Below are 57,671 nucleotides of genomic sequence, written 5' to 3'. Positions count from 1 at the left end.
GAGGCAGGAAGAGGGTTTGCCCGTCATGGAGCCTCTGCTTGCAGACAAACCGGAGCATAAAATACCTTGGGACAATGGCTTTAACCCTGCCGATGTATGGCAAGAAGCGTTTGTGCTTAAGCCAGGAGAGGTCAAATACAACCAAGGTGAACTGCACAACTTGAAAGTTCGTCGTGGCACGTTAAACGATGAAGAACGTTTCATGATCAACGATCATATTATTCAAACCTTCACCATGCTTAACAAGCTGCCTTATCCTTCTTACCTCCAGAATATTCCGGATATCGCCAGCGGACACCACGAGCGTATCGACGGCAAGGGCTACCCAAGAGGCTTAAGCGAAGACCAATTACCTCTACCGTCCAGAGCGATGGCCATTGCTGATGTCTTTGAAGCGCTCACCTCTAGTGATCGCCCGTATAAGAAAGGCAAACTCCTAAGCGAATCACTCAACATCATGACCGACATGGCCACCAGCGGTCATATCGATCCCAAGCTGTATTTGCTGTTCTTAGAAAACAAAATCTACGACAAATACGCTGAGCGATTCCTAGAGACTAAACAGCGTTGCGAGATTGAACCAAACGAACACATCGACCGAGTAAAAGAGTACATTCGTTCATTGTTCTAGGCTTTTGTCTGTAATCTTCAGCCTCAATGTTTAGCTTTTAACGGCAGAGTCCAAAACCGCAGCATCTGCTACAACCACAGCAGATCGAGGTGTTTGCTTGGCTTTTGCTTTGCTGTGTCTTTTAGCCAATAGAGTATTGGTTATGCTCGCCACGACTATCAAATTGATGCCGATTAACTGCTGAGATGAAAACACGTCATCAAAGAACAAGCTCTGCCATAACGCACTGAACAGCATGTTCGTGAAAATTAGGGGAGCCAACTGAGAACCGCTGTCTGCCAACTTGTACGCTTTCGAGCGGAAGATTTGCGTGTTAATAGTAAATAGAGCCAATCCAAAAGCGCCAAGCCCAATCCAGCGTAAGCCTTCAAAAGATAGCAGAGCCGAAAAGGTTCCATTGCCCGCAGCACTCTCAAGCATATCTGGATCCGCAGATACTGAAGTAAACACAACCATTGGTATCACAAAGATTGCCGCGACCAAGAACGTCCACGCGTTAAGCTCTGCGGGTGCCAGGCTAGTCTTGGATGCTCGATACAAACTCACTTGTGAACCTGAATTAAACACACCCGCCAATAACCCTAGCAATAGCGCTGGCCTAAAGAATTCCGAACCAAACTCAAACTGCGACCAATCCCCTGCCATCATCACTACGCCGAAAAATGTAATGGCTAAACATGCGATAGTCGTTGTATGAATCTTGGTTCCGAATATTAATTTTTCTAACAACGGAATAAACAGCGGACCCGTACTGAATAACACCACACCTTCAACCAGCGTTAAGGTTTGTAGTGAAGTAAGGAAACACCACTGACACGCCACCATAAAGATCGCCCGCATCACCAAAGGTTTCCACATATCGAGTGAAGGTTTCGTTATTTTGTAAAACATCAAGAATAAAAATAAGAACAGACTGGGTAACAAAAAACGCACAAAACTGAGTAACGAGATTGGCATCACTTCAGATAGATACTTGGCCATCAAGCCACTCAAAGACAAACTGAACGTCGACAACAACATGAAAGTCGTCGCCTTGGTAATATCAGACATAATTATCACCTCCTATGACACCTATTTTAGAAGCGTGACGTGATGAAAAATAGCGAGTAATATTAACCATAACTGTAAGGAAAACTTACCAATGAAGAAACTCGTCCCGCTTAAATCCGTTTATGCTTTCATTGCTGTTGCTGAAACCGGCAGCATGACCGACGCTGCTCGAGTGTTGTATGTCAGTCATTCTGCAGTAAGCCAAGCCATCAAATCACTAGAGCAACTGGTTAATAAACCGCTATTTCAGCGAGTAGGTCGTCGTGTTGTTCTTAATGCCGCCGGTAAGCGATATTATCGAAAGGTTGCGCCCGCACTTGAACAGGTGATAGAAGCCACCGAAGAGCTTGCCAGAACGCCTAACGATCACCGCATTACCCTCAACATGGTGAACTCACTCGCCATGCACTGGTGGATCCCGCGAGTCTCGGAATTCCAAAGCTTTGCCCCCTCTCTTGATATTCGTATATCCACGCTAACGGGCACTTTCGACATAGAGCAGGAAGGTGTCGACATCGCGCTGGTGCACGGTAAACCGAGCGAGTGGGACCGATATTACAGCGAAAAGCTCGGTGACGATGATCTGGTATTGGTGTGCAGCCCAGCACTATTGAAAAACCAAATGGGATTAAGCGTTGAACAACTGGTGAAACAAAACCCAACCATTGGTGTCTTCAACCCAAGAAGACAGCATGACTGGCAAGTGTGGTGCGATCATTACCAAATACCCATGCCGACGTTCCACAGTAACTTGACGTTCGATGTCTCGATTCAAGCCGTACAGGCTGCCATTCGTTCGCTTGGTGTATTAGTCACTCACCGCTTGTTTGTGAAAGATGACATCAGCCATGGCATGTTGGTCGAAATTAGTGAGCCAGTGGCTAACCCCCATCAAGATTTCTATTTCGTTTGTCCAAAAAACAAATTAAAACAAGAAAGTGTGCTAAAACTGAGAACATGGTTGAGGCATGAATTCACACGCTCAGAGACAAAACTCAGCGAGTAACTAATCATCAAGTAACAAACCAACTAGTAACAACTCATCTAGTAACCAACCATCTAACTTACAGAGGCCATTATGATTATTACCACCACACAATCTGTCGAAGGCAAACGCATTGTCGATTACAAAGGGGTTATTGCCGGAGAAGCCATTCTAGGGGTTAACGTATTCAAGGATATGTTTTCAGGTATTCGAGACTTCGTCGGTGGACGTTCTGGCACCTATGAAAAGGAACTGGAGAAAGCACGTAACTACGCATTCAAAGAGCTAGAGCAGAAAGCGATTGAAGCGGGTGCAAACGCAGTTGTTGGTGTCGATATCGATTATGAAGTCTTAGGAACAGGTAATGGCATGTTGATGGTATCAGCCAGCGGAACAGCGGTTGTCGTCGCTTAATCGAATCTGAAATCATGTGATTCAATAAATGCTTATTCCAACGTTCGGTTTGTTTATCACCAGAAGGTTGGAATAAGGATAAGCCGTGGCTGAAGTGAATTTAACTCGTTCTGCCTTCTTGCTCAGAGATGATCTCATCAAAAGAGGCAATTCGAGCGAGGAACGTCCCCTTGTCTTTCGGTAATATAGAGCTTGCCAAAGGCAGGTCAGCCTTCATCGCGTCGACCGCCCTTCCACGTACCAACACTTCAAAATGTAAGTGAGGCCCTGTTAAACGGCCTGTTGCACCCGACAACGCAATTTCCTGCCCACGCTTAATCTGTTGCCCTTTCTTAACCAAGAATCGACTCAAATGCAGATAACGAGTTTTGTAAACACTGTTATGTTCTATCACTATGTATTTCCCTGCGTATGGATGGTCACGAAGTGCCACAACCCTACCGTCTCCCGTTGAATAAACGGGTGAACCCACAGGTGTGGCGAAATCAGTACCATTATGCGGCGATACACGTCCAGTCACAGGATGCTTTCGGAATGGGTTGAATGATGAAGTGATTCTTCGGAATTGTTTGTCTATTGGGTATCGATTGAAAGCTTGCTCAAGGCTATTCCCTTCTCGGTCATAGAAACGTCCATCCGCAGCAAGAAAAGCCGCCACTTCCCTATTTCGTAGCTTGATAGAGACCCCTTGCACTTCAGTCTTACCCGTTAAGTGATCTTCCATGTATTGCTCTTTAACCAAAACATTAAAGCTGTCGCCAGCTCTGAGATCTTTGGAGAAGTTAATTTTATCTTTCAGCGTTCGAGTGATATTGGCTATCTGGGCACTGGTTAAACCGGCCTTGTAAGCTGACGTGGAAAAACTACCCTGCACCGCACCTGCGTACAGCTTTTCTTTCCATTCCCCAGGAGTCTCGATGAACTGATAACTAAAACTACCGTCATCATTTTCTGTGTAAACAGCCTGCTCAACCAAGCTCTCATGGTAAATCAATTCGACTAGCTGCTTAGAGTCACTATCCAACAACAACTCTAGATGATCACCAGGCTTGATCGTGTCCAGTTTCAGTGATTCTAGATCGGCCTCAAGTATCTTTTGAGCCGTTCCGTAAGGGAGTTTCCAAGAGGTAAATACATTACTGAGTGTATCCCCAACTTTGACAAAATAATGAACTCTTACCAGAGAACTTGACTCAACGTCTGAACTCGATGGCTTCTCATCAGCCGAAACCACACCTTGGTAAGGTGTAATTTTGATAGCGATGTCTTCTGGTGGTTCAGGAGAAAGAGAAAGATATAAAGCAAGTGAAAATGCGCTGATAGCAGTAACAATCAGGCCAGTGCGGAGGAACTTCATAAAAATACTTAACGGTTATCACAATGAACTTTTCAAATGTTATAACATAACAATTGATTCAGTAAAATAAGCGAAATGTAAGAAACCGTTCCGTAAAAATGATTAAAAGCATAGTAAGCGTACGAAGCTCACCATGCCATTAAATAATTACTCTTCACAAAGCGCTTCAAAACGATCTAAGCCGCGTAGCATCTCAAAATCTGGCTCTTCAGCTAGCAACTCTCGCATTGAGCCACTGGCTTCGATAGAGCGCTCTAAGTCGTCGATTGCCTGACCTTCAGCACCTAATCTTGCATACGAACAAGCTCGTTGGTACAAGGCGTGAGCATTTTGATCATCCACTTCCAATACACGGTTACATAAGCTCATTGCCCAATGGTATTCCTGCATGTCCATTGCGGCATCAGCTTTATAAGTGAGCGCCTCTAAATCACCAGGGCGGACTTTTAAGATCTCATCGTAAATTTCAATTTTTTGCTCGGCGGTTTGAGCATTTTGCGCTCTCAACCATAAGTTGTGTATTTCATTGATGATTTCAATTTCTCGGTTGTTCTCTGAGATAATTCGAGTCTTACGCTTTAGATCCCTTTCAAGAACGTTAAACTTCTTCTCGTACTCTTGAGCGATAGAATTCAATCGCTGGTCAGCCATCTCTTTGGTTGTGTGCTTGAGTTCTTTAAGCGATTGCCACCCAACTAATGCGATAAGTGAAGCGACACCCGCAATAATGTAGAAAAAATAGGTTACAGTCACGTTGGCGTAATTCAGCGATTTGTCCGCCACAGCGAGCTCACGGTCGGTCATCTGAATAGTCAAACGTCTTTCAAGATCTTGTTGGTCCATTCTTAGCTGCTTCAATTCATCCAAGATATAGCGTTCCATCAACGGTCGATCTAAATAGTCCAATTCTGAGTACTCAACCTCTTCGCTTGCAAAACTCATCGTGCTGAACACCGAGATAACTGCAATCAATAAGATTCGAAGCATTATACATTCCTTATATGTTTCATCTTTAGGCTAACTGTATCTTGTAATAGTCATACAAGCTAGGAAGTCGACAAGTTTGGCTTATTCGTATTAGTTAATAGTTATTTATAGCTCGATAGTCACTCACTTCTACAATCGACTCTTTCTACAATCGATTCCTCCAACCACGGACTCTTCCAACAATCCTGCATAAATTCCATTGTGTGCTATCAGCTGTCGATGGTTACCTTGTTCAACAATTTCACCCTTTTCCAACACCAAAATCGTATCTGAGTGACGAACGGTACTCAAACGGTGTGCAATCGCAATCACGGTTTTTTCCTTGAAAAGGCGCTGCATTGCTTTTTGAATTAGGTCTTCGGTGATTGAATCTACCGAACTGGTCGCCTCATCAAGCATCATCAGTTGTCCACCTTGTGCAACCGCTCTAGCGAACGAGATAAGCTGCGTTTGCCCTACAGACAAGTTGGATCCGTTCTTTTCCAAGTGGAAGTCATAACCTTGTGGCAATTGTTCAATAAACTTATCGGCATAAACATAGCGCGCAGCCTGTTCAACCTCAGTTCTAGATAGATGCGTTTTACCCAGCGCGATATTGAATTGGATGGTCTCTTCAAATAAGTGCACGTCTTGCATCATCATTGAGAACAAATGAGCAGAGTCTTCGCTTGAGATCTGAGACAGCTCTAATCCATTCAACAAAATGCTGCCTTCATAGTCTTGGTAGGTTTTAGAGATTAGACGCAGAACCGTCGACTTACCTGACCCCGTCGAACCTACAAGCGCGATTTGATGCCCTTTCTCCAATAAAAACGATACATTATTTAGAACATAAGGAGAGTCGTCTTTGTAACGGAAGCTCACGTTCTTAAACTCTAGGCTCACAAACTGTTCGAGCTGTTTTTCAACCTTGCTCGATAGCAACAGGTTGCGCCCTTCTTCTTCAGTCGGCTCAACAAACAGCTCTTCAATATGGTCAAACGCTGCAAATGAACTCTGAATCGAAGCAATCTGCGAAGTAAAGTCACGGATCGGCACAAACACTTTCTCTAAGGTGTTGATGAACGCAATTAGCACACCCAACGTGAGTGCCCCTTCTATCACTTGCTCAGAGCCATACCAGATCATAATTGCGATGGTGATAGAGGTGATGCCAGAGATAAACGAGAACAAAATCGCATCGTATTTATTTATCTTTTTCTGCGCTCTTAAAAACTCATCGGTATAGCCTTGGTAACGCTGTTCTACTTGATCTTCCGCTCGGTACATCTGAACGGTTTTCATACCAAATAAGACTTCTTGTAAAAAGCCAATACCACGAGCGAGCGAAGAACGAGTCACCTTGTACAGTTCACGAAGTCGGTTTCTCACGTACACCGTCAAATACATCACAGGCGGCATAATGATCAAAACAATCATCGTTAATTGCCAATCAATGAAGAACATCATTACCAACAGAGCAATGGTATTGATACTGTCCTTCACTAGACCAACAACCGATTGAACAAACGTCTCGCCGATGGTTTCCAAGTCGCTGGTTAGTCGTGAAAGCGTGACGCCAATCGGTGTGTTATCAAAATAGCTGCGTGGTAGTTTGAGCACACGAGCAAACAACACTGAGCGCATGTCAGTTATCGTGTATTGCCCGGTTTTACGCAGGTTGTACGAATAGGTGGTATCCACCACATAGCTCGCCACCAGCACGGCAACGAGATAGAAGACGTATTCGAGCAGACCATCCATATCCCCATGACTCAGGTGAACATCGATCACTTGAATGATCAGCCAAGGGAACAACAAGCTCGTGATGACAGAAAGAGGAAGCATAGCGATGCCCAGAATCGCAGAGCCTTTGTATTTCTTAGCAAACTTAAAAAAGTGCTTGAGGTACTTGAGATCAACACCTTTTAACATGCTGCTGCCTCCGTTTCATTCTGCTGTAACTGCCATGTATCGTAATAGTAATCGCACGTTTTCAATAACGTCGCGTGGTCGCCCTTCGCAATCACCTTACCTTCGTTCAACACGATAATTTCATCCATATATTCAAGGGCATTAACACGGTGTGAAACCACAAGTACCGATTGATTTTCCAAGCGCTTAAACAAGCCCTCTAAAATCTTACGTTCTGTTTCATAGTCGACAGCCGATAGAACGTTGTCCATGATGATCAGGTCGGTGGGTTGCAATAAAGATCGCGCAATGCTCAAGCGCTGTTTCTGACCACCCGACAACATGATCCCTTTCTCACCGACTAAGGTTTGGTCGCCATGCTCAAAACGTGTAACGTCATTGGCTAACTGACTCAGTTCTAAAACCTCATCAACCTGACTCTTTGCCAAGTCAGTATCTAAGCTACCGAAGCGGATATTGTCTTCGACGGTTGCAGAAAACAGATAAGGGTCTTGCGTCACGGTTTTCACGTAACGGCGCAAATCACTGCGCGAGAAGCTAGTGACATCTCTTTCGCCAAGAAAAACCGAACCTTCTGGTACATCCAAGTGATGGTTCAAGCAATTCACTAATGTCGTTTTACCCGCTCCGATTCCGCCTAGCACACCCACTTTCTTACCTGCTGGAATGTCAAAGCTGATGTCATCGAGAATCAGACGCTCTTCACCTGAATAGCTGAAGCTGAGGTTGCGAATAGAAAACGTTTTTCCCTTCAGAGATTCAACATCTAACTCAGTGAGCTTATCTTCATCAAGGTCTGGAACTTTGGCATTAAGAATGGTTTGTACACTTTGAATACCCACCATGCCACGCTGATAAATGGTCGCGATTCTGCCAAGCTGCATCAATGGCATAGCGAGCAAAACCGAGTAAGTCAGAAAGGCAGTAATCTCACCGAGGGTTAGCTCTTGTCTCATTAACATGTAGCCACCGAGCCCAAGAATGATGATTTTCATCAGGTCATTGGCGTAGTCGAGTACTGGCATAAAGAAGACTTGAATACGTGTAATTATAAGGCGGCATTCAAGTAATAACTGATTCAGCTTTTCAGTTTCAGCTTTCACCCAAGGTGACATCTGCTGGCTCTTAATCAAATCAATCCCAGACAGGTAACTCATTAGCTGAGCAGACAGGTTTTGCAGACGTTTCATGTGCTCTAAATGCAGCGTTTTCATACGCTTGAAGCCCACCCGAAAAATCACAAAAGCGATTGAGATAGGAATAATCGAATACAGTGTGAGTTCTGGCGATATACGCCACATATAAAGAGGTGTCAGCGATAACGCGAGTAACGCATTGAAGAACTGAAGAAACCCCACACCAAACATCAGTCGGATGCCGCTAAGGTCATTATTCATGATTGAAATTAGCCGACCAGATGCAAAACGTTCATGAAAGCTGCTCGGTAAGCGATTCAGCTTTTGTAGAAGTGTACTCTTTAGTGCGGCTTCTGTAATTCGCCCCGGATTAAGCGCATAGATACGAGACAGAATTCTCACCACCACCATGGCAACCGACATGCCGACCACGATCCAAACATAGGTTTGAAGCTGCTGATGGCCCGTTGTTGAAGCATCCTCAATAAGATCGATGGCAAGTTGGATATAACGAGGGATCTCTACCTGTAACCAGTTAACGAGAAAAATGAACACAATCGCCAGTAAGTACGAGGGGCGATTCATGCGCAAATAGTGGGCAACAAACTGTCTTTTATTCATAGTCTTCTTTGTTTAGGGCAGGCTCACCGAGTTTTGGTGATTTCGTAAAGCTAGAAACGAGCGTCACTTAAGTAAAGATACACCTAAAACACCGGATTGATAATATCACTCCATTCATTTTATACAGGTTATCTCAGGTCTCGATGTTAGAAAAATTCACAACAAAAGCGCCTAAAACAACGTTACCGCCTAAATAGCGGTAACGTTGTTTGGTAGAAGATAAAGATTAAAGAATCACGTCTACATTATCGTCCTCAATATTTACAAGGAGTTTCACTTCACTTCCCATTGCCGACGGATACCAGACTTCAACCCATACTTTATCAACATGATTGGGTAAAAGGAGAGTTGTAGAGAAATCAATATCTTGATTGATTGGGCTCCTCAGCACTTGTGAGGTGTAATCGACAACATCACCATTGAACTCTGTATAAATACTCATAAAACCTCGAGAACTTTGCGAGCTTGCTACGTCAACGTTTACAGACACTTCTCTCTCCGTAGAAAAATCAAAACCTTCCGGTATAGATAACTCAGATGATTTAATAGACTGCGGTACCACTACTGGAGCAGGTGCCACAACGTTATTGCTACCAACGGTCGAATTACTCGGAGGAGTGACGGGGACCGGAGCCGTAGTATTGCTCGGAGGAGCGACAGCACTTGGAGATGAAGCGGTACTATCACCTCCACCTCCGCCGCCACAAGCTGAAAGGAATACAAAGCCTACACCACTCAAAATTAGTTTGATTGTTTTCATAAATCCTCCTGATTAATCTTCCGTTGACCAAGTTTTGTTGGCGTTAGGGTTTTGGTACCACGTTGGTTTTGAAGCACCGCCTGATGTAGCCCACTCAGCAAATTCGGGGTACACCTCACTAACATCAATGTATTCTGATGGATGATTCCAAGGTGATGAAATTAAGATACCCCAAGGCATGTTTTGTGTCGTTCGGTAATATTTATCACTAGACGGGTCTGAATCATCTTGTGCAATACCATAGAAATCACTCACTAACGTGCCACGCGACGTTGGTGGGAAGTCCGCAGTATGGATTTCTAAGTCTTTCCCTGGCGATGTAGAGAAACTGTCACCATGGTAATAACCCGCTCCCGCACCAAAGATGAATGGGTCGAAGCCACTTAATGGCATCAGTGAACTCGCTGTGGGCTCGTTTCCAGAAGCAAACGGCAGAGAAATACTGAACGTCATTTGGTCAGCTTCTAAAGTCGGACTACAAGAAGGGTTAGTGCGGTGGAACATACACTCACCGTTAATCGGCAGATCATTTTTTAGGTTCAACGACGCGACAACAACGAGGTCTCCTCCTGGCGATGCAACACTTTTGTCTTCACCCGTAAACGGCGAAATATTTACCCGAGTCGCGCCATTCTTTTGCACTCGAGCCGTTTGAAGATCGACATCTGACTCATCGAAGCCATCAAGCTTCCATCCCAGTCCATTACCATAAGAAGCACCGTAGGCCATTATGGTTCCCGTAATATCCATTCGAAGCACTGCGTCCTCTTTACTTAAAATGGTGGTGCGGTAGTAAACCACAACGTCATTTAAGTCGAAGTCACCAACTTCTGGCCAATTATCTTCGAAGGCCGCTGTATAGTAATTCGAATGTTGAACCGTTGTGCCAGGATCCGTAACGTTAAACACGTAGTCCTCAACTTCACCATCACCAACATAACCGTCACTCGGAATGTTAGGGCTACTCGCTAAACGGAATCGAGTTTGTACGCTCCCAACGACAGCATCATCACCCACTCGAATAGGGACGACTTGGCTTCCATCTACAACAGAATGATTTTTTAGTAACTGCTCGTCATCCTCAAAAGATCCATTCATATCCCAGTCAGCCCAAGCTTGCAGATAACCACTCCCCACAACGTTGACATTAATTAAACTGTCTAAGCCAACTTCAAGGTTCGTCAACAATGTAATTCCGTCCTCATCATTTCCGCCAACATCCAAATCATCGCCGTTGGATGATGCACCAGGTTGGCCATCTGTATCGGCATCAACACTAGCACCTAAGTACAGTGTGGAAGATATCGCATGCTCAGCACCGTTACTCGCCTGCAACGTTCCATAACTATCAGGAGCGTCACCAAAATCAGATTCATCTGAACTTTCTATTGGCGTAGTAAACCCAGATAAGTCCCAGTTACCGTCAAATGCCGAGAAAATCGGGTTGGGGAAACTACTGCTACTGCTCGTAACCGTTTCAAATTGTAGAGTTACAATCGAGGTATTCTTGTAGGTGAATTTTACAGCACCGGAAGTGTCGGTTTCCGAATAGTTCGTACCTGGCCCGGTGAATAGAACCGACGTTCCATCGGCACTCTCTTCCGCCGTCAAACTCGCGCTAGCACTACCAAGTTGATAACTGTAGAAACCTTCACTTTTAAACACTCTTACTTGCTCCGACTGCACGGGTTCGCCATCAATGTCATAGCCAATCATGTCAAATTCGGGAAGTGTATAAGGCACTGAGAACGTACCTGAGAGGCCATCCGTACCATCATAAAATTCAAACGTATAAGTTAGACCTGCAGAGCCCGCAGAGTTAGTTTGATAGAGAAAACCAATATCTCCTGAGGGTTGTGTTGCACCAACTTTGTAGTTAGGAGCATGAAACAAAAATGTCGCATCACCGAACACACTACTAGACACTTTGGCATCTATTGTTTTTCCATCATGTGTACCAACGTTGAGGAAGTGCATCGAAGATCCATCATAGGTTGGCCCAGCCCACGAACTGCTGCCGTTCGTCGCCTCTACATGATTTGAAAAGTCCAAATCTACCGTCGTTGCATAGACAGGGGCACTGGCAACGGCCGTCATAAGATAAATAACTTGCTTGTATTTCATAGTAAACCTCGACTTCTTCTTCGCATGAGCGATTTCCTTGAAAAGTGTGTGAACTCTGAACGGCAAGTTAAAGAAGCGTCTCAGTTAACTCTGAAACAAACTATTCGCATCTTTGTTTATTATGTTGGTGCCGATAAAGCGAGCTGCTTAATACAAAGAAGCAAAAGAGAAGCCAAGTTTCCGATCGTTTCAAAATCACCGTATAACATTGAAAAATAAGACTTATTTTTCCACATTGAAATTACAGTCAGAATGAAACGGTCTTTTCTTCAAAATAAGAATCAATTTGATGAGAGGTTAGTCAACTTGAAAGTCTGTTAGATAAAGAAACGTTCTATGCTGGTTGGAAACGGATAGGTTGTTTACGGACTGGAGGCGTTTTGCTTAAAACTCAAATTACGATGGGTTAGCTCAACTAAAGGAGGGAGGAATTATTGTTGGTTCATGGTGAACAAAACTGTTTAAAACATTCTACTTTTAAACAGTTTTGATTTATCAAAAGGGTTACAGCATTTCCTTTGCGATTAGATGCAGCAAAAAGGTTTCACGTTCAATGCTCATGCCTTTTTTAGGGCTCTCAGCCATGGTCTTTTCGTTGTGAGCGATCGCTTCATGGATATTCATCCACACCGGTTTCATCCCGTTTTTCACTTCGTAGTCTTCGTAAGCTGTTTCGCCAAGCTCACGATCAATCTTGCATGAGTAGCAGTAAGAAATCATGTGCATTATATCTGCATCATCTTTATACCAAGGACGAAACTCTTCAAAAATACCGAACGGTTTAATACTGTGAATGTTCTTCGCACCCGTTTCTTCTTCAAGCTCACGGACCATACCTGCGATCACATCTTCACCGTCATCCAAACCACCACCAGGAATGGTGTAGTCGTGATAACGCTCTGTATAAAGCATCAAAATGTCTTCGCCATCTAACACAATCGCACGTGCAGCATTGCGCTTATATACCGTCTTATTGTCTAGGTGATCGATATCAGGGTGAATAGTGGTTTTTAGGTGTCTCATGATTCTGACTGCTCTACTGAATTTGGCGGCATCATATCATAATCATCAATAGATTCGACGTTCTCCGTCCCCTGAAAGAACACATAACCTCTGCTTTTGATCGCTGTTCCCCCACTGCTATCTAGTAGAAATAACCATCAAGTAGCACCTTATTGACGGAGGCCGTTCCTGTTAGAGCACCAGCTATGCCAGCATGATCAAACACTCAAAAATCCGTTAAAAATAGCGAAATATCAACCTATTTCAATATCTTGACCAAATTAGAACAACCTTTTCTGAAATCTAAAATATACTAGTTTCATAGAGCTTCTAATCTGGTTCTGTAGAACTTAACGCATTCGATTATAGAGTTATCACGTAGGAGATAAACATGAAGAAAATTGGTTTGATGGCTGTATTTGCCGTTGTGTTGGGCGGTTGTGCAAACGACTATGCAGAATATAGCGAAGGCCAACGTGTTTCAGTGGCTAACCCAGCTGCGGTTTATTGTGTTCAACAAGATGGTGAATTAGACACCGTAACTGAAAACAATCAACGCACTACTTATTGTGTATTTGATGACGGTGAACGTATCGAACAGTGGGAATACTACCGCAACAACCATGAGCAAAAAGAAGAAAGCTAAGCTGCGACATCGTGAACTGTTGACGTCACACCTATACACGACGTTGACCCTTCACTAATGCCACCCTGTCAAATGACATGACATTAGGTAAACTGTTCGCTATCGAGCGGTCGGTTTACCTTACTATACACATCAACTTTGTACACACATCAACTTTATACACAAAGCACCTTTGGGCTACCTACCTGTATTACTAATATTGGTGTTTTCGCTATCTCCACCAGCGATGTGTGTGATCTGATTCTGGATCTAAATAACGATTCAATAAAGTCAGGTTAGTATCGAGCAATGCTAGGTACTCCTTAACTTTTTCTATGTCGATTCCGACTGGGGTATTTTGGATGCAGGTCTCCAACACTGGAAGCAAGCTTTCTACGATATCAAAATGAGATGAACGCCCGACTAACTCCTTTGCCGCTAACAAGGCTTCCAAAGACAACCTTTCTGGCTCTCGTCTTACTGAATCCAAATCCCTCTTAAATGCACCCACAGAGACACCTTCAAGATAGACTCGGTAGGTCGTCAGAGCATCCATTAACAGAAACAATTGCCCTTGCTCTGTTTGATGAGGGTATGGCACTGCGACATGAGCCTCTCGCTGAGGATCTATTTGTAGTTCCACTCCAAGTGCAGAGCACTTCTCGACCAAAACCTTAAGCAAACCTTGCTCGTCCATCAGCGATTGAATCTCGAAGATACGTTGTAAGTGGTAGTCATTAGAAACGAACGTCACCGTCACACTCTGCCCGCGTGTAAACAGCCCACTTTCAATCATCTCTGAGGCCAAGTTTTGAATGTTCTCAACCGTATTTGTCGAATGCTGCTCAAGTAAAACCGCCCCTATGGGAAACGGATACTCAAGTTGATTTTCAAGCTCTCGAAAATACTCGTGCATCATATCGGCTTCAGAAACGGTTTGGCCTTGTGTCACCCCACCACAGAACGCCACAGCCGTTTGCTGGTTCGACTCTTCAGCCAAAGGCCCAGCCAGATACTCAACTAAAGCATCAACTCGACTGATTCCTTCATTAGTCAATTTATTCTCATTAAGTCGCTTACCTAGCACAATAAGGAGGTGAATAATGCTCATTTTATGTTCAAGTCTCGTTTTAGTGATTAGATGGAGTGAATTATGTATACAATACTTATTAACAAAAGTATTTTGAAATTCTTACATGTTGCTATCAATAATGCTCACTATTGATAGCAACATCTCGGGTCATACAAGAATAGACGTGTCGCTTTAAAGCAAACATAGCACGCTCTTGTATTTCATCGCTCTATGCTTGTTAACACGAGTTTCAATAAAAGAGACCTTTCAAGCAAAGAGCCAGCTCAATCGAATAACTGTTTCAGCCAAAGAACTGCTTCACCCAAAGAACAGGTTCACTCAAAGAAGTGGAACTAACGAAATACAAATTTTACACAGAGTTCGTTCATCGAACCGTCTTCACAGGAAGTTACTATGCTGTCTATTTTTGATATCTACAAAATTGGGGTTGGGCCGTCCAGCTCCCACACAAATGGACCAATGATCGCTGGGTTTAACTTTACCCAAAAAATTGATGCTCAGCTTACACAAGTAGAGCGTATTCAAATCGACTTATACGGCTCGTTATCATTAACGGGTATTGGTCACCATACAGACAGAGCGACCTTATTAGGTTTACTCGGCAACCGCCCCGACACCATTAAAATTACCAGTGCTAACAAAGCAATGCGTAAAGCAATTGAAGATAAGTCTCTACTGGTTAGCGGTAACCATGAAATTCACTTCGACGTAGAAAGCGACTTGCTGTTCCATAAAACCAACCTTCCGCTGCATGAAAATGGCATGACCATCTCTGCTTTTGACGCAAGCGGTAGTCTTTTAGAGATGGAAACATATTACTCAATTGGTGGTGGCTTTATTGCAACCGCTGATGAGCTACAAAACGGCAAGCAAGAAGCAGAAACACAAGTTGAGTTCCCTTTTTCTTCTGCCAACCAACTACTTGAATTGTCAGAGCAGCAAGGGCTTAGCCTTGGTGGCTTAATCCTGCGCAATGAAGTGTCTTTTCAAGGCATGGACGTGATTGACCAAAAAGCCGACCAAATCTGGAAGGTGATGTCTCTGTGCATGCAGCGAGGCTTCGACACCGAAGGCATCCTTGATGGCGGTCTAGAAGTGACGCGTCGAGCCCCTGCTCTTTTGAAAAAGCTTGAGGCCAATGCTTCGATTGAAAACGATCCAATGGAGATCATGGATTGGATTAACCTATTTGCCTTTGCTGTGAGTGAAGAAAACGCTGCGGGTGGACAAGTCGTAACATCGCCAACTAACGGTGCGGCTGGCGTTATCCCTGCGGTACTAATGTACTACCACCGCTTCATCAAAGAGCTAGACACTAAGCAGTTGAAAGACTTTTTAGCAGTCTCTGGCGCTATTGGCATCTTGTACAAAACCAACGCTTCGATTTCTGGTGCAGAAGTGGGTTGTCAGGGCGAAGTTGGCGTATCTTCATCAATGGCTGCAGCAGGCTTAACCGCCCTACGCGGTGGTAGCAACGAACAAATCTGCATCGCAGCTGAAATCGCTATGGAACACTCACTAGGCATGACATGTGATCCGATCGGTGGGCTTGTTCAAGTGCCATGTATCGAGCGCAATGCAATGGGCGCAATGAAAGCCATCAACGCATCACGTATGGCGCTGAAACGCACCAGTAAGTGTCTTATCTCGTTAGACAAGGTTATCGCAACCATGTACCAAACAGGTAAAGACATGAACAAAAAGTACCGTGAAACGTCCTTAGGTGGCTTGGCCGTGATCCACATGGCTCCTCCTTGTGAATAACCGCTAAGAACACGAGTCGAGAAAGCCGCTGTAGAGACGGCATTATCGTAAACGTCGTTTTCGATACCCAAACAAAGCCAGCCACCAAGCTGGCTTTTTTATTGGCTAAAATCCAACAGCTAATTGAAAGTGATACTCACTTGAATATTTTACAAGATTTCCACCTGTAACTTTCCGTTCTTGGCTCGCGAATTAGCAACAAATAAATCTGACCGACATTTACACAACCATCCACTAGCAAAATCTAATATTGCATATTTAATGCATGAGAAAAATGAATCGCTCGATAAGAAAAGATATAGAGAGCAAAGTAACGAACACATCAAATGTTTCATTTTATGTATTGCTATTAATGATATTATAATTGGGTAATTACACTACATATCAACACAAATGTGAGAATAAAATAATGTGGAATAGATTAAACAAATCAATGATGTTCTGCCAAATGATGTTCGGACTTTCGTTCTATGGCGTCATGGTGATCTTGACTCGTTTCTTCCTTGAAGATCTGAACTACAACGAAGCCGACACCATGATGGTTGTTGGTGCTTTCTCTGCAATCGGACCGCTATTTGCTATCGCAGGCGGTTTCATCGCCGACAAATTTTTAGGCGCATACCGATCATTGACCATTGCCTTTCTCGGATTCGCAAGTGGGTACGGTCTACTGGTACTCGGTGCCGCAGCGACTAATGTTCCAATGGCATTATGTGGTATTGCTTTAGCGAGTTATGCGCGTGGTTTGATGTCCCCTTCTTACCCAAGTCTTTACAAACGCACGTTCAAAACTCAAGAAGATTTCGAAAATTGCTACCCAATCAACTACTCAGTAAACAATATTGGTGCTCTATTAGGTCAATACCTGTTCCCAATGCTAGTGCTAGTTGTCGGTTTCCACGGTGGCTTCCTTCTTTCAGGTGTTCTAGCAGGTGCTGCACTTCTGATGATGCTCTTTGTTCGCAAAGGCCTTGTTGAAGCAAGTGCTGAAATCGACCAAAAACCAGTTAGCACGAAAAACTGGGCTGCGTTCCTTGGTCTTTCTGCTGCAATGATTGGCTTGGTATTTTTCATGTTCTCTAACATGGATATTGGTCAGAACATCGTTTACGCGATCGGCGCGGCAGCAATCATCTACTTTGTCTCTTTGATGATGAAATCGAAGAAATCAGACATGCTGAAAATGGGTACTATCTTAATCATCACATTTCTGACGACATGCTTCTTCGTGTACTACGGCCAAATGATGACGTCGATGACAATGGTAGCGATCAACACAATGCGTGGCGATCTACTCGGCTTCATCCCTGTAGCCCCGGAAGCTTCAATGGCAATGAACCCACTTTGGTGTATGGTTGCAGGCCCTATTATTACGGGTATCTTCTCTAAGCTAGAAAAGAAAAATATTCACTTCTCTACCGCAACCAAAGTAGGTTTCTCTTTCATTCTGACGGCGATCGCTTTCGGTATCTTAACGATGGCAGTAACGACCGTAGGTGAAGACATTCTGATTCGCCCTGAAGTGTTCTTAGCAATCCACTTCTTCCTAGCATTTGGTGAAGTTATTGTTGGTTCTATGGTTGTAGCCTTCATTCTGTCTGTTGCACCTAAGCACATCGAGAACTTCTCAGTAAGCTTATTCTCTGTAGCAATCGCAATGTCAGGCATTGTTGGTGCCGTATTCTCAACGTCTATTGCACTTGAGAAAGGCCAAGAGATCACACAAGAGATCGTTCAAACGGTTTACGGTGATTACTTCCAAATGCTGACTGTTCTAGCGGTTGTAATGGTAGGTATCGCAATGGCAGCATCGTTCATTATTCGTAAGATGCTAGACGCAGCGAAAGCCGCAGATGAGACGATCGAACTAGAGCAAGCAAACAGCTAATTCTGCTCACGTTAAATAGCTATAACACTTCAAGCCCTTTAGTTTTCTAAAGGGCTTTTTTGTCGGTATGGATGCCAGGGTAAATAAATTGGTGATTCAAGTTACGTTGCTCTGTGTAAATCAAAGTAAATGATAACTATTAGTATTGAGTGTTTTTTAGTTCAGGATTATGATGTCGGAATCAGAACCTGAGAGAGCCTTATATGAGCAAGCCTAGCCCTATCACATTAACTGTTACTCAAACCTCAACCATTACACCGAACATGCAGCGTATAACGCTTAGCGGTGAAGGATTAAGTAAGTACCCAACCGAATGTGCCGGCGGCTACATCAAGCTTTTGTTCTCGCCACTCGGCACCACTGATTTAAGCCAACTGAACGAATATGAGCGCCCAACCATGCGCACTTACACCATTCGTCAGTACAACCCTGTAGAAAACTGGATTGAGGTTGATTTCGTTCGCCACATCACTACAGATTTGCAGTGTGGTTTTGCAGCAAGGTGGGCAATGAACGCGAAAGTGGGTGACACAGTTTCAGTGGCTGGCCCAGGTTTAATTCAAGGACTTAACCTAGGGTCAGACTGGTTCTTCTTAGCTGCAGACATGACATCCCTACCTGCGCTTTCTGCAAAAGTAAAATCGCTTCCAGAGCACGCAATAGGTCACGCCGTCATCCAGATCAATTCAGCAGCAGATAAACAAACGCTTGAAGCACCTAAAGGTATAAAAGTCACTTGGTTGATTGAAGATGAAACTGAAGAAACACTTTCACAAACGGTTCGCAATTTAGAATGGTTAGACGGTCAGGTTTCAATTTGGGCAGCGTGTGAGTTTGAAAGCATGCGCGAGCTGAGACAATACTTCCGCAACGAAAAAGAAGTCGCGAAAGAGAACATCTACATCAGCAGCTACTGGAAACGTGGCGTCACTGAAGACGGCCACAAAGTGTTGAAGCAACAAGATGCTCAAGCTTTAGCGGGTTAAGTCTGTTACTACATACATCTTTTTGCCAGATAAATAAAAACGCCCTTAGCGAAGTTCATCTCGTTAAGGGCGTTTTAGTTTGAATCCAATGAAGAGCAAAGCCGAAGTGTAAGATTAAATACTCTCTCCCACTTCAATCTCGTAACCGAGATCCAGCTTCGCCACCCATTCTTTGTTGCCTTGTAGACGCGCTACAACTTGCTGTGCAGCGACTTTACCGATCTGCTCCCTTGGTGTTACTACAGTCGCTAAACGCGGCGTCATCGCCACTGTGATGTCGTGTCCGTGGAAACCCGCAATCGCCATCTTCTCGGGTACTTGAATACCACGTCGTACGCATTCGTAAAAAGCACCAATGGCCAAATCATCGTTAGTACAGAAAATACCATTCACTTCAGGATGCTTATCAAGTAACTCACCAATCAGTTTTGCGCCTAAAGTAAACGAGGACGCGTCTTCCGTTTGCAGCGTTACTGGCGTTTTATCGGCCTCTTGCATCGCATGCTCATATCCCGCCATTTTCAAGCGAGTACGTTCATCCATTCGAGCAGCCAAATAAGCGATATTGGTACGCCCTCGATCGAGCATGGTTTTAGTCATCGCTCTAGCCGCTTCAAAGTTATCAAAGCCCACTGCTTGTTCAATACGGGGAGACACCGAATCCATAATTTCAATCACAGGGATAGAAACAGTCTGCAGCATTTTACGCGCTCTATCTGTGTGCACATTTTCTGACAGGATAATCGCGTCAACGTTGTAAGAAAGCAGTGAAGCGATGCTTCGCTCTTCCAGTTCTGCGCTATAGCCATAGTGGGCAATCATGGTTTGGTAGCCTGCAGGCGCGGTGACTTGTTCAATGCCACGGATAACTTCGGCGAAAACTTGGTTAGTTAACGAGGGAACAAGAACACCGATAGCATTGCTTTTTGCGTTAGAAAGAATGTCTGGCGCACGATTAGGGATGTAACCTAACTCGTCGACTGCAGCGCTGATCTTATCTCGCAGTGCTTCTGATACCTGTGAAGAGTCTCTTAGACAGCGACTGACGGTCATTTTGGTGACACCAACTAGGTTGGCAACATCTTGTAATGTGGGACGTTTTTTCTTACTTAGCATACTGACAGCATCATGGTTACGATTAATGTTACTGGTAACATAGTAACGAATTTCGACTACTTTAGAAGAACTAAACACCTAAAACTTGATATCAGATCATAAACACACACGTCGCTTTGCCACCAATAAAACTAACAATTCTTATTTTCGAAGACGATGGTCAATAAGTTCTCAACTTACACTTGATGTGTATATTACGTATTAAAAACCCCAACCTTGGATGATCAAGATTGGGGTTTCGTATAACCCATTGCAATTGCGTACATAGCCAACCCCTATTAAGAGGCAGTAGCCTGTCTCTATTCGTTACCTAGCAACCGATGTCCATCAAGAATGCAAGATCGCTGTCCGCCGTGAACGTTTCAGCAAGTTGACCATGCTTAAAGAGCTTCATTGGCTTGCCTGTCGCGGTGTGGTACGTTAATTTTCCTTCACACACTTGCAGCATCGTCCCTTCAGGGATACCAACAACGACTTCACTTGGGTTCATGCACAAGAACTCTTCAATACGTTCATCACGTGTTTCGCCCATATGCCCAGAAATGGATGCTTCTATATAGTGAGGGTTAATCTGAAATGGCACAAAATTAAGCGCAGGCAAGATAGCAGCACTGACAATTGGCATATCATTAGTAGTACGGATCGTTGGGGTTGCGACATTTGTTCCCGCACTCCAACCAATAAACAGCTTACCTTTGTTGATCACAGCATCACGCATCGGTATTACCAAGCCTAGGTCGTGAAGCATACGGTTAAGTACCCACGTATTACCGCCACTAATGATGATACCATCAACCTCTTTCAAGGCTTGCACTGGGTCTTCGGCTTCATGAATACTCACCACTTCGCAATCATATTCATCGAACACTTGCTGTAATTGCTGCGTGCGATCCGAGTATTGCCCTCGAATCATTGCGAATGGAATAAACAACATTTTTTTAGGCTGAGTCTTTTCCATCATTGGACGAATCCACTCTTTACCATACTCTAAAAGTGATGTGTCACCTGGTAACTTACCGTTACTAAATAGCATTACATTCATTACAACCTCACTACAATTTGCAAATTTACTATATATTATTTTGATATTCTCTTGAACTACAGCGCTTGCTGCTTTCAAAGGCTCTACGGGTAAGTATTCATAAATTGAGGGGAAGTAATGTGCGCCAGTAAACAAGTTCGGAAAAGGAATGACCTTTTGAGATAAAACAGTCCCGTCATAACCATAACGCGAAAGAATTGAACGCATTTCTATTCCAGCATTATTGTAATAATCGAAATCATTAAACATCTTTTCAATTTGGGGAAAACTTTTCTATAACAACCATGAAGTAATCAAGGGAATCTATTATCCCCACAACCAAAGGTGCGCAACCTATGATAGTCATGTTGAGATGATGGTCATACGTTATGGTGACGTCAGTAGTTAATAGATTTGTTCAACATTGTTCTACATGTTTGTTTTAGTTTAAAACGAATAAAAATAACGCCCTCTTATTTGAGGGCGTTATTGATTGTTTAAGCGTTCACTTTTACTTCAGTTCTTGGAGACTGACTCCAAGTCACGTGAAATTTTTCAGCTTCATCTCTATCGACTCGCGAATAAGTATGAGAACCAAAATAGTCACGTTGCGCTTGCAGCAGATTTGCAGGCAAAACCTCACAACGTAATGAGTCGAAGTAACTCAGAGCAGAGCTGATTCCCGGCATCGGCACACCATACAGAGCTGAGTTCGCTACCGCGATGCGCCAAGCAAGCTCACGCTCTTCCACTTGTTTGATGAAAGCCTCATCAAATAACAGGTTCTCAAGCTCACTATTTTGTTGGTAAGCCGATGTGATACTTTGCAAGAATGCGGCACGAATAATACAACCGGCTCGCCAGATCTTAGCTATTTGAGTGAAATCGAGATTCCAACCCTCTTTGTCTGACGCTGTCTTTAATAAATCAAAGCCTTGTGCATAAACAGACAACTTGGCGCAATATAGAGCATCATGAAGCTCAGAAATAACTTCTGTTTTATCCAACTGACTCGCATCGGCAACATTGCCTTTAAGAAGCTTGCTGCCTTGAACGCGTTGTGATTTCTGACCGCTCATCGCACGTGCATAAACCGCTTGAGCAATGGTTGGGGTTGGACACCCTTCTTGAAGGCTGTTAACTGCTGTCCACAATCCCGTGCCTTTCTGCCCTGCTTTATCAAGCACAACATCAACGAATGGCTTACCCGTCACCACATCTTCTTGTTGAAGAATATCGGCACTGATTTCCATCAGGTAACTATTAAGCACACCGTTGTTCCATTGCTCAAAGACTTGTCCAATCTCTTGTGCTGGCATATTAAGCACATCACGCATGAACTGGTAAACTTCACAAATTAGCTGCATGTCTGCATATTCAATACCGTTGTGTACCATTTTCACATAGTGCCCTGTGCCAGAAGGACCAACATACGCCGCGCACGCTTCACCCGCTTCAAACTGAGCAACCGGTAGTCCATTAGCATCCACTTTTGCAGCAATCGCTTCCCACATCGGTTTCACATATTGCCAAGCCGATTGGTCACCACTCGCCATGAGCGCAGGGCCAACACGAGCGCCTTCTTCACCACCAGAAACGGCGGTGCTAAAGAAGCGCAGTTTGCCTTTGTAGTTCACTTCACGCGCCTCGGTATCTGTCCAAAGGCTGTTACCTGTATCGATAACAATGTCATCCTTTTCTAAGCCAGCATCAAGCAAGCTATTGACGACGATATCGACAGGTTTTCCAGCAGGAACCGACAAAGCGATGACACGCGGTTTCGCGAGCCCTTGCAGCACATGTTCAAGGCTAGTCCCTTGTGTGCACTGACCTTTACCAGTAAACGATTCATTAAGCAGCTTTGCTTCTAAACTGGCGCGATCAATATTGTCTGTATTCAAGTCAAAGCCAGCAACGTTAAAGCCGTTATCCAGTAGGTTGAGCGCAAGGCTTTTGCCCATCACGCCTAAACCAATCATCGCGATGTCATTTTTTATCTGAGTCATGGTTTAACCTATCTGCTTAATTTGTTTGAGTGCACTTTCTACGACTTGCTCAACATCTTGCGATATATCGACAAATAGCGCTTCATCTAGCTCAGGTTCAACCAAGGTTGCGAATTGGCTTTTCAACATTTCTTGACCATTAAAGTAATGGTTTTCACGAGCTTTATGGCGATTCCAAATCGTATCGAAACTGCCCTGAAGGTAAACAATCACTAAGTCTTCATTGTTCTCTCGCAGAATCTCGCGGTATTGAGGTTTCAATGCAGAGCATGCAATCACAGCACTTGGTTGTTCGATATATTGCTTATTCAGTGTTTCTAGCCATCCTTGACGATCTTCGTCAGTCAGCGGGATACCTTGACGCATTTTTTCAACGTTGCTTTGCGGATGGAAGTCATCGCCATCAAAGAATTGAAGTTCTAAAGCCTGCGCGATACGGCTGCCAATCAGGCTTTTTCCGCATCCAGATACGCCCATCACGAGTATTTTTTTGCTTTTCATAAGGCAAGCCTTCCCTAAGCCCCAACCAAAACAGGGGCTGACAATCGAATCTAATAGTTAAACTTGTGTTGCTATTGATAGGTTCCTGAACGTTAAACTCACTCAGGAACCTTCGCTGTTATTGCCACCAAAGCGCGAGCTGAGGGAAGATAATAACCAGTGCCAGAACCAATACTTGAAGTGCAATGAACGGCAGTAATGAAGAGAAAATCTCACCTAAGCTGATGTCTTTTGGTGCTACTGATTTCAAGTAGAATGCCGCAGGACCAAATGGTGGTGACAAGAACGACACCTGCATGTTTAGACAGAACACAACGCCGAACCATACTGGGTCAAAACCAAGGCCAGTGATGATTGGAACGAAGATTGGCATTGTTAGAAGTGCTACACCTACCCAGTCAAGGAACATGCCTAGTACCAACAAGATAGCCATCATGATTAATAGCGTTACTGTCGCGTTACCGCCACTGAGCGCAAGGATGGTTTCTTCAACAAAATCAATACCGCCCATCAGGTTGTAGATACCAACCAATGCGCTTGCACCGATACCAATCCACATGATCATGCCGCAAGTACGCATGGTTGCGATGGCACTCTCCTTCAACATGTTGAAGTTCAGTTCACCACGGATTAGCGCACTGATCATGATGCCAACTACACCCAAGGCAGACGCTTCTGTTACTGAAGCGATACCTGTGTAGATACTGCCCAAAACCGTTGCGACAGAAAGCAATGGGAAGAACAGAGCTTTGAAGTAGCTTGGCTGATTGGCGATGTCTTCTTCTGTCTCATCATCACTTGGAATTGGCGCAAGAGAAGGGTTTAGCTTACAACGAATCAGCACGTAGCCGATGTAACAGCCAGCAAGAATAAACGCTGGTAAGAATGACGCTTTAAACAGGTCGCCAATCGATACGCTGGCGGTCATACCGTAGATGATCAGTACGATACTTGGTGGAAGCATGGTACCAAGTGCGCCACCCGCACAGGTTGTACCGATAGCAAGCTTACGGTCATAACCCAAGCGAAGCATTTGTGGCAGAGCAAGAATACCCAGTAGTACCGTTTCACCACCGATAACACCTGACATCGAAGCCAATAGAACCGCTACTAATAGCGTTTGAACTGCAACACCACCACGAACCTTACGGCCGACAGATTTCATTGCATCAAACAAATCACGCGCGATACCCGAACGGTCTAATAAAGCCGCCATCAATACGAACATCGGAACAGCAAGGAAAACATAACCAGAAGCAAAGCTGTAGGTACGGCTTGCGATCAAAGGTAAGGCATCAGGACCAAACCAACACAGAGTGAAGAAAATCGCGACAAAGCCTGTTACGAACGCTAGCTGCATACCGGTCAGTAGCAAGCCAATCATCATAACCAGCATGAGCAAACTGCCCCATGCGATACCAATAGAAGATAAATCAAACATCGTCATTCTTCCTTAGACCCATCAACTCTTGGATTAGGTGCAATACAAACTGGACAACAAGAACACACAAAACGACAAAGATCAGGCCTTTCAGCAACGCTGGATAAGGCGCGTTTAACACTGAGCCTGATGTTTCAAGGCGGAATTCACCCCAAGGTGCAAACCACGCTTCTTCCGCAGTGAAATAAGCCGCGTAAGCGAGCATGCCAGCAAAGGCCAAACCAACAATGTGGTGAACAAGATTAAGATATCTACGTGTTTGGTTAGACACTGAATCGTAGATAAGAACAACACGTACATGCTTATTCGCAGCAAACGCGTAGATACCACCAATAATGAATAAAGAACCACCGATGAAAGAAGCTGTTTCATGTACCCATGTGGTCGGGGCATCGAATGCGTAACGCATCACAACTTCATAAAATGAAATCAATACAGTAAAAATAAACAACCAGCTAACGAGATTACTGAACTTTATAACAAAACGATCAAGCGCATTTCTTGGTTGCTCGTCGTTTTCAGCTGGGGCGTGGGGGATTTTATCGGTCATGAGCCAAATTTCCTGGGAAAATACGGGAGAGCAGTGCCCTCCCCCGTCAGTAAACTAAGTTTGAATTACAGTAAGCCGTTTTCTTCTAGGAACACAGTCACTGAGGTGTAAACTTTTCCTGCGTTATCAGAACGCTCGGCAAATACCTTCCATTGGCCTTTCGCGATTTCACGGAACTTCTTACGCTCTTCTTGAGACCAGTCGTGGATAGTAATTTCAGGGTTCGCTTGAGCTTCTTTAAGCGCAGCTTGGTCAGCCATTTTCAGCTGAGTCGTCATGTCGTAAGAGAAGTCACGCACTGATGTTTGCAGCATTGTTTGTAGATCAGCTGGCATCTTGTCCCATTTCTTCTGAGAAATAGAGATATCGATAAGCGGCAATGAGTGGAAACCCGGTTGAACTGGGTGAGTAGCGATATCGTTCATGCCCGCTTTTTGGTTGGTAGAGAATACCGTGTAATCCGCGGCATCAATTACACCTTTGCTCAGGCCAGTAAATACTTCAGAACCCGGCAGGTTTACTGGAGTTGCCCCCGCGGCTGCAAATACTTGTTGAACTAGGCCTTCAGGCGCACGTAATTTCAGGCCTTTAAGATCCGCAACACCATCGATTGGCTTTTTAGAAATGAAAGATTCAACACCCGTCGTAGAAGCACCAACAAACTGAACTCCGTAAGGCTTGTACAGTTCGGTCATTAGCTCATTACCACCACCGTAGTTCATGTACTGAAGCAGTTGTGTAGTGTCTGACCATGCGCCAACCATGTTACCGATAAGACCAAATGCTGGATCTTTACCAGAGAAGTAACCTGTTGCTGTGATGTGACCATCTAGGATGCCCATTTTGATCGCGCCTAGCGTTTCTGTGTGCTTAACCACAGCGCCTACAGGCAGAAGATCGATATCAATACGTCCGTTAGACATCGTCTCTACGCGCTCAGCCCACTTCTGCTGAACTTTGAAGTTCAAGTCACCAGAAGGGTCTGAAGATTGAATTTTAAGTTTAAAGTCTGCAGCCATTGCTGAAGTAGCAAATAGACCAGTGAGGGAGGCAGCAATCAGCGTTTTAGTCAGAGCTTTCATTTGGGTATCCTTATGAGTTTCACAGAGTCCGGTTTGTAATTATATGTTACCGGTAACGTTGAGGTGGATGTTACCGGTAACTTTACAGCCTTGTCTATGAGAAGGATCACATCTTTAACATTAGTAAAACGTTTGCTATCAATAAGAAAAATGCGACTAAAAAGTCACATTATAGGTTGGAGGTAGGATTTAATTTCTTTTTAAGTCAGTGAGATAACTAAGCCAGCAATGATAAAAACGACGCCTACACCACGTGTAACGTGCCACTTTTCCTTTAAAAAGTAGATCCCCATCACTACGCCGAAGATGATACTGACTTGCCTAAGTGCAACAACCAAGCTGACGTTCTCTGTCATGGTCATCGCAAATAACACCAAACCATAAGTCGAAGCCATCATGATGCCAGCAAGTGTTGCTCTTTTACGCAATAACCAAGCATTATGAAATTCGATTCTTTGGTTGGTTACGAATAACCAAACACTCAGCGGAATCACAATCGCCCAAAACTGAATGCCTAGGTAGAAAATCGCAGTGTGTTTGTTAGTAACGATTTGTGTGCTTAGAGGCTCTAATAATAGAAGCGCCTCTTTATCAATGATGGAATAGCCCGTGGTACCAATGGCCGCGATCAACGCCCACAGTACGCCAAGGTTGAGATACGCTTTTAACCTAAGATCTGAAAACTGCTTAAGTGGTACAAACAAGCAGCCTAATGTTATTAAAGTGAACCCAATCCATTGATTCGCCGACAATTCATAGCCTATCAACACCGTGCCTAAACCCACCATCAACACAGGCAGTGCCCGTGCCATTGGGTAAATCACACCGATATCAGCTTGTTTATAGGCCGCGCCTAACCCAATCAAATAGATGATTTGACAGATCCCACTCAAGAAAACCAGTTGCCAGAATGGAAGTAAGATATTTGACAGTCCAACACTGTGAACATACCAGATCAAGTAAGGCGTCAATATCGCTGCGGCGGCAAAGTCAGAGGCTAAGAAGAATGACGAGCCCGAGCCTTGATTAGATTTACCTAGAACGTTCCAACCCGCGTGAAGCAGAGCCGAAATGATCACGATGACAATGGCAGAGAATTCCATTTCATTCCTAAATTATTGATGAATTAGCACAACGGCTGACAACAGGTGATAAAAAAGGCCTCCGAATAAGAGACCTTTGAGCGTTTCAATTGGGCAATCCTGCATAATTGCAGGTATGCCAACGCTATAACGTATGACTAGCGCTCTAGCTGTGCGATCGACTCAATGCTGATCGCGTCATGACGCCAATATTCAATATCGCAATCAATCAAATCACCGTCTTGATTGTAATTAACACGCTCAACCACCATAGCCGGAGAACCAGAAGTCGCACGCAGGGCTTGCGCGGTTTCGCCAAGCAAAGACGTTGTGCTCACTCGGTAACGGATCTTCTGATACACCACGCCAAAGTGCTCACGGTAGATGTCCGTCAACGATTTAGACAAGTCATAATCAAGCAAATTAGGGAACAGCTCAGGTCGAATGTAGTTGGTCACATACACAACGGGTCTGTCTTCAAGATAACGAACTCTGTCTACTCGATAAACATCCGAAAAAGGTTGCAGCTCAAGAAGCTTAGTTGCTTCCTTGGTTGCTAACATGCCTTTCGCTGCCACTAATTCTGTTTTCGGCTTACGATTCTGCGACAAAGCCATATTAGTGAAGTTCAGTGTTTGTGTTGGATCGTAACGCAGTGGCGCTGGAGAGATAAACCAACCTCGTCGGTCTTCTCGATAAATTCGTCCTTCCGCTTCAAGTGAAGACAAGGCTTCACGTAACGTAACTCGTGTTGTATCAAACGATTCAGCCAGTTTGCGCTCCGCAGGCAGCTTCTGTCGTGGTGTTAACATCCCCGACTCTATCTGCTCTACGATGACATCTTTGATTTTTACGTACTGCACTTCATTTCCTTTTATTCTTGTTCTTGTCGTCAGCCACTCCTTGGCCAACTGCAATATAAAATAGTTCGCTAGCGTTTACGCCAAGCCTGGGTGCGCTTCTCGAATAACTTGTTGATTAACATATGAATCAACTTCGCGCTCGCTGCCGATATCATGATCATCACCGCCATGGCTGCTGCTGCACCCGTTTGTCCCGCATCATCCATATTCAGTACTGAAACTGACGCAGGTATCGTATCGGTAGAATACAAGAATACTACCGCAGATGTCGTGGTAAGTGCATTAATAAACAGGTATGTCGCAATATCTAAAATCGCAGGCAAACAAACCGGAACCGTCACTTTAAAGAACAGCTTGTATTGCGGTAGGTTAACCGACGCCGCCGTCGCTTCTATTTCCTCAGGCAGCTGTTTTAATGCGGTTAACGCTGTCATGTGGCCGACTGTGTAGTAGTGAACCACGGTGTTAATCACCAAGAACGCCATCGTGCCATACAAGAAGTTGAGTGGGTTACTCAAATCATTGAAGTAAAAGATATACCCCAAGCCCAACACCATACCCGGAACAGCCATCGGTACCACACTGAGCATCTGCATTGCTTGACGAACAGGACCAAATGCTCTGCCTTTCTCAATGCAATATGCACCAAGGAAAATCAACACTGTACCGATAATAGCAGTCCATGCACCCAGCGTTAGAGAGTTGAAAAACGGCGTCCAACCATAAGTACTCATTTCTGCGAAGTTGTAGTTATTCAAGGTGAGTGCTTTGTTCCAAGGCCAGAACGTGACCATAGAACCGTATATCGCCATGCCTAGCACGATAACCACAGCAGCAGAGATGATGGTGCAATAGAGCAAACACACGCCATCACGTAGAGTGTTTGGTTCAGGTTGGTACGCGACGGATCGAGTATCAAACAAGCTCTTCTGTTTCTTTTGAACCCAGCGATCCACAGTAAACGCAAGCAACGCAGGCAATAGCAATAAAATACTGGTCACTGCACCCATAGAGAAATTCTGTTGCCCTACCACTTGTTTAAAGATGTCAGTCGATAGAACGTTATAACTGCCACCAATCACCTTTGGCACACCAAAGTCACAAACCACCAGCGTAAACACCACGATCAGAGTGCTGATCAAACCGTATTTTGCCGCAGGTAACGTCACCATGAAGAAGGTTTTTAGCGATGAAGTATTGAGTGCACGTGCCGCCTCATACAGACGAGAATCAGAGGTTCTTAACGAGGTAGTCAGAATCATCAAGGCGTGTGGAAAAGTCCAAAATATTAAGCCGAGTGATATACCAATCAAGCCGTATACCGAATTTCCCCCTAATACTTCTTTGGCGATACCTTGGTTGCCAAATAAGAAGATCAAACTGATCGCAGGAAGCAACGACGGAGCTAGAATCGGCGCTGAACCCAACACCTGAAAAAGCCCCTTGAAAGGCATGCATGAACGAGTCAAAGCATAGGCATACCCAAACGCTAATACTCCCACGACAACGGTCACTAACAACCCAAGCGTGAACGTATTGCCTACCGACTGCCATAAGCTTTGAGACGCAAAATACGTAGCGAAATTCTCTAAGCCTACAAATTCGCCATCTGCGTTCTGAACACTCTTTTTCAACATCGCCCACAGTGGCATCAGGATAAACAACGTCATGACCACAGACAAAAAGGCCAGCAGCCCAAACAGAATTACGTTGTCTTTGCTTAACCGAGCCAGAAAAGGTTGTACTCGTCGTTGAATTAGCAGCTTAGATTGCATCATTTGAGTCGATTCCATGATTGTTTACGCCGCCTCGTCTTTCATCACTTGCACGCTTTTCGATGGGTAAGCTCTCAGGCCTTCTTGATCAAACGCCACGTAACGAATATCACTGCGACGCAGCTTCAATCGGTTGAACTCTTTGACGGGTACATCAACGATGATCTCTTTCGCCGTTGAGTCATGTTGCAATTGACACTCAACACGATAAAACGCCCCTAAGAATTCGCTTGATACGATTCTCACTGGCAAGGATTCACTAAAACGATCAACAAACTGGATTTGCTCTGGACGAACGGCAATATCGAAAACATCACCCAGATTTGGCGTGAGATTATCTAAGCCAGGTAACGGCAGCATTGACTCAGCAATGCGCATCTTGCCTTGAGCTGCAACAGAAGCTTGAATGAAATTCATACTGCCAACAAACTCAGCCACAAAACGACTGACGGGTTTTTGGTAGATTTCTTGTGGAGCACCCACTTGCTCGATAACACCATGATTCATCACCACAATGCGGTCTGCCATCGTTAACGCTTCATCTTGGTCGTGCGTCACCATAATAGTAGTGATACCCAGCTTACGTTGCAGTTGGCAGATCTCATCACGTAGGTGTGTTCTTACCTTCGCATCCAACGCAGAAAGCGGTTCATCGAGTAGCAATAAGCCCGGAGACAACGCTAATGCACGAGCCAGAGCAACACGCTGCTGTTGTCCACCAGATAGCTGATTTGGGAATTTCTGACCAGACGTTGGTAAGCCGATGGTCTCTAACCAAGACTCAACCGTCTCAAGGGCTTCTTTGGTCGACATCCCTTGATTCTTCAAACCAATTGCGATGTTCTCTTCCACAGTCAGGTTGGGAAATAGAGCATAAGATTGGAATACGATACCAAAATCGCGCTTCTCAGGAGGTAGGAACGTCGTATCCGCTCCATTCTGCTCAATTGAGCCTGAGGTCGGTAAATCCAGCCCTGCAATCGCACGTAGTAGTGTCGTTTTACCGCAGCCAGACGGGCCAAGGAAACAGACGAACTCACCTTTTTCGATCGATAGGGATATGTCTTTTAACGCTGTAAATTGGCCAAATTGCTTTACAACGTTTTCAATATTCAAATAAGTTTGGTTGCTCATACTACAGCACTCTCTATATGGTATATACCAAATTTAAACTGAGAATATTGCAGTTGAGTGACAAATTTATAGTAGCTAAATGACAGTTATATTGCAGATATAATAAGCATTAAAGATTGCTATTTGTTCAGCTTTAAAAGTTAGTTCAACGTTGAAAGCCCTCAATGACGAACCAAAAAGTCACTGAGAGCCTAAATGTAAACTTCTAATTTAAACGCTAGATTAATCTATGATTCAACCTTGTCGGCTTTGCCCGCCGCACCTGCGAGTTTGGATAACTGTCTATCTAGCCACAATGGCGTGTTACCAGAATCTTCTGCGTTCTCTTTTCTTCGCACCGCATCACGCACCATCATCGCACCTACCCAGCGAAATGGCTCTGGCGGGAAGTGTCCCAACGGGCCTTTGGTTAAACCGCTTCGTGTCCATGCATTATCGATATCGAGTACCATGGCTGACAAGATCTTCCCGCCCATACGGGTTTGAGCAACGCCATTGCCTGAATAACCAAGCCCATAATAAATATTGCTTTGGCCTTTTAGATTACCGAAAAATGGCAATCCGGTGACCGAACGATCTGAGCCTCCAGACCAATTGTAATCGAATTCACTTTGTTCCAATTTAGGGAACAGTTTTTGAAACGATTGATTGAGAATCGGCAGGTAGCTAGTGGTTTGGTTAAACATGCTTTCAACTTGATTGGCAAACGAGAATTTATTGCCGCCTTTGCCCAACATGAGTCGTCCATCTTGGGTATCTCGGTAGTAGTGGACAAAGATACGCGAATCCACCACCGCCGCCCCTTTCTCTGGGCCAAATTTCTTGAGCTTTTCAGGAATAGGCTTGGTCACTACCATATCTGAAGAGACAACCACAATGCTGCGTTTGAACTCTTTAAAGTGATCGTGCATCCACGCATTGAGTGCCAAAATCACTTTATCTGCAAATACGGAACCGCCTTTGGTTTGAATTCGAGCTGGGGAGCCATAGTCGAGTGATGTCATCTCTGTATTTTCGTAAATTTCGACACCCAATTCGATCGCAACGCGGCGTAAGCCTCTCGCCAATAACGCTGGCTGCACACTACCCGCAGCTTCTGAGTAGTAACCCTCAATGTGGCGATCAGATCCCGCTTTATCAGCCAAAGAATTGTCGCACTTCTTCCAGCTATTGATACCCTGCTTAACCAGCTCATTAACGACAGGCTCCATTCCACCCTTTTGAGCTTTATTGGTCGCCGTGTAGTAAGTTCCGCTGCGATATAGATGCGCGTCAATCTTGTGTTCGTTACAGAAGGCTTCGATCTCGTATATAACCTTTTCCGACTCCTTAACCAACCATTTCGCTTGTTCTTTTCCGTAGAGCTTTTTCAGCGTCGGATACTTAGTTGACCACGTCAGCATGCAACCGCCGTTCGCACCAGAAGCACCGCTACCACATAGGCCTTTTTCAATCACGACAACATGTTTTTCGGGTTGCTGTTGTTTGATTAAAATCGCCGTCCATAAACCCGTATAGCCACCGCCAACAATGGCGATATCACAGTTGACGTCTTTTTGGAGCGGCTTAACCGAATCTAGCCCCGCATTGATGTTGCCAAACTCTTGTTCCAACGCTTGCTTGAACCAATATGAGTAGTGCTTTGTCATTTGTTGTACCTTACTTAAAACCTAAAGGCGTAAAACTAAAAAAGGAAGACCGAAGTCTTCCTTTACTGATTTCTAACTTCTAATGAACTAAATAGTTAAGTAACTGAATAGGTCGTCAGATTAAGATTTTGGCTCTGATTTAGCGTCAAACTTGTCAGACCATGTTTTAAGAACGTCGGCACGTTCGCTGCCCATTCGAGCGAAGTCCATTTTTGCCATGTTCTTTTCTACATTAGGGAAGTTCTCTGCTTTGCCTGTCACATCTTTGTGACCAACAACTGGGTACATTTCGATGTAAAGCTCATTTGCCGCTTTAGAAATAGACCAATCGATAACACGTTGTGCTGCATCAGAAGGCTTAACAAGACCTACCGCTTCAGATTCCCAGCCGATGCCTTCAGGCGTAATCACTGAAAGTGGCGCGCCTTGAGTTTTCAGCTTAGCGCCACGGCTCGCCATAGAAATACCGATAGCGACTTCACCCATGCCCGCTTGAACACATGGCTTAGAGCCTGAGTGCGTGTAGTGAGCAATGTTTTGATCTAGCTTCTGCATGTAGTTCCAACCTTGGTCTTCACCCATGTTTTGTAGCCAAGCCGAAACCTGCATGTAGCCTGTACCAGAAGACGCTGGGTTTGGCATAGCAATATGGCCCTTGTAGATAGGCTTCGTTAGGTCATCCCAAGACTTAGGTGCCGGTAGGTTCAATTGCTTAGCCACTACTTCGTTAAAGCAAACTGCATTGAAGAATGCGTCATTGCCGTACCAAGCTTGAGTAGATTGCGGGTCGTTAAGGTTTACACGCAACGCTTCTACACCTTGAGGAGTGTAAGGCTTAAGAATGCCCTCTTCTTTAAGCAGTGCCATTGAAGAACCAGCAAGTCCCCAAACTACCTCTGCGCGAGGATTGTTTTTCTCAGCCAATAATTTTGCCGTCATGATCCCTGTTGAATCACGCACCCACTTGATGTTGATGTCTGGGTTTTCACTTTCAAATGCGTTCTTGTATTTCGCTAAAATGTCAGTTTCAAAAGCGGTGTAAACCGTCACTTCCTGTGCTGCATAAGCATTACCAGCTAGTAGAGTAACTAATGCTGCAAGTGATCCTTTCATAAAACGGTTTTTCATCATTTTCTCCAGTCAGGCCAACTCTAAAGTGAGAAGTTGCCAAAATTAAAAATTGCCAAAGTTAAAGTTGTTAAAGCTAGAAGCTCCATCTAGAGGCTTCTATATCCATAAATTCATTTAGGTTGTTAGAACACACCTTTATATTGGTATGTACCAGATTTCGAGTATTAAGCTAACTGGCTTTTATGACGATTAAATGAACAAAAAATGGCAATTTCAAGATCGGTAAATTTCTCAACACAAGTGACCAATCTTAATATGAAGCTTTTGTGAAAATAACGTTTGGACTATTTACGACCGTTTAAATTGGTTGTTAAAGTAACCGCAATCACTGGTATAGTCCAAAATTAAAATCACGAGAATTGAACATGAGAAACGAATATTTACTACTGACACCGGGTCCTCTATCTACTTCTGAAACCGTGCGCCAAGCGATGCTAAAAGATTGGTGTACTTGGGACGATGAATACAACAAAGACATTGTTGAAGTGATTCGTAGCAAGCTTGTGACTTTGGCAACTAAGCAGGCGGGATATACCAGCGTATTAATGCAAGGCAGCGGCACTGCTTCAGTTGAAGCAACAATCGGTAGCGTTATCTCTAACAGCGGTAAGCTTCTTGTGGTCGATAACGGAGCATATGGTGCTCGTATTGCTCAAATCGCAGAATATTTAAACATTCCATGCCATGTCGTTTCCCCAGGTGAAACATCACAGCCTGACTTGAACGAAATGGAAACGGCATTGGCCATGGATTCAGACATTACTCACGTTGCGATTGTCCACTGTGAAACCACCACTGGCATGCTGAATCCAATTGAAGAGATTGCCAAATTGGCAAAACAGCACAACAAAACCGTCATTCTAGATGCGATGTCGAGTTTTGGTGGCATCCCTATGGATATTGCTGACTTAGGTATCGATTACATGATCAGCTCGGCAAACAAATGCATTCAAGGTGTACCTGGATTCGGCTTTGTTATTGCGAAGCAATCGGAACTGGAAAAATGCAAAGGCCAAGCTCGTTCATTAAGCCTTGACCTGTTTGACCAATGGCACTGCATGGAAAGCAACAATGGTAAATGGCGCTTCACCTCTCCAACTCATACAGTGCGTGCTTTCTACCAAGCTCTACTTGAATTGGAGCAAGAAGGTGGCATCGAAGCTCGTCATAATCGCTACCAAACCAACCAAACCACATTGGTTGCAGGTATGCGCTCTCTTGGCTTTGAGCCACTGCTTAATGATGATCTTCATTCACCTATCATTACTTCTTTCTATTCTCCAACTCATAGCGATTACCAATTCAAGGAATTCTATGACCGTTTGAAAGAACAAGGTTTTGTGATTTACCCGGGTAAGGTTTCAAACGCAGACTGCTTCCGAATCGGTAACATCGGTGAAGTGTATCCGTCAGACATTGAAGCTCTCATTGGCGCAGTGAAAAACGCTATGTACTGGGACATCAAATAATGACAACGACCAATCAAGAGCCAGTTCTAAAGGCAACGTACTTTCGAAGCGAAGGCGATGTGAACACCACACCAGCACGCGAAAAATGGAACGAATCGCTAAACGATGATGCGACTCAAGCGATGTTAAAGCGCGACTCTGACGTGTTTCTTCATCAAGCCATGTCAACGCCTTGCCTAGACACACTTGAAGCAGCCGAAGGCATCTATATTCAAGATGCGACGGGCAAAAAGTACATGGACTTTCACGGTAACAATGTTCATCAACTTGGTTATGGCCACCCACACATTATTAATAAAGTGACTCAGCAAATGGCGTCGTTGCCATTTTCACCACGTCGCTTCACCAATGAAACTGCGGTTCAGTGTGCTGAGAAACTCACACAGATCTGCGGTGGTGATTTGAATCGTGTGTTGTTTGCTCCCGGTGGCACATCAGTGATCGGCATGGCGCTCAAACTAGCTCGCCATGTCACCAACAATTTCAAAGTAGTGTCATTGTGGGATTCATTCCATGGCGCGTCACTTGATGCGATTTCAGTGGGTGGCGAAGCGTGTTTCCGCGAAGGCATGGGGCCGTTAATGGCTGGCGTAGAACGTATTCCACCAGCGGTTTCCTATCGTGGTGCTTTCCCGCTCAATGACTCTTTTTCGCTTTGCGGGCAAAACTCCGGCGATGCGAACGAGACCGCACGTGATGTTCACTACGCCGATTACCTTGAGTATGTGATTGAAAAAGAAGGTGGCATTGGTGCCTTCATTGCAGAAGCGGTTCGTAACACAGACGTGCAAGTACCAAGCAAAGCTTACTGGAAGCGCATCCGTGAGATTTGTGATAAGCATAACGTCATGTTGATCATCGACGACATTCCAAACGGTATGGGTCGCAGTGGCGAATGGTTCACTCACCAAGCTTTTGATATCGAACCTGACATTCTTTGTATCGGTAAAGGTTTTGGCGGCGGCTTAGTTCCAATCGCAGCCATGATCACTAAAGACAAATACAACACGGCAGCGCAAGTATCTCTTGGTCACTACACCCACGAAAAAAGCCCAATTGGTTGCGCGGCAGCACTCGCCACCATGGAAGTGATTGAGCAAGAAAATTTACTTGAAAAAGTGCAAGAAGACAGCGCTTTTGTACGTGAACAACTGCTTCAAATGAAAGATAAGTACCCAGTCATTGGTGACGTTCGCGGCATCGGCCTGCTCTGGGGGGTGGAATTGGTCACCGACCATATCACCAAAACCCGAGCGTTCGATGAAGCAGAAGCCGTACTTTATCAATGTCTGAACGATGGCCTGAGCTTTAAGGTGTCACAAGGTAACGTGATTCAATTGAGCCCGCCATTGATCATCAGCCGCAGTGAACTAGAAGTCGCTCTGTCTATATTCGAAAATGCGATAGCAAAAGTCTGCAAAGATTTTGAATACCTTTAATTCATTATCTAAATCAACATTTAAACCAATAAGCTAAAACAATCATTCGTCCTTCCAATAACTTGAACTGGGAGTGACACAAAAATAGGACACTATTATGAACACGACATCACCTATCCAAGCGGTTATCTTTGACTGGGCAGGCACTATCGTTGATTTTGGATCATTTGCTCCAACCAGCATTTTCGTTGAAGCATTCAGACAAGGTTTCGACTTTGATATCGACTTAGCAGAAGCGCGTGAACCTATGGGTATCGGCAAATGGGACCACATCCAAGCGGTTGGTCGAATTCCAGCTGTCGACGCTCGTTGGAATGCTCAATTCGGACGCTCGATGACCAGTGAAGACGTTGATGCGATCTACTCGGCATTCATGCCTCTTCAGAAAGCAAAAGTAGCAGACCACGCAGCACCAATTTTAAACGCGATTGAAGTCGTGAATAACTTAAAAGAAAAGAACGTAAAAATCGGCTCTTGTTCTGGTTACCCACGAGAGGTGATGGACGTACTAATTCCAGCTGCAGCAGATTACGGTTATCTTCCTGACAACGTAGTTGCAACTGACGACTTACCGCAAGGCGGTCGCCCTGCTCCATTCATGGCACTTAAAAACGTCATTGACCTAGGTGTGACGAACGTCGCTGCGTGTGTGAAAGTGGATGACGCAGCACCGGGTATCGATGAAGGCCACAACGCAGGCATGTGGACAGTAGGCCTTGTACTATCAGGCAACGAAGCAGGCTTAACCTACCAAGAATATGTGGATGCCGACGAAGCGACACTTGCAGTTGCGCGAGAAAAAGCAAGCATTAAGCTAAACAAATCAAACCCGCACTACCTGATCGATACCATCGCCGACTTACCTAGAGTGATTGCAGATATCGAAAAGCGTTTGTTAGCCGGTGAGCGCCCGTAACAGCTAAAGCTCCGCTCCCCCCTACAACTCAGACTATGTAGCCAAATAATCCGTTCACACAAAAAGATGAAACCTCGTACCGCGTTAAAATGATACGAGGTTTCATTGTTTCCAACATTTAAGACAACAATTGATCAACAAAAAAGCTATAAATAGCGCCTTGAAAACTATGAATACCAACAATCCGATTGACTATCATACGCAATCAGACTAACAATATATTAGTAGTACTTTAAAAGCTCTACCTGAATCAACGCCTTGATTTACTTACGGTCGCAGTGTCTTAGCCAGTAAGTTATCGCTTTACAGGTCAGTTCAGATAACAATAAAAATTAATCCAAGGATAAGATTATGAAAAAACTTTCTAAAATCATGTGTGCTGTCGTCGCAGCTTCCGGCTTAGCGGCAGCTCCTTCTATTGCTGCAACCACTTATGTTGGTGCAAAAGTGGGCATGGGTTGGCTAGATAGTGCCTGTGTCGATGGCGTTAAATGCGAAGATGATTCTGTTGCGGGTGGCCTTTACGGTGGCTACAACTTTTCTGACAAGTTTGCTCTTGAACTGAGCGCAGACTACCTAGGAGACTACGATACAAGCTTTAATAGCACAGGAACTTTGAAGCAATATAGTGATTCAATCGTCGCTATCTCTCTGAGCCCTATGTATCGACTCGCTATCCAACAAAAATTTGATATCTTCTTCAAAGCCGGCCCAGCTTACATCATGCACGATGACGAAGATGACGTAGTATTGTCTCTTGGTATCGGTGCTGAAAAGCAATTCGCTGAAGACTGGGCACTGCGTGTTGAATATCAATACTTCGATGATTTCGATGATAAATTCGTGCAAGACTTAAACTCTAACCTTGTTACCGTTGGCCTTAGCTACAACTTTGGTACAGGTAACACAACGGCTTCAGCAGCAGCCGCTTCTGCAGCCGTTATAACACAGGCTCCTGCAGAGCCAATTGCCGAACCAGAAGTCATTGTTGTTGAAGAAGAAGTTGTGGTTACTAAAGCGAAAACTGAAAGCTTCTCTCAAGGTATGTTTGAGACAAACAGCACTGAATTATCTTCAGAAGGCAAATCTGCATTAATGCCATTAGTTGAAGTACTGCAAGCTCACCCTCAATCATCAGTTAATGTTGTTGGTCACACTGATTCAACAGGTGCGGCAGAGTACAACATGATGATCTCTAAGAAGCGTGCTGCTGCTGTAGCCGCATACATTGAAGAGCAAGGCATTGAAGCGGACCGCATTACAGCTTCAGGTGAAGGGGAAGAAAACCCTGTAGCATCAAACGCTACAGCTGAAGGTCGTGCGCAAAACCGTCGTGTTGACGCAACGATCCCAAGCTTCGAATACCAAGAAAAAGCGCAAATGGAAGAAGTTATCGTAGAAACTGCTGAATAATAGCACTCTACCTTAATTAAAATAATAAGGGCGGAGCACTTTCAAGTGCTCCGCCCTTTTCTTTATCAGGCTCTCCCCATATGCCATCAGCTATAAGTAGAAGCCGTAAAAATCAGTCTACTGCCAAGCTGTACAATCAGAGACTAGACTATTTCCCAGCTGTGGGTCATCTCTACACCAGCACCCAGCATTAAGCATACTGAACAGTATTTTTCTAATGAATCCGCACAGACCTTAGCAACCAACTCAGGATCAAGATTTTCACCCGACACTTCGAAGTGAATGTTAATCACAGTAAAGATTTTTGGCGCCGTTTCACGACGTGTGGTTTCAAGCTTTGCATTACAGCCCGTGATGTTTTGGCCTGCAGATTTCAAGCCATCAACCACATCAACAGAGCTACAACCGCCAGCAGCCATTAGCACCATTTCCATAGGGCTTGGCGCGGTAGCACCGCCACTGCCATCCATAACGACAGAGTGACCTGATTGAGATTGACCTAGGAATTTAAAGCCTTCGACCCATTTAACTTCTGCTTGCATGTTGTTCCTTAGATGTACGGAAACCGCCATCATTATCTATTATATCAATAATGGACACCCTACTACTGGCAGCATTTATGAGCAAGATTTTCTGTTTGAGATATTTTTTTTATGAATAGTGTAATTTTTTCCATCTAAACCCTGTCTCTATTCGTACATTCAAAATCGAATGAAAAGACGTCAAGATGAGGTATCTATGAATAAATTATCTAAAATATTGGTATCACTCGTGGTTGCGCTACCACTGATTTCGCTGTTTGTGAGCCAGACTGGCACTGCCAATACAATGGATAAAACGGCTAACTCAGGTAAGAGCGAAATAGCGACACTGGCTGGTGGTTGTTTTTGGTGTACAGAATCCGATCTGGAGAAGCTGACAGGAGTCTCGGATGTTGTCTCAGGATATTCTGGTGGCGAATTAGAGAATCCAACCTATAAACAAGTTTCATCAGGTAAGTCTGGTCACATCGAAGTGATCAACGTGACTTACAACCCTGATGTGGTTAGCTACGAACAGGTGCTTGACCAATTCTTCAGACACATCGACCCAACTGATGACAAAGGTTCATTCGTTGACAGAGGTCCACAATATCGACCTGCTGTTTTCTATCATAACCAGGATCAAAAAGACATCGCTCAGAACTTCATGATGGAAATAGACAAAGCTCAGATCTTTGGTGAGCCACTAAAAACAGAGCTGATTAAGTTTGAAAAATTCTGGCCAGCAGAAGAATACCATCAAGATTATTACAAGAAGAGTAAGGTTCGTTATAACTACTACCGCTACGCTTCTGGTCGTGATCAGTACCTAGATAAAATCTTCGGTGATGATAGAAAAGAAAATCCGAAAACGATCCGCCAAATCATCGATGACAAAAATGCGACAGCTAATGCTAAGACATACAGCAAGCCGTCTGATGCAGAGCTCAAAGCGTCTCTAACTTCACTGCAATACGATGTCACACAAGACGACGCAACAGAGCGCCCGTTTGACAACAAATACTGGGATAACAAGCAAGAAGGTATTTACGTTGATATCGTAACGGGTGAGCCTTTGTTCTCTTCAAAAGACAAATACAAATCAGGTACAGGTTGGCCAAGCTTTACACAGCCAATCAGCGAAGCTTATGTGGTAACAACTACTGACTACAAGCTACTTTACCCAAGAACAGAGGTTCGCAGTAAATTTGGTGACTCTCACCTAGGGCATGTATTTAAAGATGGTCCAAAGCCAACAGGTTTACGCTACTGCATGAATTCAGCCGCTATGCGCTTTATCCCAGCAGATAAATTGGCTGAGGAAGGCTACGAAGAATATGTAGAAATGTTCGAAGGCTAAAGCTTAAGTACTAAGAAATTAGTGCTACACCTATACCAACAAAGCCAGCATAACGCTGGCTTTGTTTTTCTAACACACTAACAAGAACTATAAATCCTAGCCTGTTAGCATTATTACCCCGTTAACATTATTAGCCCGTCAACACTGTATCTTCAGGGTATTTCAACAAGGAGGGTTCTGGACGAGCCAGCATGTACGCCAAAGTCAAAGGACCAATACGCCCGATGACCATAACGACAATCATGATGTATTTACCGGGCTCAGTGAGATTTGCAGTGAGTCCCGCTGTTAGACCGACGGTTGCAAAAGCAGAAATCACTTCAAACATCACGCGGTCAAACGCGGCTTGCTCAGTGAGCATTAACAAAAACATTGCGGTGGTTAACAGTGCTCCACTTACCACAATAATGGCCAATGACTTTGTTACAGCTTGCCAGGTCACAGTACGTTTAAACATCACTACATGCTTTTTCTGACGTAAGAATGTCCAAGTTGCTACAAAAGCGACCGCAAATGTCGAAACCTTAATACCACCACCAGTTGAAGTTGAACCAGCACCAATCAACATCAGTACTATCATCACCAACAATGCAGGCTGAGTGTACTGAGACAAATCCACACTATTAAAACCAGCAGTACGAGCACTCGCTGACTGGAAAAATGCCGCTAACCACTGACCTTGTGTCGATAACCCTCCCATGGTCGCGGAGTTATTCCTCTCCAACAACCAAAACATCACCGTACCAACCAACAACAGCGCTGGTGTCGCTGTTAACATAATCTTGGTATGTAAATGTAGGTGTCGAAAACCTTTACGCCAGTTACTCGATAAGTCGCCGACGACTGTAAAACCAAGTCCACCAAAAATAAACAAACCTGCTAATGTAAATATCACCAGTGGATCGTCAACAAAACTCATCATACTGTCTGAAAACAGCGCGAAGCCTGCATTATTGAATGCAGATATAGCGTGAAAGAGTGCATAAAAGCTTCCCGTTGCCCATCCCATTTCTGGAACCCAACGGAAACAGAGCAATACAAAACCGACAAACTCCGCCACCAACGCAAAGATAATGATCTTCTTAACTAATTTACGGAGATTAATCTTACGATCTTGTCCAAGTGCTTCTTTTGCCAATGCTTGTTGTTTAAGGCTTAATCGGACACCAAACATATAGAGCAGTACCGCAGACAGAGTCATCTGCCCTAACCCACCAACTTGCATCAAGAACATCAGTAAGATTTTACCTGCCAAGGTGAAATGCTGGCCAGTATCAACAACACCTAAACCTGTCACACTGATCGCTGACGTGGCAGTAAACAGTGAATCCGTAAAGCTTAGTCCTGTCACCGAGAACACAGGCAGCGTCAACAAGATTGCTGAGGGGATAAGAACACCTAAGAAGCTCGTAAGGATAATCTTAGGTTCAGAGCCTTTGCGTGGCTTCTTATCACTTTTAAGGGTGTAGAAAGCACCTTTTCGTTTTACCGAATTCATACTGTTACCTTACTTACCAATTACCAATTACCAATTGCGTAGCTTTCTAGATAAAGTCTCTTTCGGCCCAGCTATGATCACCACATCCCCAATTTCTAAACTCACATCCAGTTCTGGTGCTTTCGTTAAGTTCGGGCCTCGCTTAAAGCCAAGTACCTCAACACCATTTTCTTTACACAGCTTAAGGTCACCAAGTTTCTTACCCAACAAATTAGAACCAATAACGATTTCCGTCATCGCTAAGCCACTGCCAAGGTCGATAAACTCAAGAACGCGTCTATCCAACATTTTACGCGCGACACGAATACCCATATCTCGCTCCGGCATGATGATATAGTCAGCACCAATCTTAGAGAGGATCTTGCCGTGGAACTTATCATTCGCCTTAACCCAGACTGCCTTTGCACCTGACTCTTTAACGACCAAGGTCGTTAGAATACTGGAATTAACATCAGAGCCAATCGACACCATCACCATGTCGTATTCATCGAGCCTTAACTCTTTAACTGTCTCTTCGCTTGTACAGTTCGCAACAATCGCTTGAGAAACAAAAGCCGCCGCATCTTTCACTCGCTCTTCATCAATATCAACGGCGAGTACCTGTGAGCCTGAACTTTGTAGCTCTTTACAGACTGAGAGACCAAAACGTCCCAAGCCAATAACTGCATATTGTTTGTCACTCATTTATTACTCCACTTACAAAGCTATGTAGCATCGAAAACAAATAATGAAATTGTCTTCATACAAAAAAACGACTATATATCCATATAGAGATACAATTGTCAGCTAATCGCTTGATTTATAAAGGTAGAGAACAAAAGTGATTTCTGCTAATTTCTAACCCACTATTTCTGCGGCAGTACACACAATGAATGAATTCATAACCCAAGTACAAACCTACATTAACCAGAGCCATAGTGATTGGGCAAACAGCGTCCTATTCATCACTATTGCGAGCTTTCTCGCTTGGGTCGCTTGGCGAATTATCCATAATCGCTTAGAAATTCTGGTTCAGAAAACCCCATTCCACTGGGATGACCTACTGCTAGAGGCGCTAAAAACACCTGTCAGTACATTACTCTGGTGTTGGCCTGCAACTGTCTCTGTGGGGTTAATCCTTCAAGACCAGTTTGGTAATGAAATTAATTGGTTAAAAACACTTAAGCACATATTAATTATCTGTACCTTCGTTTGGTTTACCTTGCGAATGATCACCAACACTGAAGCGTACGTCTTAGAACAAAAAACCAGAGACGAAACCACAGTACAAGCTATCGCTAAAGTCGCTCGCTTGTTCTTTATGGTGATGGGCGGCCTGACCATCATGCAGGCATTTGGTCTGAGCCTATCTGGCTTACTCACCTTCGGTGGTGTGGGTGGCTTAATCGTCGGTTTGGCAGCAAAGGATCTACTGTCGAATTTCTTTGGCGGCATGATGATTTACTTCGACCGTCCTTTTAAAGTCGGTGATTGGATACGCTCACCAGACCGCCAAATCGAAGGTACAGTCGAACGCATTGGTTGGCGCATGACCATCATTCGCACTTTTGATAAGCGACCTTTATACGTGCCAAATTCGGTATTCAGTAACATTGTGGTGGAGAACCCATCAAGAATGTTGAACCGCAGAATCAATGAAACCTTCGGTCTTCGTTATCAAGATGCAGACAAGCTAGCTCTAATTGTTGATGAAGTTAGATCCATGCTCGAAACACACCCTGACATTGATGCAAAACAGACGCTGATCGTTAACTTTGATAAGTTTGGTCCATCAACCCTTAATTTCTTTATCTACACCTTCACCAAAACGGTTAACTGGGTGAGATACCACGAAGTTAAGCAAGATGTCCTGCTGCAAGTGTTGGCGATTATTCATAAGCACAATGCTGATATCGCCTTCCCAACACAAACGCTCAAGATCGATCCTCAAGATTTTGGCGAAGCTCAAGGTATGGTCATTTCCAACTCAGAAGGTCATTAAGAAGCACATCTATATTGCTTATCGTTTATAGCTTGTCGTCAAGTCGATGGGTTATCGATAAGTAAACTGGTTATCGATAAATAAACAGAGTGAAGCGTGGTAACATGGCGCCAGTATTCAAATACACCTAATTACCACTCTATGATTTTACCTGTGATCCTAGCTGGCGGCTCCGGAAGTCGCCTCTGGCCTCTGTCTCGCGAACTTTACCCTAAGCAATTTCTCAATATTGCTGGCGAACAGTCAATGCTTCAGCAAACGCTTCAACGCTTGCAAGGTCTTGAGGACTATCTAACGGATAGCAAGTGCGCAGCTCCATTCATTATCTGTAATGAAGAACACCGCTTTATTGCCGCTGAACAAGTTCGCGCCACTAAAATCCAACACAGTGGAATCCTTTTAGAGCCTGTCGGTAGAAATACAGCCCCAGCTATTGCGCTTGCTGCCCTACAGGCTCTAAGCAAATCAGTGGATAAAAAATCGAACGAATCTGACCCTATCTTATTAGTGTTGGCGGCCGATCATCACATCGCTAAAACCTCTGAATTTCAACAAACAATTAGCCGTGGTGTTGGTTACGCAAAACAAGGCAAACTGGTGACATTCGGTATAACCCCGAATGCTCCAGAGACTGGTTATGGCTATATCAAACAAGGCCAACCACTTCCCTCTAGCCTGCAAATAGAAACCAACACTACAGTGCAATCAGTCCATCATGCCTACACCATTGAATGCTTCATAGAAAAGCCTGATAAAGCAACTGCAGAAGAATACATACGTTCAGAGCAATACTTGTGGAACAGCGGCATGTTCATGTTTAAGGCATCCCGCTACCTTGAAGAACTCTCTAAACACCACCCAGAAATATTAGCGGCTTGTCAGTTAGCTCTTTCAAAGCAAAATACCGACCTCGACTTTATCCGTATCGAGGCAGAAGCATTCAAAAATAGCCCAAGTGACTCTATCGATTATGCCGTGATGGAGAAGACCTCACACGCCGCAGTGATCCCGATGGACGTTGGTTGGAATGATATTGGTTCGTGGTCTGCTATCTGGGATGTAAGCGACAAAGATGAGCACAATAACGTCATTGAAGGTGATGTATTAACCGTCGATTCTCAACACAACTACATTCATGCGGAAAATAAGCTGGTCGCGACTGTAGGTGTCGACAATTTGATCATTGTCGAAACTAAAGATGCAATATTGGTTGCGAACAAAGACAAAGTTCAAAGTGTTAAGTCGATTGTTAGCCAACTGAATCAGGCTGGTCGAACGGAACATGTCCATCATCGCGAGGTCTTTAGGCCTTGGGGTAAATACGACGTGATCGATCTAGGCAAACGAGACAAAGTGAAGCGCATTACAGTCAACGCTGGCCATAGGCTTTCGTTGCAAATGCATCACCATAGAGCAGAACATTGGGTAGTCGTGGCTGGCACTGCGAAAGTAACCAACGATGAGAAAACGTATCTAATCGAAGAAGATCAATCCACTTACATTCCACTAGGCCATATCCACAGCCTTGAGAACCCTGGAGACTCACCTCTCGAAATGATCGAAGTACAAACCGGTAGTCACTTAAGTGAAGACGATATCATTCGATATCAAGACAGCTATGGGCGAGAGGTTCGAAACCAACAAGCTTCTTCGTCTCAGAACAACAAATCGAAATAAAGCGGCGACAATCAAGTGAAACCAACATTAGACCTTAGCTGCTTTAAGAACAACGATATTCGCGGCATCATTGGTGACCAAATCAATGGGTACTTTACCTACCTGCTCGGCAAAGCATTTGGAGAATACGCCCTATCCACGACACCTGAAGCCTCATTCGATGGATTGGCTCAAGTGGTGATTGGTCGTGATAACCGAGAAACGTCCCTTTCATTACAAGAAGCCATGACCAAAGGCTTAATCGAGTCTGGAATAACCGTCGTTGATCTTGGAATGACAGGGACTGAAGAAGTCTACTTTGCAACTCGCCACCTTGGCGCCATTGGCGGAATCCAAATTACGGCAAGCCATAACCCAATTAATTACAACGGAATGAAATTGGTCGGCTTGGACGCTAGCCCGATAAGTAAAAACAGTGGGTTAGATGAAATCAAACGACGCATTGCAGAGCTTAATCAAGAGCTGAACTGCAATTTACCGTTCGTTCATGCACAACCAAGTAACTCTAGTAGATCGACCAGTATTCTCGCCCCTTATGTAGACCACCTACTCTCTTATATATCTCCTTCTGAGCTTTCACCTATGAAAATTGTGGTGAACGCAGGGAACGGTGTCGCAGGGCGTATTATTGATGATTTAGAAGCTCGCTTTGCCACGCTCGATATTCCGATCACCTTCATCAAGGTTCACCATACTCCTGACGGAACATTCCCTAATGGCATTCCGAACCCATTGATTAAAGAAAACCAAACAGCCACCAGAGACGCCGTTTTACAAAGCTCGGCCGATCTTGGTATTGCTTGGGATGGAGACTTCGATCGCTGCTTTTTCTTTGACGAGACAGGCAATTACATTGAAGGTTATTACATTGTCGGGTTGCTTGCTGAAGCATTCTTATTAAAAGAGCCGAACGCCACTGTATTACACGATATGCGCATGACATGGAACACGATTGAAATCGCTTACAAACGTGGTGGAAAAGCGATTGGGATTAAAGCGGGACACGCACTTATCAAAGAGAAGATGCGTGAAACGAATGCGGTCTACGGTGGTGAGATGAGCGCACACCATTATTTTCGTGATTTTGGATATTGCGACTCAGGAATGATTCCTTGGCTACTGGTTATTGAACTAATGTCGAAAACCCAACAGTCTCTTTACCAACTGACGAACGCAAGTATGGATAGATTCCCCTCATCCGGAGAGATCAATCGCAGAGTATCCAACCCAGAGGAAGTCATGGCTTGTGTGTTATTGCACTACCGAGATAATGCCGTTGAGATCGATCACACAGACGGGATCAGCATGAATATGGACACATGGCGCTTCAACTTAAGAAAGTCTAATACCGAGCCATTAATACGCCTTAATGTAGAAACCAGACAAAATAGAGCTTTGCTATCACTTAAAGTCGACGAGCTACTGTCTTTTCTTATTTAAGAGTCCAAGGCGCTTTCCGTTTAAAACTAAAATCCACAAAAAAGCCCTTACTAGCGATTGCTAATAAGGGCTTTGAATTTTCAGCAGCTTAATCGCCGACTGTAATATGCAATAATCAGTCTATTTGTTACGACGTGCTTCAACAGCATCTGCTAGTTGGCGAAGTACTGTTTCAGTATCTTCCCAACCGATACATGCGTCAGTAACAGATTGGCCGTATGTCGCCGCTTTACCGTCAACTAAATCTTGGCGACCTTCAACAAGATGAGATTCAATCATCACACCAAAGATGGCTTTGTCACCGCCTGAGATCTGTGCACTTACGTCATCAGAAACGTTCATTTGGCGCTTGAACTGCTTTGAGCTGTTCGCGTGGCTGAAGTCAATCATCACCTTCTGTGGAAGACCTGAAGCTTCTAGCTCTTCTTTAATCTTACCAACGTGCTCTGCACTGTAGTTTGGCTCTTTACCACCGCGTAGGATGATATGACAATCAGGGTTACCTGCGGTTTCAACGATCGCTGAGTGACCGTATTTAGTTACCGACAAGAAGTGGTGCGAAGCACTTGCAGAGCGAATTGCATCTGTTGCGATCTTGATGTTGCCATCCGTACCATTCTTGAAGCCAACTGGGCAAGATAGGCCTGAAGCCAGTTCACGGTGAACTTGAGATTCTGTCGTACGTGCGCCAATTGCGCCCCAGCTGATTAGGTCAGCAACGTATTGCGGCGTAATCATATCTAAGAATTCACTCGCCGTAGGCATTCCCATATCAGTTAGGTCAAGTAGTAACTTACGTCCTAGACGAAGACCGTCATTTAGTTTGAACGTGTCGTTCATGTACGGGTCATTGATTAGGCCTTTCCAGCCAACAGTGGTACGTGGTTTTTCAAAGTAAACACGCATTACGATTTCAAGGTTATCGCCTAGTTCGTCGCGTAGCACTTTCAAACGTTTACCGTACTCAAGCGCAGCTTCTGTATCATGAATAGAACATGGGCCAACAATAACAAGTAAGCGATCATCGCTATCTTCTAAAATATTGTGGATCGCTTTGCGGCTTTCAAAGGTTGTAGAAGAAGCAATTTCTGTCGCTGGAAACTTTTCTAAAACAGCAACAGGGGGTAATAACTCTTTTACTTTGTTAATTCTTACATCATCAGTCTGGAACATTGCTTACTTCTTCCTATTTTCTATCCTTGAGGCTGAATGCACGTTATCTCACGTCATTTTCCATCAGCATTTATCTTCTTGTTCCCTGTAACTTAACTAGTAAAAACCACAGTTTCAATCACTAATTAAAAAAAAACGCAATTTATTTTGTGTTTTATATTTAAAACACCCTGTATAATATTATTTACACGTTATCGATTGTGCAGTTATCAGACACAGTAAGAACACAGCTCTTCAAACTATCCTGGCTAGATAATGTCTTACGCAACGATAGATAAAAGCTCTTTACCACACTACAGCCTTTACAAAACGCATACACAAAAAATAGAGAGCTAAAGACTTTTCGTCACATAGAGAAAAATGGGAACTAGCACCACAACCTTGGTTTGGATGTTACTCATCGAAGAATAGAACTGATCAAATTTGGCAATTTCTGCGCAGGAACGGTATATGGAGAATTGTACAGGCGAAACAACAGAAGATGTGACGACGAAAGAAACGAAGAACAGCTAACTGGTTGATAAGATTGCTATCGCGACCTTACCTTGGCCTCGATCGTCTTGTGAAAAGCCTCAAAGCGATGTGCCCTTCAAATGCAATAGTACAATTTAATTAATAAAGTCGCTTCGGGCTTGTTGAACACTCGGGATTTAGTGTTGACTGCGCAACACCCTAGCCCTTATTTGTTATAGCTCAGCGATGTGCGAAAGAGTTTCCGGATGACGCTGAACCAATTTTAGAAGGGTCACAGCTTGTCCATTTGGTGCGCTACGCCCTTGTTCCCAGTTTTCTAATGTTCGGGATGATGTATGCAGTAAACGCGCAAACACACCACGCGACATATTAAACTGTTCACGGATACTCACGATTTCATTAGGTGAAATATCTAACTCACTGATATCGTTAACTTGATGAGTTTTAAGAGTGAGTTTACCCTCTGAATGCTCTTTAGCCTCAACAAGAGCAGTACTTAACTCTGCAAATAGGTCACGATTGCTCATTACGCCACGCCTCCATAAAAGCCTTTAATTGTTTCTTTTGATCTGCAGTTAAATCGGACATTTCATTCTTGCCATAAATTGTCAGCAAGTAGAAACGACGCTTTTCATCGAGGAAGTAATAGATAACACGAGAGCCGCCACGCTTGCCCTTACCTTTACTTGCAACTCGAATCTTTCGCAAACCACCTGTACCTTGAATCACGTCCCCCTGTTTTGGGTTAGACATTAACTCAGCTTGAAAAAGCCTAAACTCATCATCGCTGAGATATTCATTACGGTACTTTTCAAATATGGTCGATTCGACAAATACACTTTTCATACTCAGAGTATACGCAAGTGACGTACACATGGCAAAACTATACGTGATTAACGTAGTTATGACCTTTCGAAAGGTGAATCTGACCTGAGCTATAACGCCTGCATACTCAAAGCCGACAACGAAACTTGCACTCACTTCTGCACTGAGCTATTTGTCGCGATACCTCTATCGCGGTGCGTTGGAGTGAGCCGACCCACGTAGCCGAAAGGCATTGATAATAAGGAGAATGGCATTGACGAAATCAGAGGAGATGTGGCGACGAAAGAAACGAAAAACAGCTAACTGGTTGATAAGATTGCTATCGTAACCTTATCTTAGCCTCGCTCGCCTTGAGAAAAGCCTCAAAGCGATGTGCCCTTCAAATGCAATCGTACAATTTACTTAACAAAGTGGCTTCGGGCTTGTTCAACACTCGGGATTTAGTGTTGACTGCGCAACACCTTAATCCTTATTCGTTACGTCTTTTTAGAGAGCGCCTATCTATTTATTTTGTCCAAATAGAACTCTACGCTGTCTGCGTAATCAGATGTGATTTCGTGCATCATATAAGTCGTTGAATTACTTATGTGATAGTAGCCCACATAACGTTTTTCATCAGAGACAATTGTACCTAACACTACCACATTGTCTTGATTAGTCTCCTTGAGCTTTAGGTCAACATAACTTTCATCTATATTGTATAGTTGCGCTGCTACTGAGTTAAACATCAAAAGATTACTAAGCATCGCTAATTCAAGCACTAACTCTGGATCGTGTTCTCCTTGCCCGATTAACGAATGATTTATATTTAATCTTATTGCTAAAGCATTATTCGACTCAAAGTAGATTGGTTTATCTAGACACCAACCATTTTCTTCTATTACACACACATCCAAAAACTCTTTAAGTGCTTCTATTTCTACAGTTTTGTACAACGTATTCGCACTAGCAATGTTAGTAAATATGCAAGAAATAATAACAAATATAAACTTCATTCTATACCTTTCTTCTTACGGAGACATAACGAATGACATGGATTTCCCCTCCCGAGGATCTGCCACACTTACGTGGTACTTAATTACACCGGAGGCACCATGTCTGATTATTCTTATTTCTGCGGTATCGACCTAGCTAAAAACCACTTTAGTCATCATGCCGTAGACCAAAATAGTAAGGTCTTACTTCATAAGTCACTAACTCGCTCTAAACTACTGACTACAATAGCAAATATGCCACTTATGCGTATAGGCGTTGAAGCGTGTGGTGGTGCACATTATTGGGTAAGAACACTCAATCAACGGGGGCATGACGCTAGTATCTCACCGAAGACACAGTCACTTTTAGCTATAAAAGTAAGACCAATACATGGCGAGTTTCAGAATGAGCCTATCCACCTAGCTGAAAGGCATCGATAATAAGAATAATGGCATTAGCGAAATCAGAGGAGATGTGACGACGAAAGAAACGAAAAATAGCTAACTGGTTGATAAGATTGTTATCGCAACCTTATCTTGGCCTCACTCGCCTGAGAAAAGCCTCAAAGCGGTGCGCCCTTCAAACCCAACCGTACAATTTACTTAATAAAGTCGCTTCGGGCTTGTTCAACACTTGGGATTTAGTGTTGGCTACGCAATACCTTAATCCTTATTTGTTATGAGTACTTAGTTTGAATCTCCTTCAAAAGGCTCCATACAGACTGTTCTATAAGTGGCTCAAGGTCTGCAAACCCAAATTCTGGCTTAATATGAATGATTGAGTTCAAACGTAGGAGACCTCTAATATACCCACTCCAACTAAGCTTGTTTGTTGAACGCAATGTTTCAATTGTCTCACCGCTAGCCAAAGAAATAACATCAAACTCTATTGTCACTAGAGGACGCCAACCTAAGATTACTCCGAAGCCAAACAATAACGTCCCTCTTCGATGAAATGGCACACGAACAACTAGAGCGATATCGTTTTCAGCGAAACTATCTTCAGACACCGAACCCAATGGCAATATTTCTACTAGTTTGAAGCGAATATCATCAGTTAGACTGACACTATCTGATGACATTGAGTATTCATCTATGACTTTTAACATATCTCTTCTAGGTGAAACTTTTATTGAATCTAAATATACAGCCACTGAAACTCCTGTTCACTCATAACGAATGACATGGATTCCCCCTACCGAAAATCTGCCACACTTATGTGGTACTTAATTGAACCTGAGGTACCATGTCTGATTAGTCTTAATTGCGCAGTATCGACTTAGTTAAAAGCCATTTTACCCTCATGCCGTAGAGCAAAATAGTAAAATCTTACTTCATAAGTCACTAACTCGCTCTAAACTACTGACTACAATAGCAAATATTCCACTCATGCGTATAGGCGTTGAAGCGTGTAGTGGTGCACATTATTGGGCAAGAACACTCAATCAACGGGGGCATGACGCTAGTATCTCACCGAAGACACAGTCACTTTTAGCTATAAAAGTAAGACCAATACATGGCGAGTTTCGGAATGAGCCTATCCACCTAGCTGAAAGGCATTGATAATAAGGAGAATGGCATTGATGAAATCAGAGGAGATGTGACGACGAAAGAAAGCTAACTGGTTGATAAGACTGCTATCGCAACCTTACCTTGGATTCGCCCGTCTTGAGAAGTACCTCAAAGCGATGAGCCCTTCAAATGCAATCGTACAATTTACTTAATAAAGTGGCTTCGGGCTTGTTCAACACATGGGATTTAGTGTTGGCTACGCAACACATTAATCCTTATTTGTTAGTTGCGTTCTTGCCACTCCGAACGCAACACCCCATATTTCACTGAATCGTAATACTCGCCTTCATAATAACGTACTTTTCTTAGCCTCGCTTCTTGCTGAAAGCCCAACTTCAACGCCAGAGACATCATGCGAGGATTACCTGACCATGTTGTCAAACCGACCCTTTCGATTCTGTTATTTTTGAACAAGTAAGAGATCCATTGAGGAAGAGCCAAAGCGGCGATACCTTGACCCCAATAATTTGAATCGTAGATTACCACACCAGCTTCAAGCCAATGAGTTTCTTCACATTCCCAGTAACTGCTGACTGTTCCTATCGGGTTATCATCGACAGTGATTAACTGTAAATCTAAACCGCTTAACAACCGTTGAAACGAAGACTTTTCAAACTGCTTTAACGAAGGGTGACAATAAGGAAAATACGGACCATTAAACTTAGTCCATGCGTCGTTTGAAGTTACTAAAGCATGAATTAATTCCAATTCATTCGGTTTTGCTGGTCTCATGCTTACTCGTTTTTCTTCCATGATACTTCCCTATTCTTTGAAGCAAACTAACGAATGACATGGATTCCCCCTCCCGAGGAGCTGCCACACTGATGTGGTACTTAATTGCACCGGAGGCACCATGTCTGATTATTCTTATTTCTGCGGTATCGACCTAGCTAAAAACCACTTGGGTCTTCATGCCGTAGACCAAAATGGTAAGGTCATACTTCATAAATCAGTAACTCGCTCTAAACTGCTGACTACAATAGCAAATATGCCTCTCATGCGTATAGGCGTTGAAGCGTGTGGTGGTGCACATTATTGGGCAAGAACACTCAATAAGCTCGGTCACGACGAAAGAAACGAAGAACAGCTAACTGGTTAATAAGATTGCTATCGCGACCTTACCTTGGCCTCGATCGCCTTGAGAAAAGCCTCAAAGCGATATGCCCTTCAGATACAATCGTACAATTTACTTAATAAAGTGGCTTCGGGTTTGTTCAACACTTGGGATTTAGTGTTGGCTACGCAACACCTTAATCCTTATTTGTTATGGTAATTCTCATATTTTAGTTGCCTTAATTAACATCGCAATACTGATAATCAAACCTGACACTGCTGTTAGTAAATCAATTAACTCATTCATTTTTAACCTCATATATTCTTAATATAAGGTCATATTAAAGTATTAAGTCTTTAAACATAGGGGGCAAAAACATATACCTAGTAAATCTAATTTACCCCCTACGAACAGGAATAAAAGTTCCACCAATTCTTTTTTCTATAGGTAGTCTTTTTTGCTTTTCATATAAACTAGATAAAATTGGTTCCGCTTCAAATGGGAAAAACACCTCTAAAAACCTCAAAAACGGTGTTTTCCCCCCTGATGAGTCAATAGTTCTAGTTGCTTTTATGTTCGCAAACCATATAAGATTATTACAGGTACCAAGTACAAAGCTTTCAGCTTTAGAGGGAGAACGATCATGAAGATCGACTCGTTCTAGATGCGAACTAATTAACTTTTTTAACTCTATTAATTTTTCATTTGCTACTGACATATCAAGTTCATCTTGTTTTGTCGTTGTTGTATTTGATAACCAGTTAATTGTTCTTTCTAAGCTACAAAATGCTTCGTCAGATAATTTGGACGCTTTTTGTCTTTGTTTTTGGTGAAAGTCATGAATTTCTTTTGATTTATGTTTGGTTGCAGGAAAATGGCTTGAACCGAAAAAATCATGAATAGCTTTATTAATAATTAAATAAACCCCGTCGAGGTCTCCTTCATATCTTTTATATTTTATTACTTCACTATTGATTCTCGATCGAAAAATCTTTCCCATAGCTTCATAGGACTGATCGATTAATTTCAGATGATGATCAGAGTTCTTATATTTTTCTCTCATTAACTGTAAAGAACTTCGTTCATCAAAAGTCAATTCATCCCAAGAAGACTCAGACATATAGCCTTGCTGCATACTCTCAATCCTCACTAATTACCATAATCATGCAAGCACGAACCCGTCCGCTTAACATATCAAAAAGGTCGGTCATAACCAACTGAATGCTATGCATTTAATATAAAATCGGGTCTCAACATTCCGTGTGAAAACGTGCAAGCACACATTGCCGCCTTTGTAAGGCACGTTATCATTCTTAGCCACTTATCAATCCAATTACTATTCAAAAACTTAACACCATTACCCTCGTTAGGTTCGTGCTCATTCAGTGTTAAAAACCACTCTTTTTAAAGTCATTAATTATTCAATAAACTGTCTGTGTGTACAGGTCACTTAAGGGAAGGTAAAGCTAGTCGATTCTGACTCGTCATCAATGAATACGTGAATGTATAAAAGTAATCATAAATTCGGGCGCTTTGAGGGAGGTGTTGGTGGAAATATTAAAGTTACAGCGACTCTGGGTTCATAAACATTCAAAAGGCAAGATTCAGTTTTTTCCTTTTGAATGTTCCTCAGAAAATCACCACTACTCGTCACTTATTTGGATGGGATTTTAGTTACTAAGTGTGAGATGTGACTAGGGCTAATAGTCATATTTAAGCGGTTGCACCACAGAATCTAAGCCCTCAATCTTGAGAGCTAAACATAACTGCATTAAGTCGCCCAACTCACCTTGTGGGAAGCCCTTTTTATCGAACCACAGCAAGTATTCTTCAGGTAGGTCAATCAAGGTGCGGCCAGCGTATTTGCCAAAAGGCATTTGCATTCTGGCTAGCTTAATCAGGTTTTCTTTCTCTAGCATTACAAGCTCTTTCTAGACGTCGTCGATATTCTGTAGAGTATCACCTAAACGTTCAACCCAATAGTTGATCGCATCTTTGGCATCATCTAACGAATCAATCATAGTAGACAAGTCTTTATTACCCGCTTCGCGGTCGATGGCTGCAAACAATGGAGTACCGTCTTGCGCATCGCTGACCAATAGCTCAACACTGGCGCTCCCAACGTTGGTGTGCTCGCCTGTCGTCACCTTATATATAGTCGACATCGCAAGACCAAACGGCAGCACACTGCTTGTCACGGCTAAGATAGGGTTGGGCGTTTCAACATTACTTAAAGCGATACTCAAGCGTAGCGTGTTCCCTGTTGGTTCATCGACAATCGTTTTATGAGGCGATATTTTCGCTTCCAAACGACTTACCATATGATCTGTGAGCTCCTGAATGTCTTCCTGATCTAATGTGCCTTCTTCTGCCAACACAAAGATTTGGTCGATCACCACAGAGTCATAAGCGTCTAACTTGGATTTCAAACGTTGTTCGTCACGCAGCCCTATCCTTGCCCAAACTAAATCAACGCCTCCATCAGGGCCAGGCCGAAAATCTTCATAACTGGTGAATTTAGTAGCGGTTTTAATTGGGCCGCCTGCACAACCAAACAAAAACATGCTGGTTGCAACAAGCAAAAGGACTTTTAAAGGTTTCATAACGCACTTAAGTAAATCAAGGAATTAACCAAGTATGCCATACCCTAAGTTAAAAAGTTGTAGAAAAAGAGGTAAAACTCAGAGCTCGATCTAAAATCAATGGTTCTGAACAGTATGTGCATACTCTACGATCACCTGATTGCCTTCGATATAAGCATTTTGGATCTCACCATCAACACTCATTCTACTTTTCAGATAAACCACTTTGGGCCCGGATTCATTGTCTTCTTTAAGTGAAGGGAGCACATTCCTTGGCTCCAAATGAAGCAAACGACAGAAGTGACTAACGAAAGACATGGTTAATGCTTTCTCCCCTCTTAGCACTCGCGAAAAATCCAACTGGTTCATCCCTAGCTTTTTTGAAAACTCCATCTGCGTAATTCGCATTCGAGATTTTTGTGACATCCACGTTTGGTACAAAGCATCTCTATCTTGCTCAGTGAATTCCATTACCGGTTCCTTTATATAATTCATGCCAATCAATTGTCCGGCTTTTCATACATGACATGTCAGGGTTTGGTTAGTGGAAACCAAAGGTTTGGTTTTGATATGGGAATAACCTTGTTTGATCTGTTCAGAGCTATCAGAGCTATC

General features: G+C 43.7%; 50 protein-coding genes and 4 pseudogenes (1 of these 54 running past the window's edge). 18 read left to right on the top strand and 36 right to left on the bottom strand.

The features are described from left to right. A protein-coding gene (locus AB4513_RS16810) for an HD domain-containing phosphohydrolase (protein WP_102257512.1) crosses the window boundary here: on the top strand, positions 1–631 show its 3' end. 2,393 nt of this gene lie to the left of the window's left edge; only the last 631 of its 3,024 coding nucleotides appear in the window; the start codon falls outside the window, past its left edge; the stop codon is at positions 629–631. Positions 632–661: 30 nt separating this feature from the next. Here AB4513_RS16810 and AB4513_RS16805 read toward each other — a convergent pair whose 3' ends face one another. After that, on the bottom strand, positions 662–1,681 hold the full coding sequence (locus AB4513_RS16805; protein WP_009845605.1) for a DMT family transporter: 1,020 nt from the start codon (positions 1,679–1,681) through the stop codon (positions 662–664). A 91-nt stretch (positions 1,682–1,772) separates the two neighbouring features. Between AB4513_RS16805 and AB4513_RS16800 the strand changes: the two genes are divergently transcribed. Both AB4513_RS16800 and AB4513_RS16795 read left to right on the top strand, forming a co-directional pair. Continuing rightward, positions 1,773–2,687: a LysR substrate-binding domain-containing protein gene (locus tag AB4513_RS16800; protein WP_009845606.1), complete on the top strand. Its 915-nt coding sequence runs from the start codon at positions 1,773–1,775 to the stop codon at positions 2,685–2,687. Between the two features lie 72 nt (positions 2,688–2,759). Next, entirely contained in the window at positions 2,760–3,080 is a 321-nt protein-coding gene (locus tag AB4513_RS16795) for a heavy metal-binding domain-containing protein (protein WP_004730185.1), read from the top strand. A gap of 100 nt (positions 3,081–3,180) precedes the next feature. Here the strand turns inward: AB4513_RS16795 and AB4513_RS16790 are convergent, their stop codons facing one another. From AB4513_RS16790 to AB4513_RS16760, 7 genes are all read right to left on the bottom strand, one after another. Beyond that, positions 3,181–4,437, bottom strand: coding sequence for a peptidoglycan DD-metalloendopeptidase family protein (locus tag AB4513_RS16790; protein ID WP_009845607.1), 1,257 nt, complete (start codon positions 4,435–4,437; stop codon positions 3,181–3,183). Between the two features lie 147 nt (positions 4,438–4,584). Then, positions 4,585–5,424, bottom strand: a complete 840-nt coding sequence (locus AB4513_RS16785; protein ID WP_009845608.1) for a tetratricopeptide repeat protein — start codon at positions 5,422–5,424, stop codon at positions 4,585–4,587. 129 nt (positions 5,425–5,553) lie between these two features. Then, entirely contained in the window at positions 5,554–7,338 is a 1,785-nt protein-coding gene (locus AB4513_RS16780) for an ABC transporter ATP-binding protein (protein ID WP_009845609.1), read from the bottom strand. After that, entirely contained in the window at positions 7,332–9,095 is a 1,764-nt protein-coding gene (locus tag AB4513_RS16775) for an ABC transporter ATP-binding protein (RefSeq protein WP_102257513.1), read from the bottom strand. Before AB4513_RS16775 ends, AB4513_RS16780 begins: the two co-directional genes overlap by 7 nt. 226 nt (positions 9,096–9,321) lie before the next feature. Then, positions 9,322–9,855: a hypothetical protein gene (locus tag AB4513_RS16770; protein ID WP_009845611.1), complete on the bottom strand. Its 534-nt coding sequence runs from the start codon at positions 9,853–9,855 to the stop codon at positions 9,322–9,324. 12 nt (positions 9,856–9,867) lie between these two features. Next, a complete protein-coding gene (locus tag AB4513_RS16765) occupies positions 9,868–11,979 on the bottom strand; it encodes an LruC domain-containing protein (protein ID WP_102257514.1) in 2,112 nt (703 codons plus the stop codon). A 504-nt stretch (positions 11,980–12,483) separates the two neighbouring features. Continuing rightward, the gene (locus AB4513_RS16760; protein ID WP_009845614.1) at positions 12,484–13,002 is read right to left on the bottom strand and encodes an NUDIX hydrolase; all 519 of its coding nucleotides are present in this window, start codon (positions 13,000–13,002) and stop codon (positions 12,484–12,486) included. Positions 13,003–13,372: 370 nt separating this feature from the next. On the opposite strand from AB4513_RS16760, the gene AB4513_RS16755 reads away from it, so the two are divergent. After that, positions 13,373–13,627: a DUF333 domain-containing protein gene (locus AB4513_RS16755; RefSeq protein WP_009845615.1), complete on the top strand. Its 255-nt coding sequence runs from the start codon at positions 13,373–13,375 to the stop codon at positions 13,625–13,627. 211 nt (positions 13,628–13,838) lie between these two features. Here AB4513_RS16755 and AB4513_RS16750 read toward each other — a convergent pair whose 3' ends face one another. Continuing rightward, positions 13,839–14,717 (bottom strand): YdcF family protein, encoded by an 879-nt coding sequence (locus tag AB4513_RS16750; protein ID WP_009845616.1) that lies wholly within the window; start codon positions 14,715–14,717, stop codon positions 13,839–13,841. 375 nt (positions 14,718–15,092) lie between these two features. Between AB4513_RS16750 and AB4513_RS16745 the strand changes: the two genes are divergently transcribed. The 3 genes from AB4513_RS16745 (at position 15,093) to AB4513_RS16735 (ending at position 19,337) form a co-directional block, all read left to right on the top strand. Further along, a complete protein-coding gene (locus AB4513_RS16745) occupies positions 15,093–16,463 on the top strand; it encodes an L-serine ammonia-lyase (RefSeq protein ID WP_009845617.1) in 1,371 nt (456 codons plus the stop codon). Between the two features lie 409 nt (positions 16,464–16,872). Next, positions 16,873–18,351 carry a peptide MFS transporter gene (locus AB4513_RS16740; RefSeq protein WP_086027533.1) on the top strand — a complete coding sequence of 493 codons (1,479 nt, stop codon included), beginning with the start codon at positions 16,873–16,875 and terminating at the stop codon, positions 18,349–18,351. A gap of 203 nt (positions 18,352–18,554) precedes the next feature. Next, entirely contained in the window at positions 18,555–19,337 is a 783-nt protein-coding gene (locus AB4513_RS16735) for a siderophore-interacting protein (protein WP_009845619.1), read from the top strand. 114 nt (positions 19,338–19,451) lie between these two features. Here the strand turns inward: AB4513_RS16735 and gntR are convergent, their stop codons facing one another. From gntR to AB4513_RS16665, 14 genes and pseudogenes are all read right to left on the bottom strand, one after another. After that, positions 19,452–20,453: a gluconate operon transcriptional repressor GntR gene (gene gntR, locus AB4513_RS16730; RefSeq protein ID WP_083784033.1), complete on the bottom strand. Its 1,002-nt coding sequence runs from the start codon at positions 20,451–20,453 to the stop codon at positions 19,452–19,454. Between the two features lie 310 nt (positions 20,454–20,763). Continuing rightward, positions 20,764–21,495 (bottom strand): dipeptidase PepE, encoded by a 732-nt coding sequence (pepE, locus tag AB4513_RS16725; RefSeq protein WP_170962706.1) that lies wholly within the window; start codon positions 21,493–21,495, stop codon positions 20,764–20,766. A 24-nt stretch (positions 21,496–21,519) separates the two neighbouring features. Beyond that, positions 21,520–21,723 (bottom strand): annotated as a pseudogene (locus AB4513_RS16720) (peptidase T); the annotation flags it as partial. A gap of 248 nt (positions 21,724–21,971) precedes the next feature. Continuing rightward, entirely contained in the window at positions 21,972–23,480 is a 1,509-nt protein-coding gene (gndA, locus tag AB4513_RS16715; RefSeq protein WP_009845622.1) for an NADP-dependent phosphogluconate dehydrogenase, read from the bottom strand. Between the two features lie 3 nt (positions 23,481–23,483). Further along, positions 23,484–23,981: a gluconokinase gene (locus AB4513_RS16710; RefSeq protein ID WP_009845623.1), complete on the bottom strand. Its 498-nt coding sequence runs from the start codon at positions 23,979–23,981 to the stop codon at positions 23,484–23,486. 118 nt (positions 23,982–24,099) lie between these two features. After that, positions 24,100–25,422: a TRAP transporter large permease subunit gene (locus AB4513_RS16705; RefSeq protein ID WP_009845624.1), complete on the bottom strand. Its 1,323-nt coding sequence runs from the start codon at positions 25,420–25,422 to the stop codon at positions 24,100–24,102. Next, entirely contained in the window at positions 25,415–25,972 is a 558-nt protein-coding gene (locus AB4513_RS16700) for a TRAP transporter small permease subunit (protein WP_009845625.1), read from the bottom strand. The genes AB4513_RS16705 and AB4513_RS16700 overlap by 8 nt, the downstream gene beginning before the upstream one ends. A 65-nt stretch (positions 25,973–26,037) precedes the next feature. Continuing rightward, positions 26,038–27,054, bottom strand: a complete 1,017-nt coding sequence (locus AB4513_RS16695) for a TRAP transporter substrate-binding protein (protein WP_009845626.1) — start codon at positions 27,052–27,054, stop codon at positions 26,038–26,040. Between the two features lie 200 nt (positions 27,055–27,254). Further along, positions 27,255–28,157, bottom strand: coding sequence for an EamA family transporter (locus tag AB4513_RS16690; RefSeq protein WP_102257516.1), 903 nt, complete (start codon positions 28,155–28,157; stop codon positions 27,255–27,257). A 137-nt stretch (positions 28,158–28,294) separates the two neighbouring features. Next, complete coding sequence (gene phnR / locus AB4513_RS16685; RefSeq protein ID WP_009845628.1) at positions 28,295–28,999, bottom strand: phosphonate utilization transcriptional regulator PhnR; 705 nt, start codon at positions 28,997–28,999, stop codon at positions 28,295–28,297. Between the two features lie 68 nt (positions 29,000–29,067). Beyond that, complete coding sequence (locus AB4513_RS16680; RefSeq protein ID WP_009845629.1) at positions 29,068–30,777, bottom strand: putative 2-aminoethylphosphonate ABC transporter permease subunit; 1,710 nt, start codon at positions 30,775–30,777, stop codon at positions 29,068–29,070. A gap of 21 nt (positions 30,778–30,798) precedes the next feature. Further along, on the bottom strand, positions 30,799–31,908 hold the full coding sequence (locus tag AB4513_RS16675) for a putative 2-aminoethylphosphonate ABC transporter ATP-binding protein (RefSeq protein WP_009845630.1): 1,110 nt from the start codon (positions 31,906–31,908) through the stop codon (positions 30,799–30,801). Between the two features lie 227 nt (positions 31,909–32,135). Continuing rightward, on the bottom strand, positions 32,136–33,557 hold the full coding sequence (locus tag AB4513_RS16670) for an FAD-dependent oxidoreductase (RefSeq protein WP_009845631.1): 1,422 nt from the start codon (positions 33,555–33,557) through the stop codon (positions 32,136–32,138). 120 nt (positions 33,558–33,677) lie between these two features. After that, positions 33,678–34,688 carry a putative 2-aminoethylphosphonate ABC transporter substrate-binding protein gene (locus tag AB4513_RS16665; protein ID WP_032555077.1) on the bottom strand — a complete coding sequence of 337 codons (1,011 nt, stop codon included), beginning with the start codon at positions 34,686–34,688 and terminating at the stop codon, positions 33,678–33,680. A 365-nt stretch (positions 34,689–35,053) separates the two neighbouring features. On the opposite strand from AB4513_RS16665, the gene phnW reads away from it, so the two are divergent. From phnW to AB4513_RS16645, 4 genes are all read left to right on the top strand, one after another. Beyond that, positions 35,054–36,157: a 2-aminoethylphosphonate--pyruvate transaminase gene (gene phnW / locus AB4513_RS16660; RefSeq protein WP_009845633.1), complete on the top strand. Its 1,104-nt coding sequence runs from the start codon at positions 35,054–35,056 to the stop codon at positions 36,155–36,157. After that, complete coding sequence (locus tag AB4513_RS16655; protein ID WP_009845634.1) at positions 36,157–37,596, top strand: aspartate aminotransferase family protein; 1,440 nt, start codon at positions 36,157–36,159, stop codon at positions 37,594–37,596. The genes phnW and AB4513_RS16655 overlap by 1 nt, the downstream gene beginning before the upstream one ends. A 97-nt stretch (positions 37,597–37,693) precedes the next feature. Beyond that, entirely contained in the window at positions 37,694–38,512 is an 819-nt protein-coding gene (gene phnX, locus AB4513_RS16650) for a phosphonoacetaldehyde hydrolase (RefSeq protein ID WP_009845635.1), read from the top strand. 351 nt (positions 38,513–38,863) lie between these two features. Continuing rightward, positions 38,864–39,925 (top strand): OmpA family protein, encoded by a 1,062-nt coding sequence (locus AB4513_RS16645; protein WP_009845636.1) that lies wholly within the window; start codon positions 38,864–38,866, stop codon positions 39,923–39,925. A 143-nt stretch (positions 39,926–40,068) separates the two neighbouring features. On the opposite strand, the gene AB4513_RS16640 is transcribed toward AB4513_RS16645, so the two are convergent. After that, a complete protein-coding gene (locus tag AB4513_RS16640; protein WP_009845637.1) occupies positions 40,069–40,467 on the bottom strand; it encodes an OsmC family protein in 399 nt (132 codons plus the stop codon). A 196-nt stretch (positions 40,468–40,663) separates the two neighbouring features. Here AB4513_RS16640 and msrB point away from each other — a divergent pair, with 196 nt between their 5' ends. Further along, positions 40,664–41,806: a peptide-methionine (R)-S-oxide reductase MsrB gene (msrB, locus tag AB4513_RS16635; RefSeq protein ID WP_009845638.1), complete on the top strand. Its 1,143-nt coding sequence runs from the start codon at positions 40,664–40,666 to the stop codon at positions 41,804–41,806. Positions 41,807–41,936: 130 nt separating this feature from the next. On the opposite strand, the gene AB4513_RS16630 is transcribed toward msrB, so the two are convergent. Both AB4513_RS16630 and AB4513_RS16625 read right to left on the bottom strand, forming a co-directional pair. After that, positions 41,937–43,304, bottom strand: a complete 1,368-nt coding sequence (locus AB4513_RS16630) for a TrkH family potassium uptake protein (protein WP_009845639.1) — start codon at positions 43,302–43,304, stop codon at positions 41,937–41,939. A 27-nt stretch (positions 43,305–43,331) separates the two neighbouring features. After that, positions 43,332–43,988, bottom strand: a complete 657-nt coding sequence (locus AB4513_RS16625; RefSeq protein WP_009845640.1) for a TrkA family potassium uptake protein — start codon at positions 43,986–43,988, stop codon at positions 43,332–43,334. A 184-nt stretch (positions 43,989–44,172) separates the two neighbouring features. Between AB4513_RS16625 and AB4513_RS16620 the strand changes: the two genes are divergently transcribed. From AB4513_RS16620 to AB4513_RS16610, 3 genes are all read left to right on the top strand, one after another. Next, positions 44,173–45,285, top strand: coding sequence for a mechanosensitive ion channel family protein (locus AB4513_RS16620; protein WP_009845641.1), 1,113 nt, complete (start codon positions 44,173–44,175; stop codon positions 45,283–45,285). Between the two features lie 141 nt (positions 45,286–45,426). Continuing rightward, positions 45,427–46,962, top strand: a complete 1,536-nt coding sequence (locus AB4513_RS16615; RefSeq protein WP_009845642.1) for a mannose-1-phosphate guanylyltransferase/mannose-6-phosphate isomerase — start codon at positions 45,427–45,429, stop codon at positions 46,960–46,962. A 15-nt stretch (positions 46,963–46,977) separates the two neighbouring features. Continuing rightward, positions 46,978–48,402 (top strand): phosphomannomutase/phosphoglucomutase, encoded by a 1,425-nt coding sequence (locus AB4513_RS16610; RefSeq protein ID WP_009845643.1) that lies wholly within the window; start codon positions 46,978–46,980, stop codon positions 48,400–48,402. 120 nt (positions 48,403–48,522) lie between these two features. On the opposite strand, the gene aroG is transcribed toward AB4513_RS16610, so the two are convergent. The 4 genes from aroG to AB4513_RS16590 form a co-directional block, all read right to left on the bottom strand. Then, positions 48,523–49,575 carry a 3-deoxy-7-phosphoheptulonate synthase AroG gene (aroG, locus tag AB4513_RS16605; protein WP_009845644.1) on the bottom strand — a complete coding sequence of 351 codons (1,053 nt, stop codon included), beginning with the start codon at positions 49,573–49,575 and terminating at the stop codon, positions 48,523–48,525. Positions 49,576–50,261: 686 nt separating this feature from the next. Further along, positions 50,262–50,576: a DNA-binding transcriptional regulator gene (locus AB4513_RS16600; protein WP_009845645.1), complete on the bottom strand. Its 315-nt coding sequence runs from the start codon at positions 50,574–50,576 to the stop codon at positions 50,262–50,264. Next, entirely contained in the window at positions 50,563–50,895 is a 333-nt protein-coding gene (locus tag AB4513_RS16595; protein ID WP_012600340.1) for a type II toxin-antitoxin system RelE/ParE family toxin, read from the bottom strand. The genes AB4513_RS16600 and AB4513_RS16595 overlap by 14 nt, the downstream gene beginning before the upstream one ends. A gap of 476 nt (positions 50,896–51,371) precedes the next feature. Beyond that, the gene (locus AB4513_RS16590) at positions 51,372–51,869 is read right to left on the bottom strand and encodes a hypothetical protein (RefSeq protein ID WP_009845647.1); all 498 of its coding nucleotides are present in this window, start codon (positions 51,867–51,869) and stop codon (positions 51,372–51,374) included. Between the two features lie 99 nt (positions 51,870–51,968). Between AB4513_RS16590 and AB4513_RS16585 the strand changes: the two are divergent. Beyond that, positions 51,969–52,193: pseudogene (locus AB4513_RS16585) on the top strand (IS110 family transposase); the annotation flags it as partial. A 332-nt stretch (positions 52,194–52,525) separates the two neighbouring features. Here the strand turns inward: AB4513_RS16585 and AB4513_RS16580 are convergent. Further along, a complete protein-coding gene (locus AB4513_RS16580) occupies positions 52,526–53,002 on the bottom strand; it encodes a hypothetical protein (RefSeq protein ID WP_102257517.1) in 477 nt (158 codons plus the stop codon). 110 nt (positions 53,003–53,112) lie between these two features. On the opposite strand from AB4513_RS16580, the pseudogene AB4513_RS16575 reads away from it, so the two are divergent. Further along, positions 53,113–53,318, top strand: a pseudogene (locus tag AB4513_RS16575) (IS110 family transposase); the annotation flags it as partial. Positions 53,319–53,642: 324 nt separating this feature from the next. On the opposite strand, the gene AB4513_RS16570 reads toward AB4513_RS16575, so the two are convergent. Then, the gene (locus tag AB4513_RS16570; protein WP_009845650.1) at positions 53,643–54,173 is read right to left on the bottom strand and encodes a GNAT family N-acetyltransferase; all 531 of its coding nucleotides are present in this window, start codon (positions 54,171–54,173) and stop codon (positions 53,643–53,645) included. Positions 54,174–54,273: 100 nt separating this feature from the next. Here AB4513_RS16570 and AB4513_RS16565 point away from each other — a divergent pair. Continuing rightward, a pseudogene (locus AB4513_RS16565) lies at positions 54,274–54,495 on the top strand (IS110 family transposase); the annotation flags it as partial. A 376-nt stretch (positions 54,496–54,871) separates the two neighbouring features. Here AB4513_RS16565 and AB4513_RS16560 read toward each other — a convergent pair. The 4 genes from AB4513_RS16560 to AB4513_RS16545 all read right to left on the bottom strand — a co-directional run bounded on the left by AB4513_RS16560 (position 54,872) and on the right by AB4513_RS16545 (position 57,527). Further along, entirely contained in the window at positions 54,872–55,609 is a 738-nt protein-coding gene (locus AB4513_RS16560; RefSeq protein WP_009845652.1) for a hypothetical protein, read from the bottom strand. A gap of 565 nt (positions 55,610–56,174) precedes the next feature. Further along, positions 56,175–56,393 carry a DUF3820 family protein gene (locus AB4513_RS16555; protein ID WP_009845653.1) on the bottom strand — a complete coding sequence of 73 codons (219 nt, stop codon included), beginning with the start codon at positions 56,391–56,393 and terminating at the stop codon, positions 56,175–56,177. A gap of 12 nt (positions 56,394–56,405) precedes the next feature. Then, on the bottom strand, positions 56,406–57,077 hold the full coding sequence (locus AB4513_RS16550) for a DUF3313 domain-containing protein (protein ID WP_009845654.1): 672 nt from the start codon (positions 57,075–57,077) through the stop codon (positions 56,406–56,408). Positions 57,078–57,173: 96 nt separating this feature from the next. After that, positions 57,174–57,527, bottom strand: coding sequence for a hypothetical protein (locus AB4513_RS16545; RefSeq protein WP_009845655.1), 354 nt, complete (start codon positions 57,525–57,527; stop codon positions 57,174–57,176). Between the last annotated feature and the right edge of the window lie 144 nt (positions 57,528–57,671).

Origin of the sequence: Vibrio sp. 10N.222.54.E6 (assembly GCF_041473955.1) — a bacterium.
Classification (GTDB): Bacteria; Pseudomonadota; Gammaproteobacteria; order Enterobacterales; family Vibrionaceae; genus Vibrio; species Vibrio tasmaniensis_A.
This window is presented reverse-complemented; position numbering and strand designations above follow the sequence as displayed.

Coding starts and splice junctions, on each gene's coding strand:
- aroG (WP_009845644.1), bottom strand. CDS start 49,575: ATGTTCCAGACTGATGATGTAAGAATTAACAAAGTAAAAGAGTTATTA.
- AB4513_RS16630 (WP_009845639.1), bottom strand. CDS start 43,304: ATGAATTCGGTAAAACGAAAAGGTGCTTTCTACACCCTTAAAAGTGAT.
- gndA (WP_009845622.1), bottom strand. CDS start 23,480: ATGACTCAGATAAAAAATGACATCGCGATGATTGGTTTAGGCGTGATG.
- gntR (WP_083784033.1), bottom strand. CDS start 20,453: ATGCTAAGTAAGAAAAAACGTCCCACATTACAAGATGTTGCCAACCTA.
- AB4513_RS16795 (WP_004730185.1), top strand. CDS start 2,760: ATGATTATTACCACCACACAATCTGTCGAAGGCAAACGCATTGTCGAT.
- AB4513_RS16600 (WP_009845645.1), bottom strand. CDS start 50,576: ATGAGCAATCGTGACCTATTTGCAGAGTTAAGTACTGCTCTTGTTGAG.
- AB4513_RS16570 (WP_009845650.1), bottom strand. CDS start 54,173: ATGGAAGAAAAACGAGTAAGCATGAGACCAGCAAAACCGAATGAATTG.
- AB4513_RS16710 (WP_009845623.1), bottom strand. CDS start 23,981: ATGAAAAGCAAAAAAATACTCGTGATGGGCGTATCTGGATGCGGAAAA.
- AB4513_RS16740 (WP_086027533.1), top strand. CDS start 16,873: ATGTGGAATAGATTAAACAAATCAATGATGTTCTGCCAAATGATGTTC.
- AB4513_RS16615 (WP_009845642.1), top strand. CDS start 45,427: ATGATTTTACCTGTGATCCTAGCTGGCGGCTCCGGAAGTCGCCTCTGG.
- AB4513_RS16665 (WP_032555077.1), bottom strand. CDS start 34,688: ATGATGAAAAACCGTTTTATGAAAGGATCACTTGCAGCATTAGTTACT.
- AB4513_RS16745 (WP_009845617.1), top strand. CDS start 15,093: ATGCTGTCTATTTTTGATATCTACAAAATTGGGGTTGGGCCGTCCAGC.
- AB4513_RS16755 (WP_009845615.1), top strand. CDS start 13,373: ATGAAGAAAATTGGTTTGATGGCTGTATTTGCCGTTGTGTTGGGCGGT.
- AB4513_RS16545 (WP_009845655.1), bottom strand. CDS start 57,527: ATGGAATTCACTGAGCAAGATAGAGATGCTTTGTACCAAACGTGGATG.
- msrB (WP_009845638.1), top strand. CDS start 40,664: ATGAATAAATTATCTAAAATATTGGTATCACTCGTGGTTGCGCTACCA.
- AB4513_RS16705 (WP_009845624.1), bottom strand. CDS start 25,422: ATGTTTGATTTATCTTCTATTGGTATCGCATGGGGCAGTTTGCTCATG.
- AB4513_RS16670 (WP_009845631.1), bottom strand. CDS start 33,557: ATGACAAAGCACTACTCATATTGGTTCAAGCAAGCGTTGGAACAAGAG.
- AB4513_RS16770 (WP_009845611.1), bottom strand. CDS start 9,855: ATGAAAACAATCAAACTAATTTTGAGTGGTGTAGGCTTTGTATTCCTT.
- AB4513_RS16550 (WP_009845654.1), bottom strand. CDS start 57,077: ATGAAACCTTTAAAAGTCCTTTTGCTTGTTGCAACCAGCATGTTTTTG.
- AB4513_RS16695 (WP_009845626.1), bottom strand. CDS start 27,054: ATGAAAGCTCTGACTAAAACGCTGATTGCTGCCTCCCTCACTGGTCTA.
- AB4513_RS16785 (WP_009845608.1), bottom strand. CDS start 5,424: ATGCTTCGAATCTTATTGATTGCAGTTATCTCGGTGTTCAGCACGATG.
- AB4513_RS16765 (WP_102257514.1), bottom strand. CDS start 11,979: ATGAAATACAAGCAAGTTATTTATCTTATGACGGCCGTTGCCAGTGCC.
- AB4513_RS16640 (WP_009845637.1), bottom strand. CDS start 40,467: ATGCAAGCAGAAGTTAAATGGGTCGAAGGCTTTAAATTCCTAGGTCAA.
- AB4513_RS16590 (WP_009845647.1), bottom strand. CDS start 51,869: ATGAAGTTTATATTTGTTATTATTTCTTGCATATTTACTAACATTGCT.
- AB4513_RS16760 (WP_009845614.1), bottom strand. CDS start 13,002: ATGAGACACCTAAAAACCACTATTCACCCTGATATCGATCACCTAGAC.
- AB4513_RS16620 (WP_009845641.1), top strand. CDS start 44,173: ATGAATGAATTCATAACCCAAGTACAAACCTACATTAACCAGAGCCAT.
- phnW (WP_009845633.1), top strand. CDS start 35,054: ATGAGAAACGAATATTTACTACTGACACCGGGTCCTCTATCTACTTCT.
- AB4513_RS16680 (WP_009845629.1), bottom strand. CDS start 30,777: ATGATGCAATCTAAGCTGCTAATTCAACGACGAGTACAACCTTTTCTG.
- AB4513_RS16735 (WP_009845619.1), top strand. CDS start 18,555: ATGAGCAAGCCTAGCCCTATCACATTAACTGTTACTCAAACCTCAACC.
- AB4513_RS16700 (WP_009845625.1), bottom strand. CDS start 25,972: ATGACCGATAAAATCCCCCACGCCCCAGCTGAAAACGACGAGCAACCA.
- AB4513_RS16690 (WP_102257516.1), bottom strand. CDS start 28,157: ATGGAATTCTCTGCCATTGTCATCGTGATCATTTCGGCTCTGCTTCAC.
- pepE (WP_170962706.1), bottom strand. CDS start 21,495: ATGAATGTAATGCTATTTAGTAACGGTAAGTTACCAGGTGACACATCA.
- AB4513_RS16800 (WP_009845606.1), top strand. CDS start 1,773: ATGAAGAAACTCGTCCCGCTTAAATCCGTTTATGCTTTCATTGCTGTT.
- AB4513_RS16560 (WP_009845652.1), bottom strand. CDS start 55,609: ATGCAGCAAGGCTATATGTCTGAGTCTTCTTGGGATGAATTGACTTTT.
- AB4513_RS16555 (WP_009845653.1), bottom strand. CDS start 56,393: ATGCTAGAGAAAGAAAACCTGATTAAGCTAGCCAGAATGCAAATGCCT.
- AB4513_RS16675 (WP_009845630.1), bottom strand. CDS start 31,908: ATGAGCAACCAAACTTATTTGAATATTGAAAACGTTGTAAAGCAATTT.
- AB4513_RS16645 (WP_009845636.1), top strand. CDS start 38,864: ATGAAAAAACTTTCTAAAATCATGTGTGCTGTCGTCGCAGCTTCCGGC.
- AB4513_RS16790 (WP_009845607.1), bottom strand. CDS start 4,437: ATGAAGTTCCTCCGCACTGGCCTGATTGTTACTGCTATCAGCGCATTT.
- AB4513_RS16750 (WP_009845616.1), bottom strand. CDS start 14,717: ATGAGCATTATTCACCTCCTTATTGTGCTAGGTAAGCGACTTAATGAG.
- AB4513_RS16625 (WP_009845640.1), bottom strand. CDS start 43,988: ATGAGTGACAAACAATATGCAGTTATTGGCTTGGGACGTTTTGGTCTC.
- AB4513_RS16655 (WP_009845634.1), top strand. CDS start 36,157: ATGACAACGACCAATCAAGAGCCAGTTCTAAAGGCAACGTACTTTCGA.
- phnX (WP_009845635.1), top strand. CDS start 37,694: ATGAACACGACATCACCTATCCAAGCGGTTATCTTTGACTGGGCAGGC.
- AB4513_RS16595 (WP_012600340.1), bottom strand. CDS start 50,895: ATGAAAAGTGTATTTGTCGAATCGACCATATTTGAAAAGTACCGTAAT.
- AB4513_RS16805 (WP_009845605.1), bottom strand. CDS start 1,681: ATGTCTGATATTACCAAGGCGACGACTTTCATGTTGTTGTCGACGTTC.
- AB4513_RS16780 (WP_009845609.1), bottom strand. CDS start 7,338: ATGTTAAAAGGTGTTGATCTCAAGTACCTCAAGCACTTTTTTAAGTTT.
- AB4513_RS16775 (WP_102257513.1), bottom strand. CDS start 9,095: ATGAATAAAAGACAGTTTGTTGCCCACTATTTGCGCATGAATCGCCCC.